Source organism: Marinomonas pontica (genome assembly GCF_026191375.1).
GTDB lineage: Bacteria > Pseudomonadota > Gammaproteobacteria > Pseudomonadales > Marinomonadaceae > Marinomonas > Marinomonas pontica.
This window is the reverse complement of record NZ_JAODTL010000027.1, coordinates 1-45,066: the sequence shown is the minus strand read 5'-3', so window position 1 is coordinate 45,066 and position 45,066 is coordinate 1. Positions and strand designations below refer to the sequence as shown.

The window sequence follows — 45,066 nt, the reverse complement described above, 5'->3', positions numbered from 1 at the left end:
CTCTTCACAACCAATTAATACCGCATCAAACTGGCTTAATGCACTGGACTGTGTAAAAAAGCTGTCTACAGACACATACGACTTAACAATCAAACCAAATCGCTCCAGCGCCTCAGAAACAGCATCGGCATTTGGGTAATCATTGGCCACCCAAGCCACCACACGATTTGGGGCCAAAGAAGGCTGAGGGGCATCGCTTTCTTGCTCTTGCATCGCCATGTTTAATTGTAGAGCGCCATTTTGAAGCGTTTTTTGTTGGCCATTGACGTCCGCTAACAATCTTTTGATCATCCAAAAACAGCGGCCGCAAAGCCATGTCATTCATGGCGACCATTTCAAGCTCAGTCTTATTGAAGCGGACACTCAAACGACGCTCCGCCATGTCGTTCGACATCACCATCATCAGTAACACACGAATCAATCCACGAAAATGCGCGTCCACCGCAACCACTTTTGCGCCAGTCTCCACAGAGCAATCGATTTTGGCTCGATTCGCCTCGACCCCCATGGCCAGCATCACTCGCTCACTTTCTTGACAAAATACGGTGCCAAGAGGCATAAGGTCCACATCACTTTCAACCAACGCTATGTCATCTAACACGGACAACAACAACGAAAGCCATCCCTTTAGCGAATCCGAACCAACCGAGTTAGGTAATTTGGCCAGATACGCCAACTCACTTAATACGGCATCCGAATCAACGGTTTTCTGATAAGAAGAAGACAATGGCTGCAACTGATCAAGCTGCCAAGTCAACCGAGTTTCTTGCGTAATATTTTTTCCGACCAGTAAAAGCCCACGATAGCCACTTTCATTTTTAAAAGAATGCGCTTGCCAATGGTATATCTGACCTAACTCATTGAAAGTCAGATCAAATGTCACCCCAACATTCCCTTTCAAAGCTTCCTGAATGGGCTGATGGCAAGCAATTGGCATGAAATCAAACACAGTTCGCGCCTTATCAGACCCAGGAAAAATACGCTGCGCTTCCGGGTTTAACAACTCAATTTCAGCAATCTCATTACAAAACACAATCGCGCTGTGAATGGATTCCGCCAGCAGCATAAAACGCTGCTCTTTGGCTTTAATCGACGCCACCAACTGGCGACTTTGGTGCTGAATAGGCTGTAACTCCACATAAGGCAACACAGCCTCTTCATGGTCATACACCATGGCCTCGATCGGCTGAAAAATGGCGGTTTTAATTTGACGAGACAAGACGAAATAAAACCCAAATAACACCAAGAATACCGCTGAAATCAAAGGTAAGGCGTTAGAAAAAAGCACAGAAGAAAAAGTATGCGTTTCTATAACATCCAATAACAAATCAGCTTGCACCGGCGAGGTCAACGGCAATCGCGCACGCAACATGGCATCTGACTGGTCAACACCAGTTCTATGTTCTTCCAACAACACTCTATTGTGCGATACATCATAGATACGAACCGCACTCACCCCAGCGCTTTCCAATAACTCGTTCACCAAGGTCAAATTATCGTTCAGGGAAATAAAGCCATATAAAAAACCCGTATTGTCCTGCTCATCTGACAACAGCGTCGTTTTCAACATCAACAGGGTGGCATTGTCTTTTGTCTCAACGGAAGTCCAGCGATTGATTAAGCCATCGTCTAATACCGAACGAAGATCTACCTTAGTAAACAACCGTGCACGAGGGTCCATTGAGTAACGCCCATCGGTCCACTCAATATAAAAAAGTCTAGCCCACCGAAAAACAACACCTCATGATGACTAAACAACAAATCCAATTCGCGACCGACCACATAATTGCTCAAGGAAAGGTCTTGACCGATGAACTTCATCTCATCTTCTGCACGCGCCAAATAGCCATTAAACGCTTGCTCAACAATCCGATGCTTCAGTGCCAAATTTTTCTCTTGAGCAGACTGAGTCAATACCTCGATAAAATAGACACTCAATGCCGCGATCACAAAAAGATCGCACACATCAACAACAAGGCTTTTTGTTTAAGTCGGTTCTGTAAACTGTCCGTTACTGTTGCCATAATTCCACCGAATACTGATACGCCTGCTGAACCATTAAACGTAAACTGTCAGAATCCAACTCCGCGGGCATAAGCGTCGAATGAGCTACATAAAGGTTCGGCATGTTCTTCCCTTCAAGGTCTAACTTAATGGCCTCAGCCACGGCGATCGATAAATTATCCTGCATAAACAAAACATTGACGCGCACTTTATGGTTCAACAAGTCCGCAATGCCATTGGAAGACAGCCCCCACGCATTCGTCTGAGTATCTTTGATAGACCGCTCTTCCAAAGCAGCCACAACCCCTTCGGAAATATTCTGGGAACAACTGAATATAAAGTCCGTCGGCGACTCATTCAAAAACACCCTAGCAGCCTCATAAGCGTGCTTCTTGTCATCCGCGACCACTCTGACTCGACTGATGCGTCGTTTGTATTTGAGCATTTCATCCAAAAACAAATCACAGCGCGTATAACTCAAATACCCCTGAGGTAGAACCAACGCTGAAATCGTCGTATCTGAAGGAAGCTGTCGATCGAGATAACTTGCCAACATTTTTGCCGCCTTCTTCTGATCAAACCCGATATACATTAATGGTGGATGGTTCATCCAATGTCTTAGTGGCGTCGCAAAGTCATAAAGAATCACCTTGGCTTTACTCGTACGTAAAAAATGCTCTAGAAATCGACGCTGAACAAAGCCCAGCTTTGTCATCACAATGTAATCAGGTGGCGTAGAGGCTATTTTTAAATATGCGGATAAATCACTGTTGTCGTTTGCATCATCAAGGTAAATATCTAAGCGATAGTCAATACCCAGTTCTCGCATTCGCTTTCTAAGCGCCATCTGAAGAGACTTGTTTTCTATGGTGTTTTCATCACCAAACAGCATTAAGGCAATACGAACCGCACGCTTTTGCGCTACTCGAATGGGATTCGGTGGAGAATTGATGATGGTCGTGAACTGTTCCGACAATGGGCCCTGTCGAGGAATCGCCTGATAATAATCATGACTGTCCATCAGATCCAAGGCCATATTTGCGGCGCGAGCGGTCAACGCCGTGCAACCGAGCAGCATCAATACGACAAAAATACACAGCCTTCCCATTACCAAGCTCAATTCACCATCAGCAGAAACATCATTCTAACCAACTTAACGAACTTTCGTGATAACAGGAACAAGAAAATATCAACAAGTGCAAAAAAGACAAAGAGACCACATGACAAACCGTCATTGGCATAAATTTCAGACATAAAAAAAGCCGACATAAAGTCAGCTTTTTTTAAATTTGGTGCGGAAGGAGAGACTCGAACTCTCACGCCGTGAAGCACTGGAACCTAAATCCAGCGTGTCTACCAATTCCACCACTCCCGCAAGGAATGGCGAGCATTATAGGCAATTGATTTTCTCGGTCAATAGTTTTTTTGCTTTTTTATGAAAAACTTAACAATATTTTCCTTTGCCTAACCGCTCAGCCATTCATTCAGCGTCGTTTAAGTCAAAACATCGCTTAAAAACACGACCGCCTGAATATTCGCCGCGCTCGTAACGTACCGCCATTTCTTCCAAATCCATAGTGTGGATACGAGAAGCTTGACCTGCAGAACCAAACGCTTCGTAACGATCAATACAAACCGCTTTCATTGCCTTGATGCTTTCGGTCAGATACTTACGAGGGTCAAAGTTGCCTTTGTGTTCCGCTAAGCTACGACGAATCGCACCCGTTGCCGCCAAACGCAAGTCAGTATCAATGTTTACCTTACGCACACCGTAACGGATCGCCTTAACAATTTCTTCCACCGGAACACCGTAGGTTTCAGGAATATCACCACCAAATTCGTTAATGATTTCCAACCAGTCTTGCGGCACAGAAGAAGAACCATGCAACACAATGTGAGTGTTTGGCAACAACTCAACAATCTTTGCGATACGTTCAATATCCAAAATATCGCCTGTCGGTGGACGAGTAAACTTGTACGCACCATGACTGGTACCAATCGCTACCGCCAACGCGTCAATGCCAGTTGCGTTTACGAAGTCTACGGCTTCTTGAGGATCCGTCAACATCTGGTCGTGCGACAAAATACCTTCTGCGCCGACACCGTCTTCTTCACCGGCTTGACCTGTTTCTAATGAACCAAGTACACCCAGCTCACCTTCTACAGACACACCACAAGCGTGCGCAAATTCAACCGTACGACGAGTGACATCCACGTTGTACTCATAACTTGCTGGCGTTTTGCCATCTGCCATCAAAGAACCATCCATCATGACAGAAGAAAAACCAAGCTGAATAGAACGCTGGCAAATCGCTGGAGAGGTACCGTGATCCTGATGCATGACAACAGGAATATGCGGGTAATCTTCAATGGCTGCCGCAATCAAGTGACGAAGGAAGTGTGATCCCGCGTACTGACGTGCGCCCGCTGATGCCTGCATGATAACAGGAGAGTTCACTTCATGAGCCGCTTCCATAATGGCTTTCACTTGTTCCATGTTATTCACATTGAACGCTGGCAAGCCGTAGCTGTGTTCCGCTGCATGATCAAGCAGTTGACGCATACTAATTAAAGGCATAAAAGGTTTCCTCTGACAATTTGTCTGGTTTTGTATTTATAACGTTTGGAGTTACGGTGTTAGATAACTCTCTGTATTTGTAATCATGACGGCGTTATCACGCATCATGTGGCTTACGCCTTATCGTTATTGTCATACTCAGCTTACGCCAAGTAGGTCACTCTCTAGTTTTGTTTTTCGCCAACACCACTTCAACACAACTCACGTTCTGCATGTGATGGTGTTAGCGAAATAGGCTTTTCGCCTTTTTATTAGTTATAAATTATTTTAGAACGATCTTTGTCATTCTTTGATACTAATTTTGCGCGCGTGATTCCAACATCGCAACCGCTGGTAGCACTTTTCCTTCAACAAATTCTAAAAAAGCGCCGCCGCCAGTCGAAATATAAGACACTTGATCCGCAATATCGTACTTGTCGACCGCCGCTAAGGTATCGCCACCGCCCGCAATGGAAAAACCGTTGCTGTTGGCAATCGCCATCGCCAGCGCTTTGGTTCCACCGCCAAACTGATCAAATTCAAACACGCCCACAGGACCGTTCCAAATAATCGTTTGAGACTCTTCGAGCAGTGCAGCAAACGCCGCCGCCGCTTTCGGCCCGATGTCCAAAATCATATCATCAGCGCCCACATCCGCGGCGTCTTTCACTGTCGCAACCGCATCTGGCGCAAACGCCGTCGCAACCACAACGTCTTCAGGTAATGGAATGCTGGTCTTCGCCATCAAGGCTTTTGCCTGAGGAATCAAATCTTCTTCGTATAAAGACTTACCTACAGGAAAGCCTGCCGCAGCTAAGAAAGTGTTGGCAATACCGCCACCCACAATCAACTGATCCACTTTGTCAGACAAAGATTCCAACACCGTCAACTTAGTCGATACTTTTGAGCCACCAACAATCGCCGCCATTGGACGAGCCGGTTTTGCCAACGCTTTTTCTAACGCTTCAAGTTCTGCTGCCAACAATGGGCCAGCACAAGCAATCGGAGCAAACTTCGCCACGCCGTGAGTAGAAGCTTGTGCACGGTGAGCCGTGCCAAACGCATCCATCACATACACGTCACACAAAGCCGCCATTTTTTTAGACAATGCTTCGTCGTCTTTTTTCTCGCCAAGGTTAAAACGTACGTTTTCAACCAAAACAAGCTGACCTGACTCCACGTCAACGCCATCTAACCAATCTTTGACTAATGGCACGTCTTGGCCCAGCAAATCAGCAAGGTGTGTTGCGACAGGCTGAAGCGAGTATTCGTCTTCGTACTGACCTTCTGTTGGGCGACCAAGGTGAGACATCACCATGACTTTCGCGCCCGCCGCTAACGCTAACTTAATCGTTGGCAATGCCGCACGAATACGCGCATCACTGGTCACTTTACCGTTTTTCACAGGCACGTTAAGGTCTTCACGAATCAATACTCGCTTGTTCGCCAGATCCACGTCTTTCATATTAATTACAGTCATGTACGATGTCCTCGTCGTTTAAACTTCAGATGTCTCAATTCAATTTTGATTGTTCAATCACACCGGCCCAATATTTAGCCACATCCAGCATTCGGTTCGCGTAGCCCCATTCATTATCAAACCAACAAAGCAACTTCACCATGCGCTGATCAATGACTTGCGTTTGCGTACTATCGATAATCACCGAACGCGGATCATGATTAAAGTCCACTGACGCATGCGCTTCTTTGGTAAAGCCCATTAGCCCTGCATACTTTGAGTTTGCCGCTTGTTCTAATTGTGCATTGATTTGCTCAACCGTGACGTCTTGCTCTGTACGCAATACTAAATCAATCACCGAGACGTTCAAGGTGGGAACGCGTACCGCATTACACCCCATTTTTCCGTCAAGTTCAGGCATCATTCGCGTGATGCCGCGCGCCAAACCAGTATCAACGGGAATTATCGAGCTCAACGCCGCACGAGTTAAGCGCAAATCTTTGGTATGATAGCCATCAATCACTGGCTGATCGTTCATCGCAGAATGGATAGTTTGCGTCATACCATGCACCACACCAGCAAACTGTTTAACAACATCCAAAACCGGAATGAGGCAGTTTGTGGTACAAGACGCCGCCGACACGATACTTTGCTCCGCTCGAATATCCTGATGGTTGAAACCATACACAATCGTCGCGTCAACATCCGCCGCCGCTGGCTGAGACAGCAACATTTTGGGTACGCCTGCGTTCAAATAAGCTTGGGCGCCTTCTCGTCCAGAAAAGCTCCCCGAACACTCCAACACCATATCCAGTTCAAGAGCAGACCAGTCCAATTCCTCTGGCGTGGCACAGGAAAAGCACAAGATCGCATCATCACCAATAAGCAATGCGTTATCGCGAGTAGAAACAGGTTGAGGAAAGCGGCCATGCGTTGTGTCATAGCGAGTAAGATAGCTGATTGTCTCAATGTCAGACAATTCATTAATGGCAACCACTTGAATGTGATCGCGGTAGCCGTTTTCATAAAGCGCCCGTAAAACCGAACGTCCGATACGACCATAACCATTGATAGCGACTCGCAACATATTCCCACTACTTCATCGCAAATTTAGCAGCGGAAACGCCCACCACCATAATAAAAAAGAAAAGAGGTACGCAACAAGTGGCGCACCTCTTTTCATCATCAACAAAGGATTACACAGCTAAGATTTTTTCTGCCGTTGCCACCACATTGTCTACCGTAAAGCCAAAGTGTTTCAAAAGATCGCCACCAGGAGCCGACTCACCAAACGTCGTCATGCCAACCATTGCGCCTTCGAAACCAACGTACTTGTACCAGTAATCAGTATGCGCCGCTTCAATAGCAACACGCTTCGTCACACTGCTTGGCAACACAGACTCTTTGTAAGCGGCGTCTTGTGCATCAAACGTATCTCGTAGACGGCATAGAAACCACACGCACGTTCTTACCTTTTGCCGTTAATGCTTCAGCCGAAGACATGGCTAGGCCTACTTCAGAACCTGTAGCAATCAAAATCAGATCTGGCGTACCAGCGCAATCTTGAAGCACGTAAGCCCCTTTCGCGACATTCGCAAGTTGTTCAGCACTGCGAGTTTGCGCAGGCAGACCTTGACGAGAAAAACCAAAGACGTTGGGCCATCACGACGCTCGATAGACGCTTTCCAAGCCACCGCGGTTTCTGCCGCATCACATGGACGCCATACAGACATGTTTGGCGTCATACGCAAGTTAGCCAATTGCTCAATCGGTTGGTGAGTTGGACCATCTTCACCTTGGCCGATAGAGTCATGCGTATAAACAAAAATGTTTTGAATGCCCATCAAAGCAGACATACGCACTGCGTTGCGCGCGTATTCCATAAACATCATAAAGGTCGCACCGTAGTTAATAAAACCACCATGCAAAGAAGCACCGTTCATGATGCCGCTCATACCAAATTCGCGAACACCGTAGAAAACATAGTTGCCCGCTGGATCTTCTTGGATGCCTTTAGAGCCAGACCATAGCGTCAAGTTAGAACCCGCAAGATCCGCAGAGCCGCCTAGCAACTCGGGCAACATGGCACCGAAGAAACCAATCGCATTTTGAGACGCTTTGCGGCTCGCGATGTTTTCGCCTTTATCTTGGCTTTCTTGAATGAACGCTTGAGCTTTTGCTTCAAAGTCCGCAGGCAATTCGCCTTTAATAACGCGACGCTCAAACTCTGCAGCCAACTCAGGGAAAGCGGCCTTGTATGCGTCAAACTGAGCATTCCACTGCGCTTCACGAGCAGAACCCGCTTCTTTCGCATCCCAACCAGTGTAAACATCTGCAGGAATCTCGAACGGTGCGTGTGGCCAGCCAAGGAATTCACGAGCCGCTGCGATTTCAGCATCACCCAATGGTGCGCCGTGACAGTCATGGCTACCCGATTTGTTTGGAGAACCAAAACCGATGATGGTTTTGCAACAAATCAACGTTGGTTTTGTGGTCTCTGCTTTCGCCGCTTCAATCGCCGCTTTAATAGCTTCAGGATCATGCCCATCCACATCCGCAATAACATGCCAACCGTACGCTTCAAAACGTTGTGGTGTATTGTCCGTAAACCAACCTTCAACATGACCATCGATAGAAATACCGTTGTCATCCCAGAACGCAACCAATTTACCTAGACCTAACGTTCCAGCCAAAGAAGCCGCTTCATGAGAAATACCTTCCATCAAACAACCGTCGCCCAAAAAGCAATAGGTGTTGTGGTCAACCACATTATGACCTTCACGGTTGAATTGCGCCGCTAGTGTTTTCTCAGCAATCGCCATACCTACCGCGTTACTGATGCCAGCACCCAATGGGCCCGTTGTTGTTTCAACGCCATCGGTATAACCGTATTCAGGGTGACCTGGTGTTTTAGAGTGAAGCTGACGGAATTGTTTTAAGTCTTCAATAGACAGTTTGTAACCAGACAAATGCAAGAGTGAATAAATCAACATAGAGCCATGGCCGTTTGACAACACAAAACGGTCGCGATCAACCCATTTTGAATTGTTTGGGTTGTGCTTTAAAAAATCATTCCATAGCACTTCAGCGATGTCTGCCATCCCCATTGGTGCACCTGGGTGACCTGAGTTAGCTTTTTGTACGGCATCCATACTTAATGCACGTATGGCGTTAGCAAGTTGTTTCCGAGACGGCATGGTTATTCCACTCCTGATAGCTTAACGAACAATAGAAGGAACATTCTCTACGGGATAGAGCCACCATGCAATGCTGGCACCATCGCTGCGCCCAAACATTGGGCAAAGAAAATGAAATCACTTAGAAATCTGCACCATCCTAACAAAAAAACCGCCTTTTGCCTCGTTTAAATCCATAAACTGGGTTGATATTTAAACAGCGCTGGTTCATCATTCGCACTATGAATACAGCGTCGATTTGTCTCGGCTTGCGGGCGCTATATAAACTCAGCTAAACAGATACGCAAGAACCTGTTTAGCACTTTTCTGCCAAACAGGTTTTTTTATGCCTGTTTAGCGACAAACTCAGCTAAAGAGGAACACTCAACATGTCCGAATATTCTTTATTTACCTCTGAATCCGTTTCAGAAGGCCACCCAGATAAAATCGCTGACCAAGTATCCGATGCGATTCTTGATGCCATCCTAGCGGAAGACTCCGAAGCGCGCGTTGCCTGCGAAACACTCGTAAAAACCGGTATGGTTTTAGTGGCAGGTGAAGTACGTACCAATGCGTGGGTCGACATCGAAGAAATCGCTCGAGGCGTCATTCGTGAAATTGGCTACAACAGCTCCGACATGGGGTTCGATTGGGAATCTTGTGCCGTCATGAACGCCATCGGCAAACAATCTGCCGACATCGCGGTTGGTGTGGATGAAGCCAGTGAAAAAGAGCTGGGTGCTGGCGATCAAGGTCTGATGTTTGGTTTTGCGACAAACGAAACAGACGTATTAATGCCTGCTCCTATTACTTACGCACACCGCTTAGTTCAACGCCAAGCCGAAGTACGTAAGAACGGCACACTGGATTTCCTTCGTCCAGACGCCAAAAGCCAAGTCACTTTCCGTTACGACGAAAATGGCAAGCCATGCGCTATCGATGCCGTTGTACTGTCAACACAACACAGCGCATCCATTAAGCAAGCCGACCTTCGCGAAGCGGTGATGGAAGAAATCATCAAGCCCGTTCTTCCTGCTGAATGGTTATCAAAAGAAACCAAATACTTCATCAACCCAACAGGTCAGTTCATCATTGGCGGCCCAGTGGGCGATTGTGGTCTAACTGGCCGTAAGATTATCGTTGATACCTACGGCGGCATGGCTCGTCACGGTGGTGGTGCTTTCTCTGGTAAAGATCCGTCCAAAGTTGACCGCTCTGCGGCCTACGCAGGTCGTTATGTTGCGAAAAACATCGTTGCGGCCGGCCTTGCTGACAAATGTGAGATTCAAATTTCTTACGCCATCGGTGTGGCTGAGCCAACGTCAATCAGTATCAACACGTTTGGTACAGGCAAAGTCAGCGACGCAGTGATTTCACAATTGGTTCGTGAGCACTTTGAATTGCGCCCAGCGGGTCTGATTAAAATGTTGGATCTGAAACGTCCAATTTACTTACCAACCGCCGCTTACGGTCACTTTGGCCGTGAAGGTGACAACTTCACATGGGAAAAAACAGACAAAGCCGACGCATTGCGCAAAGCCGCTGGTTTATAATTTTCTAATTTTCCGTTATAAAGCCTTCTTCTGACTTTGTTTTACCGCAAAGAGCAGACGAAGGCTTTTTTATTTCTATCGATTTTTCATCCAGTTAGGACACTCAAAACAAGTATGCGTATTCCACGAATTTTTATCGACACAGAACTCAATGAGAATAGCGTTCTTGCTTTACCAGACTCGGCCTTTCAACATCTTTGTAAAGTCCTGCGATTAAAAGCCGACCATCCTATTCGAGTGTTTAATGGTCAACTCTTTGATGGCAAAAACGGCCAATTTAATGCTACGTTGTGTGATGTTGAAAAACGCTCCGCCAACATTCGTGTTACCAGTTTTGAAGCATTAGACAACGAATCCCCTGTTCAAGTGACCATTGGGCAAACCTTATCTCGCGGTGAACGAATGGACTACGCGATTCAGAAATCGGTAGAAGCAGGTGTTCATGCCATTCAGCCATTATTTAGCGAACGCTGCGAAGTAAAACTTCAGGATAATCGTGCCGAAAAGCGTCAGCAACATTGGCAACAAGTCGCGATTAGCGCGGCCGAACAATGCGGCCGAGGTGTGGTTCCAATTGTGCATCCACCCATAGAATTAACCGAATGGATAGAGAAATGTAACGAAATGTTAAAACTTACGTTACATCATCACAGTGCCAAACCTATTCGAGAGTTTGGGCAACCAGCCAATAACCGTGTGGCTCTTTTAATAGGACCAGAAGGTGGCTTGAGTGAAAAAGAAGTCCAACTGTCTGAAAAAGCAGGGTTTAATGCCATTTCACTTGGCCCAAGAGTGCTCCGCACGGAAACCGCACCCATTGTCGCACTCAGCGTTATTAATGCATTATGGGGTGATATCTAAATCGCCCCCTCATAACAGAATCGCAACATATTCAGAGGGTAAATGGTTTTACCATCTCAGTAGAAACAATTAAAGGACAGATAATCTCATGTTTTACCGAATAGTGTTAACTTGCACGGTGTTTTTAGGGACAGCATTTCTACCTGCAATTGCGCACGCCATTTCTCTTGAAGAAGCGACCTATACCGCGATAGAAAATAGCCCAGCCGTAAGGCAAGCTATCGCTAAATATCGAGAATCAAAAGAAAGCGTCGACATTGCACGACGTTCGGGTTATTACCCTAGTGTTGACCTTGCCGCTGGCATAGGGCATGAGACAACCTACGCTGACAACAGCAACTCAAGCGACATAGATCTTACTCGCCGCGAATTGACGCTGTCTTTAAATCAGCCGCTTTTTAATGGCTTCTCAACAGAAAACGACATTGAACGCTTGAACAGTGAAGCCGAAGCCAACCGCTGGAGCGCCCTTATCTCTGTGGAAAATACCGCTCTGGAAGTGGCCGAGGTCTACGCTAATATTTTACGCTATCGCGAGTTGGTTAGTTTAGCGGAACTTAACCTAGAAACTCACGAACGTATTTATGGTCAGATTAAACTAAAAAGCGACTCTGGAATTGGCCGACAATCCGACCTGAGCCAAATTACAGCTCGCCTTGCTAAGGCCCATGCTAACTACTTCGCCGCCATCAATAATTTAAGAGACTCAGAGAGCAATTACCTTAATGTTGTCGGTGAGCTACCACCCAAAGACCTGATCTACCCGGTACCAGACAGAGACTTATTACCCAAAAACTTAGACTCAGCAATCGCAGAATCGCTAAAGAAAAACCCAGCGATTGAAGGCGCCCGTTGGGACGTCGCGGCGACGGAAAGTCTTCAAAAAATCACCGATGCGGACAAATACCCAACGATCAATTTCGTATTGGAAAGAACGTGGAATAACAACCTAGATGGTGATGAAGGACCAAGTGAAGATCTGTTGGCGATGGTGCGTTTAAACTACAACATTTACGGTGGCGGCACACTTAAACGCCAACAAGAAGTCGCCACCCAGCAATACATTCAAGCTATGGAAATTAGACGCAATACGATTAGAGATACGGAATTGACGGTACGTCTAGCATGGGCTGCTTTTGAAGCCACAACAGGACAAAAAGAGCACATTCAACAATACGTCATTGCGACCAAAGAATCTCAAATTGCCTATGAAAAACAGTTCCGCCTAGGCCGACGCACCTTATTGGACGTTTTGGACAGCGAAAACGAACTCTTCCAAGCGCGCCAAGACTACGTCAACGCAGATTATGACGAATTATTTTCCGAGTTCCGCTTGTTTAATGCAAAAGGCGAACTGATGCGTGCCTTCCGTATTTACCGTCCTCAATTACTCGGTTTCGACGATGAGTTCGACAAAGCAGAAAGACCCACTCCGACAGCAAGCGCAACCGATGAATTAAAAGCCATGGAAACCAAAGCGGAAGACAATGCGCTTGAGGCCTCTAAAATCGAGGAAGCTTCCCCTGTCGATAACACAGAAAAAACGAAAGAGAGTGAATTATTTCTGGATGCAGGAAGCAACTCAGGGAGCTGGTAGCCACTCAATACGGACTCTTCAATCGCGCTGAGCCAAGACTCATCATGCTTGCATCGATGTTGGTTCAGCGCGCTTTCTGGCAAAAAAAGCGCATACGTTATGGCAAATCCTCTTCGTGCCATCCCAACGCTGTTTTTAATTTTGAGCAGGCGAATCAACTATCTGAAAATCATGGGTGTTTTTTCTTCTCAGCGTCCCCATATTTCTATAGCATCAACATCTATTAATCGCTTTATCAAAGCCTTAAAACGTCACTTTCGCTTTAGGAACCACCCCTATGACTATTAAACTCGGCATTGTTATGGATCCAATTGCATCCATTAACTACAAAAAAGACACTTCACTCGCCATGTTATGGGCAGCGGCAGACAAGGGCTGGCAACTGATTTACATGGAACAAAAAGACCTGTTTTTGGACAATGGCAAAGCCTACGCCATGACGCGCCCTTTGAACGTTTACAAAGACCCAGCTCACTTTTATGAGCTTGGCGAAGAAAGCAAAATGGCGCTGGGGGAATTGGATGTGATCTTAATGCGCAAAGATCCTCCTTTCGACAGCGAGTTTGTTTACAGCACTATGATCTTAGAACAAGCCGAGCGCGATGGCGCGATGGTTGTGAACGACCCCAAAAGCCTGCGCGATTGCAATGAAAAGCTCTTTGCCACTCAGTTCCCTCAATGCTGTCCAGCGGTTTTGGTAACACGTCGAGCGGATCTACTGAAGCAATTCCACAAAGAACATGGCGATGTCATTTTCAAACCTTTAGATGGCATGGGTGGCACATCCATTTTTCGCTTAAAGCCAGACGATTCAAACGTGAGCGTTATCATTGAAACGCTCACTAATATGGGCACCGAACAGATAATGGCGCAAAAATTCATCCCGGAAATAAAACAAGGGGACAAACGCATCTTAGTCGTTGACGGCGTCCCTGTTCCTTATGCGTTAGCGCGTATTCCGGCTTCGGGAGAGACACGCGGCAACTTAGCCGCTGGCGGTCGTGGCGAAGGCCGTCCTCTAAGCGACAGAGATCGCTGGATTTGTGAACAAGTGATTCCCTCTTTGAAAGAAAAGAATTTAATGTTTGTTGGTTTAGACGTGATCGGCGATTATCTCACTGAAATCAATGTCACTAGCCCAACATGCGTTCGTGAGCTCGATACACAATTCGACCTCAACATCGCTATGACGTTAATCGAAGCCATAGAGAAGCGTCTTTCGTAACCTCGCATGCGAATAACCGATAAGTTTTCCATTGCACTTTTCATTGCCATTAGCGCCCATGCGCTGATGGTGATGATTATTGGTTTCGATTTCTCCCTGCCTTCACCCAAACCTAAAACACTGGAAGTCACGCTCGTTCAGCACACAACCAAAGCGCCCCAAGAAGCAGACTTCATTGCGCAAGCAAACCAACAAGCAAGTGGCACCGAGCTTCGCAAACAAAAGCTCACCACCACAGAAAATGCCCGTTTTTTATCCGATACAATTCAAGAAATCTCCCCACCAGTTCAACCTCAACTCGCGTCCAAAAAGCCCATCGATGAGCCCAGCTTACTGGCAACAAAAGATCAAGAAGCGGTCTTTGAAATCGTCAACGAGTCCGAAAAAGAAGCCAAAACCTTGGAAGAGCAATTTCGCGGGGAAACTCAGATTCCTAGCCATTTATCCAATGACATTGCCACCTTGGAAGCCTTATTGGATCAGCAACGACAGTCCTATGCAAAACGCCCTAGGATTCGCCGCCTTACGTCCGTGTCAGCAAAAGCCGCCGTGGATGCTCAATACTTAGATGACTGGCGACGCAGAATTGAACGCATTGGTAACATTCACTACCCAGAAGAAGCAAAACGCAACCACCTTTATGGTGAGCTACGCCTAGCCGTCATACTATTGCCGAACGGTTATGTTGATGATATTGAAGTACTGCATTCCTCAGGCATTCGCGTACTGGATGACGCCGCAATGCGCATAGTTCGTTTGGCTGAGCCGTTTCAAGTGTTTCCAAGTGAACTCAAAAAAGACGTCGACAAGCTAGAAATCATTCGCACATGGCGCTTTGTGCCAGGTAATCAACTACAAAGCCAGTAAACAGCAAAAACGCAGACATAAAAAAACCCTCACATAGAGGGTTTTAGTATCTTAGCTTTATTCAGGTCAGCTCACACAAGGGTTAGTCGAACTGACCATCACCCATAGCAAGACGAATTTTCTTCATTGCGTTCTTTTCCAACTGGCGAATACGCTCAGCAGAAACGCCATATTCATCGGCCAATTCATGCAATGTGGATTTCGCGTCTGACAACCAACGCTGCACAAGAATATTACGGCTACGCTCATCAAGATCGGCCATCGCCACTTCAAGACGCTGGTTAGAGTCTTCTTCCCAATTACCGTTTTCAAGTAAGGTCGCAGGGTCAGCGCGATGATCTTCTAGGTATTGAGACGGCGCTTGGAAAGCACTGTCATCATCGTCATCAGCAGAAGCGTCAAAGGCCATATCAGAAGCACTTAAACGCCCTTCCATTTGGCGAACGACTTCTGGCGTCACACCTAAATCACTCGCTACCGATTCCACTTCTGAATTACTAAACCAAGACAAGGTCTTTTTCGCGCTACGAAGATTAAAGAACATCTTACGCTGTGCTTTTGTGGTCGCCACTTTCACGATGCGCCAGTTTTTCAAAATAAACTCGTGGATCTCGGCTTTAATCCAATGCACCGCGAACGACACAAGACGGACACCCACTTCTGGGTTAAAACGTTTCACTGCCTTCATGAGACCAACGTTGCCTTCTTGGATCAAATCGCCTTGTGCAAGACCATAGCCAGAATAACTTTTCGCAATATGCACAACAAATCGCAAATGCGACATAACCAAAGTACGCGCCGCTTCAAGGTCTTCTTGATAATAAAGACGTTCCGCTAAGGCTTTTTCTTCTTCGGCTGTCAAAATCGGAATACGTCCGACAGCTTGCATATAAGATTCAAGGTTTTGACCTGGAATCATCATGTCTGTAGGTTGGAGAGCTTTACCCATCTCTATTTCCACCTCGTTGTTCATACTGTGTATGACAAAATATTACCAAGTAAATTCTGCTTGTGTGTGACATAAATGTGAATAAACCATGGCTATTATCTTAATACTGATTTTAGCCTTTCATTGTCACTGCAGTTCAATGTTCGCGATGTGTCGATTAACCGCAATCCATGCGCCAAAAACACCAACAAACGCACTAATAGTTAAACATAAAACAATCTCATCTGCATTAAAAGTCTGCAATTGAAAACCGCTTTGATAAAGGTCGATTAATCGCTCCGCTGGCGCACTCACCCACCAGCTAAGCAAGAGAATACAAAGGCTGGCGAAAAAACCACCTAATACACCAAACCAAAAACCCATGTACAAAAAGGGTCTGCGGATGTAAGCGTCGGTTGCCCCAACTAACTTCATAACCAGAACTTCGTCTCGACGGCTTTCAACCGCCATGCGAATGGTATTGCCCACAATCAATAACACAGCAACCACCAACAATACCGACAAGGCGTACACAAAACGCTGCCCAAAACTCAGTATATTCGCAAGGCGCTGTAACCATTGTGCATCTAATTCGGCGTGGTCCACTTCTTTAAGTGATGCCAATTGGTCGCGTAACGCTTGCAGATTCGACAAGGTGGTAATATCGACGATTTGTTTTGGGATCACTCGCAAAACAATCGGCAATGGGTTTTCGGGCAACGCAGACAAGATTTGCTCATAACCACTGGATTGCTCGAAGTACCTTAACCCTTCTTCTTTGGATATATATTCCACAGACGCAATGTCATCTTGTGCAGACAAACGATGAGACAAGGCCAAGGCTTGAGTATCTTCCATATTAGGAAAAAGATACAAAGTAATGACAGATTGCTGCTCCCATTGATCGGTCACAGACTGCACGTTTTTCAACAGCACATACAAGCCACCCGGTAAAGACAACGCAATCGCGATCACCATCACCGTCATGATGCTCGCCAATGGGTAGCTCACCAAGCGCATGAAACTTTCTGTTAACGTAGCTTGATGCTGACGAAAGTACTTGCTTGGACTAAAGGTCGTTCGCGTCGGCCAGTTATGTGTCGTCGCTTTAATCGACTCGCGGGTAGCGCCGCGCTGATTCGGCTTTTGTGCCATTTAGCCAAACCCTCCATCATTCACCATGCGCCCTTGGTTTAGGGTCAAGACACGATGACGCATACGCGCAACCAACGCCAGATCATGACTCGCCACAAGCACCGTCACACCAACGCGATTGAATTCTTGGAATAGATTCATAATCTCTGCCGACAATTTAGGGTCCAAGTTACCCGTCGGTTCGTCCGCCAGTAACAGTTGAGGCTTATTCACCACCGCTCTGGCTATACCTACCCGTTGCTGTTCACCACCGGACAAGGCCATCGGATTGTATTTTTCCTTGTCCAACAAGCCAACTTTGTCTAGTGCCGCACGCACACGTTTCGCAATCTGTTGAGGGTCAGCACCACTCACTTGCAACGGCAACGCCACATTGTGAAAAACACTGCGATCTAATAACAGCTGATGGTTTTGGAACACCACCCCGACACGACGACGATGTTGAGGAACAGCACGACGGCTCAGCGTACGTAAATCCACACCATCGACCAATATCTGGCCTGATGTTTGGCGCTCTATCATCATCATGAGTTTCATTAAGGTACTTTTACCGGCACCAGAATGCCCAGTGAGAAACGCCATTTCACCTTGTTGCAAATGAAAACTCACTTGCGACAATGCTTCTTGGCCACTCTCGTACTTCTTACCCACCCGCTGAAATTCGATTTCCACGTTAATTCGTTATCCTTAAATAAAACCTTACAAAAAAGGTTAATGCGTTTTTACTCGCTATCGAACAAGGCATCCACAAATTCTTGAGCAACAAAAGGACGCAAGTCATCGGCTTGTTCACCCACGCCAATATAACGAATTGGCAACCCAAACTGTTTGGATATCGCAAAGATGATACCGCCTTTTGCCGTGCCATCGAGCTTTGTCAATGTAATACCGCTCACGCCAACCGCTTCAGAAAACAGTTTGGCTTGGCTGATCGCGTTTTGTCCTGTGCCTGCGTCCAGCACCAACATCACTTCATGTGGGGCATGCACATCAAGCTTTTTCATCACGCGAACCACTTTGGACAATTCGTTCATCAAATTCGCTTTATTCTGCAAACGCCCTGCCGTATCGGCAATCACAATATCGACACCTTTCGCCTTAGCCGATTCAATCGCATCGTAAATCACCGACGCCGAATCCGCCCCCGTGTGTTGCGCTACCACAGGCACGTTGTTGCGCTCGCCCCACACTTGCAATTGCTCCACCGCCGCGGCACGGAACGTATCGCCTGCGGCCAACATAACACTTTTGCCTTCGGCCTGATATTTTTTCGCCAGCTTGCCAATCGTTGTTGTTTTGCCCACCCCGTTTACGCCCACCATCAAAATAACGAACGGACCTTCTTGGTTTGCAGGTTCCAGAACCTGCTCGGATGTTTTTAAAATCCCCTGCATATCGGCTTTCAACTGAGCCAGCAAGGTATCAGCGTCTTTCAGCTCTTTGCGGTTTAACTTTTCCGTCAAGCCATTCATTAATGTTTGGGTAGCATCAATGCCCACATCGGCCATTAATAACTGTGTTTCCAACTCTTCCGGTAAATCGCCATCGACTTTTTTGTTGCCACTGATCACAGACGACAAGCCATTCCCCAAGCCGCTTCGAGTTCGGGATAAACCGGATTTAATGCGCTGAGACCAAGACAGAAGTTGGTTCCTTGACTTCCGCTATCGGCTCAACAGATTGCGCAGTGGCAACCGCCGCATCATCCGCCAACGCCGCTGGCGCCTGCACAGTTTCCGCCGCATCGACTTCAGGTTCAGCAACCTTTAAGGAATCTATATCCTTTTTCTTAGCCGCTTTGATATCTGCATTCATTTTATTCACAAAGCGTCGACGCACAACAAACGCCATGATCGCTAACAGTGTGCCTATCACGATAGGAACATAACGAGCATATTCACCAAGATACGGTGTAAAAAAAGCAATAATTTGATTAACAACTTCCATTAAATCGGTCTCTTTATTTTGACTGATGCAGTTAACATCAGTGAAATGCTATGATTGGACACGGCGCCCTATAGATAGACGCTTAAAAACGATTATTTTATCATCATTCTAGCGCGCAAACAGGCCTAGTTTCACGCTAACTCTTACCATTTCAGGGTTCATTATGTTTAACAGTGACAAACCTCTCTTTAGCCGTCCGGTTTTAGCGGCGATTATGTTGCTCTGCACCCTAAGCATCTGGCTGCTTAATCTAATCGCCACCAACAACACACTTCCCACCCCGACGATCGAACGCTGGACGACGACCTCTGGTATCCCTGTCATTTGGTTAAAGCAGGAAGAATGGGAAAACACCGACAAGGTCGAACTTCGCTTCTCATTCCATTCCGCCACCACCAACACAGCCCTGATACAAACCACTCTGGCGATGCTAATGAGCGATTCTCTACCGTTAAGCACAGCGTCCATCAATCAAAGATTAGCGCCTTTAGCCGCCAGCGCAAACAGCTATTATGATCACGAAAGTCAAACCATTTGTTTAACGTTAAGCAACGAAACACGCTATTTGCTCCCCACCTTGTCATTAGTAACCAACTGGCTGAGCAACCCAGATTTCAAACGCCGCACCTTCGACAATTGGCAAAGCCAGCGCACACAAAATCCCCCTATTCAACACGAACTCGAAAACGTCCTATTCTTCGACAAAAACAATAAACAAATCAGTTCCAATAGCGTGCCTGTATCATTAGAGCAAGTGATTGATTATTACCAACGCTTAAAATCGTCCGCGACCGCGATTTACATCATTGGCGAACTGCCCACTGAAGCAAAAAACACCTTACAGGCCGCTTTAAACAAAATCAGCCAAGAGTACCAAATCGCCACCTCACCTAACGAAAGCATTTACAGCGAGCCGCTAAGCACCATCATCAAACAGAATGAAGGCACGCTTTGGCAAACACGCAGCGCCATTGCACTGATGCCAGTCACCGACATAAAAGAATGGATTAGCTTACAAATTTGGGGGGCTGACTTAGTGGCTACGCTAAACAAGCAGACTCATATCGACTTTGTACAACTCGCATTGACGCTCTCTCCGCAACACCCTTGGGCTTGGTGGAGCATTCAATATGGCAACAGTGTAGCCTCGCCCGACGCCACAACGAATCGGCCAGCCGACCAGATGATTTACCCTAAAAGTTTGGCTTTTTCGGAACAAGTTCCTTCTGCCAATAACAAAAAAATGTTTCAGACCTTGCTGGACTCTTTTAAAAGCCAACTAGAACAGCAAACATTGTCGCCAACGTGGTGGAGTCAAATTGCCACGCAAGTCACTCACGAAAATGGCGCGCTGAATTTAGAAAAATTTGCCAATGGCTATCAAGAAGCGGTCGACAGCTTCACCGTCGAAGAGTATCAAGCGGCCCTAACGCGTTTATTACGGCCATCGTCTTACCAAGAAATTCAGGTTTATCAATGAAAAAAAACGCCCTAAATAACGCGTCGAACAAAAGCAAAGCGAAAGCCTCCAAGCTGCGCATCATCGCCGGCGAATGGCGCTCGCGCCAACTGCCCATTCCAGATATTGAAGGGCTGCGTCCGACACCGGACCGAGTAAGAGAAACCCTATTCAATTGGATCAATCACCAGATCCCCGGCGCCGTATGTGGCGATCTATTTTGCGGCTCAGGCGCATTGGGGTTAGAGGCACTGTCTCGCGGCGCAAAACACCTCACGTTTGTGGACAATTCGCGTGTTGTGTCACAACAAATGACAGCGAACCTATCCACGCTGGGCGCAACCAATGCCAACGTCATCGCTCAAAATGCGGCGGTTTTCCTAGACACGGTAACGCCGCACGCCATGGACATTGTCTTCTTGGATCCGCCATTTAGAAAAGGTTGGTTGGGGCAAATCATCCCTTTATTGGAAAAAGGTTGGCTGGCGGATCGTGCCTTGGTGTACATAGAAATGGAAAAAGAAGCGCCTCTTCCAGAGTTACCAATGCATTGGTCATTAATAAAAGAAAAAAACGCAGGCCAACTTGTCTATCGTTTATTTGAAGTATCGAAATAAGCGCAACCAAAAGCCCTAGCCAAAATAGGGCTTTTGGTGACAACCAACACCACCTCGCGCACCAATAATGCGCAAGCCAGAATCCCCTTCCTCATACTCGGCTCAAACCTCGTTATCCTAACGGTTGTATTTTGTTAGCACGATGCTTGCATAGCTTAACAACCCATGTACTATTTATGTGCACATTGTTTAAACATACTGCCGAGCAGGAAGGTCATTATGCTGGTTAACCTATCCTTTAAAACGAAACTATTAATATTATTGATTACCGCCATTTTAGGGCTCGTTATCGTCACCTTTGTCGCCATTGGTGGATTGGCATCCCAAAAAGAAGCCAATAACGAACTCAGAAATTTGTCTAAAATTCAGGCATCGAATGACCACCTAAGCATTCAAATGCTCGAAATCGCCGACGGCCTTCGCTCCATCTCCGTAGATAACTTCCAAGAATACCTTGCCACGGCCAATCAACAAATCGAGCAAAACGCCACGACCATTACCGCCAACATTGAACAAGCAAACAGCCAAGATCTAAAAGAAGCACTACGAGACAACCTTGTTGAAATCACCAACTACAGCCAAGCACTGGTCGCCCTGATCAATGAACGTAACGTCATCGGTTTTGATTCATCATCTGGCTTACGTGGCAGCATTGACAAAATGGGCTCGGATATCACGGTCGACATTCAGAAATTAAGTTTATTGAAACGAGAATTCACCAATGTGCGCAAAGCGGAAGCAGGCTACTTAGCAGACCCAACCGACAGCAACCTTGAGGAGTTCACCACCAGCTACGACCGTTACTACAGCCGTATCGATAACTTTGGCTTCCAAGATACACACGGTGTAAAAGCTCAAGCCTATCGTGATGCGCTGCTACAATATGGAAAAGAATACGCCAACCTCAATGAGATACAGCAGACTTTTGCCACTCAGAAAAATCAATTTACCGAAAGCCAGCTCAACGCCAACGCGTTAATTGAAGCCAAGGTACTCAAGGCCGAAAATGATGCCGAAAACAGCTCTGCTCAAGCCAATGCCACATTGCTTGCGGTAAGTATCGCCATCATTTTATTGGCAGCGTTACTTATGATAGTAATTTTACGCAGCGTGAATAAAACTCTACAAAATGTCATTACCGATCTAAACAAAGTCAAGCAAGGCGACATGTCTTCCAAAGCCATGGTGAACACCAAGCGTAACGATGAATTTGACCAACTGAGTCAATCTCTTAACGAAATGACGGGAGGATTAGGCAATGTACTAAAAGACGTGGTGTCGACCACCGACAACGTCAGCACCATGTCGACAGATCTGAACAACACCATCAGTAGCATTGCCAGCAGTAACCATTTAGTAAACCAGCGAACCCATTCGCTCGCCACCGCAACCGATGATATTTCCAATCGTTTGACTGAGCTGTCCAACACCACGAACGAATTGAAAGGGCATTCAAGCGAAACTTACCAGTCAGCTAAATCTGGGGCCGACACCATCAAAATGGTGTTACACAGCATCAGTGACACGGTCGGCATTGTGAACATGACCAGTCAACAGCTCAACGAGCTAGGACGTTTATCAAAAGACATCGACAGCGTCATTGCCATGATCAACGATCTGGCCAGCCAAACCAACTTGCTGGCATTAAACGCGGCCATCGAAGCCGCTCGCGCAGGCGAAGCGGGTCGCGGCTTCTCTGTGGTCGCTGACGAAGTAAGAGCCTTGGCTGAAAAAACCGTCGACGCCACGTCAAAAATCACCGACATCGTCAGCACCATTCAGCAGTCTACTCAAACCGCGATCACCACCATGGAAAGCGGCCAAGACAACCTGAAAACCATCAGTGAAAACGGTACTAAGGCCGAAGAAGCCATGCGTGATATCGAAAGCAATGCCATGACCGGGTCGAAATCGACCGACTCCATGGCGAATGCCATACACGACGTGGCCAGTACCGCGATTCAAATGAGCACGGAAATGGAGCAAATTGCCCAACAGCTCAACCAAGACACGCGTTCTATTGATATGATGGCCGACAAGACCAAACAGATTCAGCAGCTCTCTGAACAACTGGCCAACAAAACGCAGGTGTTCACACTCGCGTAACGCTCTAAAAACCTCCCGATCCAATGCTTCTACCCATACCCGCACACACGGTAGAAGCATTGAGTCGTCTAGTGTGTTTTCCGTCCCACCTCTTGATGACACTAGGCGCAAACGCTAGACTGTACGGCATCACTCATCGATGAATCTTCCCACTCGTCTTCACGGGAACTCGAGCACTTTCTTTAGGACTTTAGTTTAGGATACAAACACACCTATGCCGGACGTCATTTCAGCCGACTCTGTTGGTATTGTCACGCCACAGACGGCGCATTTCGACACGCCTTTGCCGCTTGCGTGCGGACAAACACTGGCTTCTTATGATCTGGTCTATGAGACCTATGGAACGCTTAACAGCGATGCGTCTAACGCCGTTTTAATTTGCCATGCGCTCAGTGGTGATCATCACGCAGCGGGCTATCACGCCATGTCTGACAGCAAACCTGGCTGGTGGGATTCGGCAATTGGACCTGGCAAAGCCATCGATACCAACACGTTTTTTGTCATTGCACTTAATAACTTAGGCGGCTGTTGCGGTTCTACCGGTCCCACCAGCATCAACCCAGAAACAGGACAACGTTGGGAAGCCAGTTTTCCCATTGTGACAGTCGAAGATTGGGTAGAAAGCCAAGCACGTTTGGCGGATTTATTAGGCATTCAAACCTTTGCCGCGATAGTCGGTGGCAGCCTAGGTGGCATGCAAGTATTGGAGTGGAGCATCCGCTTTCCAACCCGCCTGAAGTCGGCCGTCATCGTCGCTTCCGCGCCCAAACTGTCCACGCAGAACATCGCCTTTAACGAAGTCGCACGTCAATCCATTCGTCGCGACCCAGATTTTTTCGAAGGCAATTATCTCGACAACGATTCGGTGCCCACCAACGGGCTTGGATTGGCGCGCATGTTAGGTCACATTACCTATTTATCAGACGATGCCATGGGCGCCAAATTTGGTCGTCAAATGCGTCACGATAGCTACCAGTACAACTACGGTATTGAGTTTGAAGTAGAAAGCTACCTGCGCTATCAAGGGGAAGCCTTCACCAAACGCTTTGATGCCAACACTTACATGTTGATGACCAAAGCATTGGATTATTTTGATCCAGCCTCACAAACCAATGGCGATCTTTCTGCTGTGTTGAGTCGCGCGCAATGCGAATTCCTTCTGGTTTCCTTCACCACCGACTGGCGGTTCTCCCCTGAGCGCAGTGAGGAAATCGTCAATGCTTTGGTCAAAGCAGGCAAGCAGGTCTCGTATGCAAAAATCGAAGCCGCCGAAGGTCACGATGCCTTTTTGTTCCCGATTCCACGCTATATGTCTGTGTTAAACACGTTTTTAACCCGGGTCGCCAATCGCTTAACCACGGAGGTCAAATAATGCGCTCTGATTTAGAAATCATCGATGAATGGGTTCAGCCCAATATTCGAGTGCTGGACTTGGCTTGTGGTCCCGGCGAATTGCTCCACCATCTGATTAAAAATAAACAGGTAAACGGCTATGGTTTAGAAATCGGACCTGACGATTTAAATACCTGTATCGAAAAAGGCATTCCAGTCTTAGAGCAAAACATCGATGAAGGCTTACAGAACTTTGATGACCAAAGCTTTGACCTTGTATTGATGACGCACGCCTTGCAACAATTCCGTCGCCCCGACTTATTGATCGACGAAATGCTGCGCATCGGCAAAGAATGCATCATTACCTTCCCAAACTTCGGACACTGGCGCAGCCGTCTGCATTTGGCGCTAAAAGGTCGCATGCCCGTTTCTGATTTCTTGCCCTACAATTGGTATGACACCCCCAATATTCACTTCTTTACCTTCCAAGACTTTGAACGTCTGTGTAAAGAGAAAAACATCAAAGTGCTGCGTTGGGCGGCTGTCGATGGTCAGCTAAAAGACCACTGGTGGATTCGTTCCATGCCGAACCTATTCAGTGAAACGGCGATATTCCACATCAGTCGTTAATACGCGAAAAACGGCAACCATCGAATCAAAAGAACACAACAAGGCGGCGTATCAGCCGCCTTTGTTTTAAAGAATAAAAAGGAAAAACCGATGCCAAAAACCATCGTGCTAGCCAGCAACAACGCTGGAAAGATCAAAGAATTCAATACGTTACTTGGCGACATGGGCATTGATGTAAAACCCCAAAGCGAATTTAATGTCGAAGAAGCCGAAGAAACAGGGCTAAGTTTTATTGAAAACGCCATTCTCAAAGCGAGAAACGCCTGTGCTCAAACAGGTTTACCCGCGTTGGCGGATGATTCCGGTATCGAAGTCGACTATCTCGACGGCGCACCGGGTATTTATTCAGCACGTTTTGCGGGTGAACATGGCAATAATGACGCGAACAACCAACTTCTGTTAGAAAAGCTAGACGGCGTTCCAGAAGAAGAGCGCACCGCTCGCTTTCACTGCGTATTGGCCTACATGCGCCACAAAGATGACCCAACGCCGCAGGTTTTTCATGGCGTTTGGGAGGGCCGCATTTTGACCGCCATAGAAGGCCAAGAGGGCTTTGGTTATGATCCGATATTTTATGTGCCTGAATGTGGCTGCAGTGCCGCCAGCCTACCAAAAGAAGTGAAGAACCAAATTAGTCATCGCGGCAAAGCATTAAAGCACATGTTCGCTGCGTTCCAACAACACACCACAACAGGAAAGGCACTTTGAGCGCTCTATTGCCGCCGTTAAGTTTGTACATTCATTTGCCTTGGTGCGTTCGAAAATGCCCCTACTGCGATTTTAATTCGCACCAAGCAGATCGCTTTGAAGCCGATGGAAAGCTGCCTGAAGACGCCTATCTCGCCCAGCTGCTAGCGGATTTAGACGCAGATATGCCGTATGTCGCTGGACGCCCTATTCAAACCGCGTTCATCGGCGGTGGCACGCCCAGTTTAATGAGTGAAGACTTCTATTATCGTCTAATGGACGCCCTGCGCGACAAACTGACGTGGGTGGACAACGCCGAAATCACCATGGAAGCCAATCCGGGCACGTTTGAACAAGAAAAGTTCCGGCACTTTCGCCAAGCCGGCATCAATCGTTTGTCAATTGGCATTCAAAGTTTCCAGCCAAACCTGTTGAAAACCCTAGGAAGAATCCACAACCGTGAGGAAGCCATCCACGCTGTGGATAAGTCCAGAGCCGCAGGCTTCGACAATATCAACCTCGATTTGATGCACGGTTTACCCGATCAAAGCCTAGACATGGCATTGGAAGATTTGTCGTTGGCCATCGAGTTGAACCCCGAGCATTTGTCTTGGTATCAATTGACCATCGAGCCCAACACGGAGTTTTATCGTCGTCCGCCCACACTGCCAGAAGACAACACCTTGTGGGGCATTCAAGACGCTGGACAAGCCTTGCTCACTCAGCATGGTTACGCGCAGTATGAAGTGTCCGCGAATTCAAAACCAAACCATCGCGCTGCGCACAATCTGAACTATTGGCGATTCGGCGACTACATCGGCATTGGCGCTGGCGCTCACGGCAAGATCACGTTAGTTAATGGTCAAATATTTCGTACACGAAAGACTCGCCATCCAAACCATTACCTAAGCAACTTACCAGAAGCCTTGGTGATCAAAGAAGCCATCGAGCAAGAAGACCTTCCTCTGGAATTTATGATGAACCGCCTGCGTTTGTTCGAAACCTTTGATCTACAGGATTACGAACGATTTACTTACCAAAAAACCCCAAAATCGTTGATTTCAGCCTGTGAACAGGCAATCAAACAAGGCTTATTGGATGCCAATGAGTGGAAAAAACAGCGAGTAAAAACGACAGAAAAAGGCAAATTGTTCCTTAACGAATTGCTTGAATTATTCCTTCCTTAATCAACTGTTTTGCTTACTATAATTTGACATCTAAGCATTTTGATGTAACTCTTACCCTGTTAAGAATAAAAAAGGCCATCTCAGATGGCCTTTTTTATTCTAGTAAACATCGCGAAAAGTCATGGAGACTCTGGCTTAACCGCTCATCCTAGCTGAAAAACAGCGAAGGTTTACCACCCTAAAATCGACCTATTTCAATACAAAATCAGCGGCCTTTACCAAGCAATTTGTTTGTTCGAGCCATATGACAGCGCCTGATTATGTAAGCATTGTGAAAAAAAGTTCAGAATACGTCGTATTCAGAACAATGTGATAGAGAGAATTCTCTTACGGTGGAGTGGCAGAATTGTATAAAAATCACTCAGGCTAATTTTTGGTAAATGGCAGAGACCTTTTAAACATTGGCAGTTAAGCAAACGTCGCGAGAACAATTTCACTAATTCAGGAGTAAATTTATGAGTAATAAAGTACCTGACAGTGGTCGGGCAGAATACAACACGTCGTACAAAGTAGGACAAGATAACGTTCAGTTTCTTGGCCTTGATGTACTGAACCCTGTATTCAGCACCAGCGCACTGATCATCTTTGCATTCATCATCGGCAGTATCTTATTCCCTGCCGACGCCAGGTGCTATTTTATCAGGCGCCAAAAATTGGTCGATCAATAACTTCGACTGGTTTTTCATGGTATCCGGCAACATCTTTGTGCTTTTTTGCCTGCTTCTCATTGTTCTTCCTCTTGGTAAGATTCGCTTAGGCGGTACCGAAGCAAAAGCGGAACACTCAACCATTACTTGGTTCTCTATGTTGTTCGCGGCCGGTATGGGCATTGGTTTGATGTTCTGGAGTGTGGCAGAACCTGTCGCCTACTACACAGGCTGGTACGGCACACCGTTTGACGTTGCCGCAAATACGGCTGAAGCGAAAAGCGCAGCGATGGGTGCAACCATGTTCCACTGGGGCCTTCACCCTTGGGCTATTTACGCGGTAGTGGGTTTGTCATTGGCTTTCTTCGCCTACAACAAAGGCTTGCCACTGACCATTCGTTCTGCTTTTTACCCACTGTTTGGTGAAAAAGTATGGGGCGTCATTGGTCATGTAATTGATGTCATTTCTGTTATCGCGACGATTTTTGGTTTAGCGACGTCATTGGGCTTCGGTGCATTACAAGCCACCAGTGGTCTGAACTTCCTATTTGATATTCCAAATACGCTAACCACTCAAATTTTGGTTATTTGCGGTGTTACCGCTGTGGCCATTGTCTCGGTTGCTCGCGGTCTAGAAGGCGGCGTAAAACTGCTGTCTAACGTGAACATGATCATTGCGGCTGTATTGGCCATCTTTATTGTGATCGTTGGTAACACTGGCGCGATTTTCTCGTCTGTGATCGCCTTTCTGTTTAGCTACGTTGAAAACATCATTCCATTAAGTAATTGGATTGGTCGTGAAGACACGACTTTCTACCATGGCTGGACTGTATTCTACTGGGCTTGGTGGATTTCCTGGTCACCATTTGTTGGTATGTTTATCGCGCGCGTTTCTCGCGGTCGTTCTGTTCGTGAGTTTATTGTGGCGGTTCTATTGGTTCCGACTGTGGTTTCTCTAGTATGGATGTCTATCTTCGGTGGATCGGCTCTTGATCAATCGGAAAACGGCATTGGTGCGCTAGCAAACGGTATCTCCGATTCTTCTTTGGCGATGTTCCAAATGTTTGCTAACTTGCCATTAACGTCTGTGATCTCCTTCATCGGTATCGTGTTGGTCTTGGTGTTCTTTGTTACCTCTTCTGACTCTGGTTCTTTGGTTATCGACGGTATCACCGCAGGCGGTAAAACAGACGCACCTATGATTCAACGTGTTTTCTGGGCGGTACTGGAAGGTGTAATTGCGATCGCGCTATTGATTGGTGGCGGCTCTGAAGCACTGGGTGCCATCCAAGCGGCGGCGATTACCATCGGCCTACCGTTTACTTTGCTCATGCTGATCATGTGTATCAGCTTGTGGAAAGGGTTACACAGTGACATGCATCTCTATAAATAAAGTGTCGGTACATTAGACCTTTATCAACAACCCGAACAGCAGTGTCTGTTCGGGTTTGTTTTTTAACGGTAAATATTATATTCTCTGCGTCCTCTTAGGGGAGTAATCTTCTTTGCACATATTCGTATGCTGCAGAGATTCTTTGTCAACATAATTGAGCCTCAAGCTCATGGCAAAGAAGTCCTGAATCGATGCAAATCGTTGGGATTGATGAGACTTAAGACAATGACTTGGCTCTGGTGGGCACAGGTTTGTTGTCTTTTGTTTTATAGCCCACCTAGGACCTGTCAAATGGAAGCTTTGCTTACTTCTATCTCTACTGTTGCTCTTGCCGAAATGGGCGATAAAACCCAATTATTGGCGTTATTTCTTGCGACGCGCTTCGCGTCTAAATCTTCTATTGTGCTTGGTATTCTTGCCGCTACATTGCTGAATCATGCCTTATCTGCTTGGCTCGGAGTGGAAGTCGCTCAATGGATTCCAGACAGTGCCATCAGTTGGATTGTTGGTCTAAGCTTTATTGCGGTAGGTTTATGGCTACTGATCCCAGATAAAGACGACAGCGAAGAAAATCAAATGCTGAAATATGGTGCGTTTGGTGCCACCTTTATACTCTTCTTTCTTGCTGAAATTGGCGATAAAACGCAAATTGCAACGGTGTTACTAGGCGCTCATTACGGCAGTGTGTGGATGGTCTTGCTAGGTTCTACCGTTGGTATGATGCTGGCCAACGTACCGGTTGTTTTCGCAGGTAACTGGATCATGGACAAAATAAACGCTGACAGAACTCGCCAATTGGCTTGTTTATTATTTCTCGTTTTAGGTGCCGTAACCATAATCTCGCCCTATCTACACTAAGTTAGCGCGATCAAACAGGAATGTACGATGGACGTCGAATTAACCGAAATACTCGAAGCACTGTGTCAGCACGCTCCATTCAATGAGATTGCAGACGATCCGCAACTCAATGACATGGCGAAAGAAATCGAAATACAGTATGTCCGTGCGGGGGAATGGGTCATTGCGCCCAGCGCCTTAAACAATACACTGTTTTTCATTCGTAGCGGAGCCATTGAAGTGCTGAGCAAAGAAGAAAAGTTAATTCGACGTATGAACGAAGGTGAGATATTCGGCTACGCGTCGTTGTTACGCGGTGGTAAATCGTCCCAGTCGATGCGAACCATCGAAGACAGTTTGTTGTATCGCATTCCTGCGCGTTGGTTTCTCAAACTTCATGCTGAAAACGACAACTTTTCGGACTTTTTCCAGCTGGCTCGCGAAGCGCGTTTGCGAGCCGCGATGGACGCTCAAAACTCCGACGTGTCCTTAATGACCTGCCCTGTGGTGAGCTTATTAAGACGTCCACCGATAAGCACACAAATGGATTCCAGCATTCGCATCGCCGCGCAAATCATGGCTGAGCATCGCGTTTCTAGCCTTTTAATCACGGACAATGACGAACTGATTGGCATTGTTACAGACCGAGATTTACGGACTCGCGCGGTGGCGGAAGGTCTAGCTTACGACACGCCAGTGTCAGACATCATGACCCGTGACCCGGTCGTAATGGACAGTGGCGACTACGCATCAGAAGCCGTTCTAAAAATGATGGAACGCAATGTTCACCATATCCCCATTGTAAAGAATGGGCTCCCGATTGGCGTGGTCAGCACAGGCGACCTTATCCAAAAAGAAAGCCACGGCAGCGTCTACTTAATCAGCGATATTTATAAGCAAACCAGCATTGAAGGGCTGAAAAGCATCAGTCGTAAAATGACGCACACCTTCACCCAACTGGTGCTCGCCGATGCCAATACCCAAATGATAGGCAACGCCATGTCACACATAGGAACCGCCTTTGTGAAGCGCTTGCTGCAGCTGGCCGAAGAAAAATACGGGCCGCCGCCAGTGCCTTATTGCTTTATTGCGCTTGGCTCGCAAGCACGAGAAGAACAAACCATTAAAACCGATCAAGACAATGCCTTGATCTTGAGCGATCAATACGACAAAACACAGCACGGCGAGTATTTTGAAAACCTAGCCGATTGGGTATGCAAGCATCTAGACGACTGCGGCTACGATTTGTGCTCTGGTGATATCATGGCGTCGAATCCGCGCTGGCGTCAGCCTCTTAAGGTCTGGAAACAACACTTCAGCGAGTGGATTCAACAACCCAAAGCCGAAGCCTTATTGCGTCTGTCTATCTTCTTTGATTTGCGCGGCGTGTATGGCGACAAAACCCTGGCCAAACAATTAAATCAGCACATACGCGCCGAAGCCCAACAGCACGCGGGGTTCTTGACCTTTATGGCCAGAAACGCCAATCAACGCAAACCACCTTTGGGGTTCTTTCGACAGTTTGTATTGGACGGTGAAGGCACACAATCACGCACGTTTAACCTAAAAGAAAGGGGCATCGCACCCATTATTGATATTGTCCGAGTGCATGCGTTAGCGTGTGGCAGCGACAAACTCAATACGCTAGAACGTATTGAAGACATTGAAGCCGCAGGACTGTTACCCGACGGGCGCGCGAAAGACCTCGCCTTGGCCTTAGAGATGATCGGCATGGTGCGTATCCGCAACCAAAAAGACCAAATTGAAGCCGGCGAAGAGCCCAATAATCACGTCAACCCTGAACATTTATCCTCATTCGAAAAGCGTCACTTAAGAGACGCGTTTCACATTGTGTCGCGCCAACAGGAATTTATTAAGTTCCGCTTCGCAGGAAGCGCAACTAAATGACAAAACGTTTAATAAAAAACAGCCAAAAAAAGACATCCAAGACTGGCAAGCGATGTTTGCAGAATGGGCCAAAGAAGCGCCAGAAGGCCCATTAAAACGCTTTTATCAAGCCGGAATGATAGCGCCCAATACCGCGTTAAAAGACGCGCCACTGCTCGCCTTGGATCTCGAGACCACAGGATTAGACCCCAGCAAAGACGAGATCATCAGCCTTGGGTTAATCCCACTCGACCACAAAATCATTCGTTGCCAAGGTGCGAAATATTGGATGGCCAAACCTGAACGTTCATTGCATGCCGAATCCGTCACCATCCATGAAATCACCCACGCCGAACTAGAAGAAGCGCCAAGGCTTCATGCTATTTTGGATGAAATTTTGACGGCACTTAGCCACCAAGTCATCGTCGTGCATTGTGTGGCCATCGAGCGCCAATTCCTTCTGGAAGCCGCCATGAAAGTATACGGCTATCCGCTGTATTTCCCCGTCCTAGATACCATGGACATTGAACGCCAAGCCACCTTCAAACCGTGGTGGCAACGCTTCGGAAGACGTCCGTCATTACGACTGGATGCGTGCCGCCAGCGTTATAAGCTGCCGCGTTACAAGGCCCATCATGCGTTGACTGACGCGTTGTCTTCTGCGGAATTGTTACAGGCACAAATCTCCTACCACATGGACCCAGAAGCGGATATTTCACACTATTGGGTCTAGGCCGACGATGCAGCGGAGCCTGTAAGTGAAGGGCAACTTTCGCGAATCACCAGCTCCGTTTCCAACACCACGTCTTTGGCTTCTCGAAGGCCTAAAAAGACTTCCGCTGCGACACGCCCTTTTTCCACCGTATGTTGATGGATGGTGGTGATGGAGGGGTGAATATTGGCGCTTTCGGCAATGCCATCAAACCCTACCACCTGCACGTCTTCAGGCACTCGCAACCCCAGATGCAACGCCGCTTGTACCGCAGCAATCGCAATACAATCACTCATACACAACAGCAACTGCGGGCGGTTCGCCATGGTCAATGCTTCACGAGCCGCTTGGTAAGCCAACTTATGATTGTTTTCTGGAATGTTCCAAATATGCTCGGAGGCAACGGACAATTGGTGCTCTTCTAACGCTTCAAAATACCCGTACAAACGCTGAATCGAAATCGATGCAGCGCGGTCAAACAGTTCGTCTTCCCGAATCCGACATACTCGGTCAGTGTCTAACAGGCTCAAACCTAAAATCGCCACCGCTTCCGGTTTATGCTGCAACGCATGACACGCAATGCGATACGCGCCACTGTGGTTTTCAATGTTGACCGACGTCGTCCCCGGAATAAAGCTATCGACCGTAATGATGTTCTTATTCGGCATCAACCAAGGCGCGTTAATACACTGCTGAGGTTTGTGACCGTACACAATAAAGCCATCGACCATGGAAGATTGCATGCGGCTTTGCGCGTCTTGTTCCACATGATCAGAAGACAACAGCAACATGTTGTATTCATTCGCCTCGAACACTTCCGCCATACCTTTCAAAAACTGATTGGCGACAGGGTCGGTCAAGCTGTAACTCAGGTCATCCGACAACACAATGCCAACAATGCCCGTGCGACCCGTTCGCAAACTGCGCGCCGCGGCATTGGGGCCAAAGTAGCCCATTTTTTCGCACTCGCTCAAAATGTTTTCACGCAAGTTGGCCGACAATTGATCGGGGCGATTAAACGCATTGGAAATGGTCGCGGTGGACACTTTTAGGCGTTCGGCGACGTCTTTTAAGGTCAGCTTTTTTATGTTTTTTGTCATACCCACGGTCCGTAATCTAAAAAATAGCCATGACAAACAAGCCGATTTACGTCCTCCGCAAATCGGCTTGTTTGTTACAAAGTCTTAGTATTTATCCCAAGACCGATTGCCATCAAGGCTAAGACAATCTGGCATAAAACGCGTGATACGCAGGGACTGTCGCCACCGCGCCAGACAAGGTCGACGAAAAGCCATGCCCTTGTAGCACTTCTGCAATATCATCACCCACATTCGCCTGCTGAGATGTCCCCGTCATGTTCAGAACCACCAGCACTTTCTCGCCTTGATACTCACGCACCAAAGCCACCAAGTCGGCATTGTCCACGTCGCGCTGAGAAAGTTCACCATTGACCAACGCCGGTTGTTGTTGGCGCCAATGAATTAACTGACGAACCTTGTGCAATAACGCCTCTGGATTCGCTTCTTGTTCCGCCACACTCAAAGGCAACTGCTCTTTGGATACGGGCAACCAAGGCTCAATATTAGAAAAACCACCTTGTGATGAATTCTCCCACACCATCGGCGTACGACAACCATCACGGCCTTTGAACACAGGCCACAATGGAATGCCATAAGGGTCCTGAATACGCTCAAAAGGCACATCGGCTTCTGGCAAACCAAGTTCTTCACCTTGATACAGACACACACTGCCGCGCAAAGACAAAATCAGCGCCAAGGCCACTAAAGGATACGCTTCGCCATCTTCGTCTGCGCCCCAACGTGTACGAGAACGCACCACATCGTGATTGGATAATGCCCAGCAAGGCCAGCCGTCCCCGACAATCTCTTGCATGTTTTTCAATACATCCCGAATGTAATCAGGTGAATGCGGCTTATTCAAAAAATCGAAGGTATACGCCATGTGAAGCTTGTCGCCACCAGATGTGTATTCGGCCATGCGTTTCAACGGAAAATCATCGCCAATCTCACCCACGGTAGTACTGCCCGGAAACTCGTCCATCATGGCACGCAACTCTTTGAGAAAATCCAGATTTTCTGGACGGCTCAAATCGTACACATGACGCTGATAGGTGTAAGGGTTATCGTGTGGCGCACCCATGGTTTTTGGCTCACCAGCAGGCACTGGTGGGTTGTCTTCCAAGCCTTCACTGTGGAAATAGAAATTCACCGTGTCCAAACGGAAACCGTCTACCCCCATCTCCAACCAAAACCGCATATTGTCCAAATGCGCCTTGCGAACATCTGGGTTGTGGAAGTTGAAATCTGGCTGAGACTCCAAGAAGTTATGCAAATAATATTGCAAACGACGGCTGTCCCATTTCCACGCGCTGCCACCGAAAATAGACAGCCAGTTATTTGGCGGCGAACCGTCTGGTTTTGGGTCAGACCACACATACCAATCGGCTTTTGGATTGGTTCTATCCTGACGACTTTCTTCAAACCAAGGGTGTGCATCGGCAGAATGACTGATCACCTGATCGATCATTACCTTTAAGCCCAATTCATGAGAACGATCAATTAAGGCTTTAAAATCCGCTAACGTGCCAAACATTGGGTCGATATCACAATAATCCGACACATCGTAGCCAAAGTCTTTCATGGGCGATGTGAAGATCGGCGACAGCCAAATGGCATCCACTCCGAGAGACGCTACATAGTCGAGTTTGCTGGTAATTCCGGCCAAATCACCAATCCCATCGCCATTCGCATCCATAAAACTACGTGGGTATATTTGGTAAATAACTCCACCTTTCCACCAATTCAAATTGGTCGTCATAACGGCTCTCCAAAAACAAATAAAACAAGGAGCAACGCCTTGCTCCCATCAAAATAATTCAAACAATTAACGACGATAAGACACTTCTTTGTCGTCAAATAAATGCATTTTTTCTGGCAATGCCGACAAATGCACGGTCTCGCCTCGCTGTGTTTTTAGGGTGCCTGCTTGCTTCGCAATCACCATTTCGTCACACCCAGGCACAGTAACGTACAGCAAGGTCGCTTCTCCCAAAGACTCAACAAAAGACACACTTCCCGACAAGAAACCCTGCTCCTGCGATTCAACCACCAACAAATCTTCAGGACGAATACCAAAAAACGCGGCTTTGGATTGCTCACTGGCTTCGGTTGTAATCGGCGTTTCCACGGTCACAGATGAAGACAGTGACACATGAGTTTGCTCACCGGCCTTTTCAATTCGACACGGCACCACATTCATCGCGGGTGAGCCAATAAACTTCGCCACGAACACGTTCGCAGGGTGCTCATAAAGCTCCAAAGGCGAGCCTACTTGCTCGATATTACCCGCCGATAACAACACAATACGATCCGCCAATGTCATGGCTTCGACCTGATCGTGAGTCACATAAATCATCGTCGAATCGGGCATGCTGTCTTTCAGATTGGCAATTTCCATTCGCGTCGCCACACGCAACGCCGCATCCAAATTCGACAAAGGCTCATCAAACAAAAACACTTTCGGACGGCGCACAATCGCGCGACCAATCGCCACACGCTGACGCTGACCACCCGACAAGGCTTTTGGCAAGCGATCCAAATACGGCGTAAGTTGCAGCATATCCGCTGCTTTACGCACTTGCTGATCGATGTCTTCTTTGCTCACTTTCGCGATTTGCAAACTAAAGGCCATGTTGTCGTACACCGTCATATGCGGGTACAAGGCGTAGCTTTGAAACACCATCGCGATGCCGCGTAATGCAGGTGGAATATCATTCACCACTTGGCCATCGATCTCCAAAGTGCCGCCAGAAATCTCTTCTAAACCAGAAATCATCCGAAGCAAGGTAGACTTGCCGCAACCAGACGGCCCAACAAAGACGATAAACTCACCTTGTTTGATGTCCAAATTAATGTCTTTTAACACTTCAACTTTGTTCGAATAAACCTTTTTAACATGGGTTAGCTTTACATCTGCCATGATTCAATTGCCTCAATCTAAATACGTACATTAAGTGAGGAGCCGCGCTCAACTCACTCGCGTAACGGGGTTATTTCACAGAACCTGCCAACAAGCCGCGCACCAAATAACGCTGCAAACTAAAGAACACACACAAAGGAACAATAATGGTAATAAACGCCGATGCCGTCAGAATCTCCCAGTTCCCGCCACGAGACCCCAACAATTCACGCAATTGCCCCGTTAACACTAAGTGCTCTTCGTTGTTTCCTAAAAAGACCATGGCAATCAACAAATCATTCCACACCCAAAGGAACTGGAAAATGGCAAACGACGCCAAGGCAGGAAACGACAAGGGCAGCACAATTTTGCGGAAAATATCAAAGTCCGATGCCCCATCAACACGCGCCGACTCAATGATTTCTCCCGGTAAACCTGCAATGTAGTTACGCAATAAATAAATGGCCAACGGCAAACCAAACCCCGTGTGAGCGAGCCATATCCCGACATAGGTTTTTGAACCAACGCCAAAGAATTCGCCAATCAAGTTGTAGCTTTTCAACAACGGAATCAGAGACATCTGCAAAGGGACAACCAATAACCCCACCACAGCCGCAACCAACAAAGCTCGACCCGGAAAACGCATCCACGCTAAGGCATAGGCCGCAAACGCCGCCACCAAAATCGGAATAATGGTCGCAGGAATCGTCACTGTTAAGGAATTTAAGAAAGACTGACCCAAACCTTCTGCGCTCAGCACCTCACGATAGTTATCCAAGGTGAACCGAGGAGGCACTTCCGCCGTGTAAAAAATACGTTGCCCACGAGATCCCTTCCATGGTGTCGGCGAGGACAAGACGTAATCACCATTGGCGGTCACTTCTAGCGTTTGGCCTTTTCTCATTTCGGCCACCGTACCAACAGCAAACGCCTCAGGCTCCAGAGAACTAAAACCGAATTGAGTGATGCTTCCAGCCGACTCACCCAGCAAATTGCCACGAATAACAAAGCGATCGCCTTCTTGCACTTGCGCTTTCGGTTCTTGTGCACGGTCAACAATACGCTGCTCAGACGTAGCTAACGCCGTCCACCAGCCTGACACTGACAACTGATCTTTGTCGCGAATGGAAGACACAAATAAGCCCGCTGTCGGAATGGTCCAAATCACCACCAAAAACAACACAGTGGCGTGAACCAAATACGTCAACGGAGAACGTTTAGAGGATGCAATCATATTAACGCCCCTCCATTTCTGCGTTCGCACGCTTTATATTCCAAATCATAATCGGGATAACCAACACCATAATCACAATCGCCACCACCGCGCCACGACCAAAGTCGCCGCCGCCACGGAACATCCAATCAAACATCTGATTTGCCAGCACTTGCGTGTCCCATTGGCCATTGGTCATCGCCAACACAATATCAAACACCTTCAGCACTAGAATGGTGATCGTTGTCCAAACAACCGCAATGGTTCCCCAAATTTGCGGCACCATGATTTTGAAGAAAATCTGCACGCCATTGGCGCCATCTAGCACAGCGGCCTCGATGGTTTCATCTGGAATACCACGCAACGCCGCTGACAAAATCACCATCGCAAAACCGGTTTGAATCCAGATCAAAATAATCATCAAAAAGAAATTGTTCCAAAAAGGAATGGTGATCCAGTTCTGTGGTTCTCCACCAAAAAAGACGACAACGGCATTCAACAAACCAATTTGTGCATCGCCGCCGCTGCGAAAATCGTAAATGAATTTCCAGATAACCGACGCACCAATAAAGGAAATGGCCATCGGCATAAAAATCAGACTTTTGGCAATATTGCCCCACCAAATGCGGTCGGTCATGGTCGCGATTACCAGACCAAAAAACGTCGCCGCCGTCGGCACCACAATCAGCCACAACATATTGTTGCGGAAGGATTCAAAGAACTCATCGCTGCCAAACAACCACACGTAGTTAGAAACGCCCACAAACTCATCGCCACTGCGGTCAAAGAAAGACAAACGAATAGAATCGATCACCGGATAAAAAAGATAAAACGTCAGCAACAACACCGCAGGCCCTAAAAACAACCAAGGACGAATGGTATTGGTGATTCTTAGGTTTCGAGCGATCTGTTGGGCGGGTCCATTCTTGGTGGGAAAGATTTTATCCAACAAGATGTTTGAACCATAGAAATACACAGCACACCCTAGTACACCCAAAATCATGGTCACTAACGCGGAAGCGAGCTGAGCCATAAGCACTCCAAAATACATCGAATAGACAGATCAACCACAGGGTCATCGGTTGTGGTTGAACGACAAAGAAGAAAGCCCCTAAGCGAGCGTCCGCATTAGAGGCTTATTGAACAAAGTTACTTCAACGCATCCCATGTTTTCTGGATGTCATGAGCAACTTCTTTTGCGTCTTTACCGCCGGTGTAATCCACCATGCCAGTCCAGAAAGAACCCGCGCCGATCTTGCCTGGCATCAAGTCCGATCCATCAAAACGGAACGTCGTCGCATAGCGTAAGATTTCACCTTGCTTCTTCGCAGCCTCGCTGGAATACACCTCTGGGTTGGCTTTCAAATGAGCGGAAATAAAGCCCGTTTGCGCCATCCACAATTCATGGGCGATCGGCGAGCGAATAAAATCGATAAACGCACGGGCGCCTTTTGAATCATTGGTGATGCTGACCAAGGTACCCGCACCCAATACCGGATTACCCAATTTTTTCGATTCGTACGATGGGAAATAGAAGAAATCCGCATCTAAGCCCAATTTCGTGCCTTCTGGAAAAAACGCAGGAATGAACGACGCTTGGCGATGCAAATAACACTTAGGTGGTGATTGGAACAAGCCTTTTGGACTGTCACGGAAATCCGTTGACGCCACCGCGCCCGCACCACCGTCAACGTATTCGTCATTGCGGGCGAACCAGCCAAACTCCTCAATCGCATTCACAATGCGTGGGTCATCAAACTTGATCTCGTTGCTCACCCATTTGTCGTACACCGACGCTGGCTGAGTACGCAACAATAGATCTTCTACCCAATCCGTTGCTGGCCAACCTGTCGCGGCGCCGGAGCCCAAACCGATACACCAAGGCGTGCCACCGTCAGCGACGATCTGTTCCGTCAGTGCTTTTAAGTCTTCCATGGTTTCAGGCACGTCATAACCCGCATCCGCAAAGTTATCTGGTGAATACCACACCAAGGATTTCAAATCGGCACGATAGAACACACCGTAAAATTCTTTTTGGCCTTTTTGGTTTTTAAACGTTGCAAGATCAACCCACGATTGACCCGCGGCATAATCGCTCACCACGGCTTTCTTCACAGTATCGTTAAGCGGCGTAATAAAACCTTTTGCCGCCAAATCCGCCGCTAAGCCCGGTTGTGGAAACACCGAAATGTTGGGGGCGCTGCCAGCTTGAGCATCAATAACAATTTGCTGTTCAAAGGAATCCGACCCTGCGTAATTGACTTTTGCGCCAGTGGCTTTTTCGAAATAAGCAACCACACGCTCAAAGTTGCCTTTTTCATCGCCCATCCAAGGACCAAAAACAGAAATGGTTTCGCCAGAGAGGTTAGTGGACTTTAATGCGTCATAGCTGCTCCAACTAAAACGAGCATCTTCACCGGGTTTGAACATGAGATCAGCTGCATGAACAGCACTTGCGGACAGAGTCAGGGCTACCGCCACAGACAATAGAGACTTTTTCATCATCGCTCCTTACAGGCTGGCTCGGGACTCCCCTAGCATGCCTTTGTTGTTATTATCGAAGGTCGAAACTCACTAAATATGTCTTCTATAAGGATTAAGAAGGAATTTGATTATTAACAAACAAAACCCGTGCTTCAAGCACTTAGCGTCCTTAATATTGACTTAATTATTTGCTAAATTTAGTTGGTTTCTGAGAAAACGCGAATTTAATCCATTCTCAATACACTGTATGAAAAACGAACGATATCGGTTTTTTTATGAGATTTCAGCAGGTTAATGATCAAAATGCGGTGACTCTGTGCTGTTTTTATCCTCGTTTTTTGCTTATTTACTCACCTAATTACGGACATAAAAAAAGCGTGGCCATGCCACGCTTCATCACGAGAGAGTTCTTTTTTAACCGTCTCTTAACCGTTTAACCAATCGGCCATTAACGCGATATAGAATTTAAAACCGACCCAATTGCGCTTCTGCCTCAGCCAGCGAAGGCAAAGAAGGGTAAGCGCCTAATTTGGTTACAGAATCTGCACCACAAGCCGCGGCAAATCGCACCACGTCCACCAGCTGAGACTGAGACAGTGTCGTTAACGCAGCACGATCTCCCCCCTGCTCCGCCAGCTTATAAAGCAAACCACCCACAAACGCATCGCCCGCGGCAGTCGTGTCTTTTACCTCAACTTTTGGTGTCACAACCTGGTTTTCGCCATGGGCCTGTGTGTAAAAGCGAATCGGGTTGCCACCGTCCGTTAAAACGAACAAGGTTACGCCCGCAGCCAGTGATTCTTGGATCAAGACGAATGGGTCTTCCGCCAACACGGCCAACTCTTCTAAGCTGGCTTTCACCACATCACCACTTTGCATCCAATCGATCACGCGTTTGGTGTCCACTTGACCATTAGGCCAAAGGTTCATGCGCAAATTCACATCAATACTCACAATCCAGTTCGCTGCACGCGCCATGCTCACACCCGCCAACGTCGCTTTCGTGATGTCTGCGTCGGTCAGTGTATTGGAACACGTGTGAAACACACCTTGGCTGCCAGCGAACCAGGTCGCATCAAAATCACTTTCACGGAACAAAATATCCGCGGAAGGGCTGCGATAAAACTCAAAACTACGCTCGCCAGTGTGATCTAAGCTCACAAACGCCAATGCGGTTTTGGCTTCTTTGGTCATCAACATAGCGCTCGTGTTCACACCGTAGCTGTCTAGTGAATCCTTCAAAAAGTGGCCGAATGCGTCCTCACCGACTTGCCCAACAAAGTGACTGTTTCCGCCTAAGCGAGCAACCGCAACCGCGACATTCGCCGGCGCGCCACCAGGAAATTTTGTAAAGGATTCAAGCTCTCCTGCTTTGGTTGCTCCATTGGAAAGAAAATCGATTAAGGCTTCACCGAACGCCATCACTTTTGTTGTCATTATTGTGTTCTCTTTTGAATACTCGAAAAAAATAAGGGTAGATGAAAAATTATGCAGGGGGAAAAACTTTAAATCAATTTAATTTATTTAATTGACGATGCGCCGCAAGCACCTATCAACGTTGGTTCGATCTGACTTTCTTGCTAGACTCAAGGCTTGTAGACCCTCGTTTTAACCGAAATCAGACATTAACCTGCCACTGAGTAAGAGAATGACCCACGCAAAATGTATCTATGTTGTAGACGATGACGACGAGATTCGCACCCTGCTCAAAACTTACTTAGAAAAGCATCAATTCACCGTGCTGACGGCCGACTCTGGCGAAGCCTTCTTAGCCGATGTAAAAAATCACTCGGACATTGATTTGGTCATTTTGGACATCATGCTGCCCGGCCAAGACGGCTTCTCAGTGTGTCGATCCTTGCGCGCCCATTCTCAAGTTCCAGTAATTATGCTCACGGCGAACTCCGATGAAATGGACCGCATTATTGGCTTAGAAATTGGCGCCGATGATTACCTTGCGAAGCCTTTTAATCCACGAGAGTTGCTGGCTCGAATCAAGGCGATTTTACGGCGTATGGAACACAGCGAGGTTGTCGAAATGTCGCCGGTTACGCATCGTTTTTACCGCTTCGCACAATTTACTCTCGATACCTTGTCCAGAGAGTTGCACTTCGGAGACGACAAAGAGTCCTTATCAGGGGCCGATTACAATTTGCTCATGTTGTTTTTAACGCACCCTGGTGCCGTACTCTCGCGGGAACTCATCGCAGAAAACACGCGGGGGCGCGACAGCGCTCCGCTTGACCGTTTTATTGACGTGCATGTCAGCCGCTTGCGCCAACGCTTGCATGAAGACGCCCGTCAACCGCAATTAATCAAAACCATTCGCGGCCAAGGTTACATCCTAACCGCCAATGTCGAAGTCATTAGCGATGTCCAGTAACACGGCTCAGAGCAAAAGCTCGCGCATCAAGCGCTGGTCTCAGTCTCTGACCGGGCAAATTCTGATCATCATGGCGCTGGGTGTGGCCAGCGCGCAATTCGTCAGTTCAACCATTTGGCTGCGCCAATTGGAATCGGACACCGAAGAAAACGTTCGTGAAGTGTCAAAACACATGGCGTTTCGAATCGCGGCAACGGTCAGTTATTTCACCTCCCTCCCAACCAATTATCGACACATCGTCATTGATCAATTACAAGACATGGGGGGCACACGCTTCTTTGTGACGCTAAACAAAGAAGAAATTAACATCAACAACATCCCAGATTCGCCTCTCAAAGACATCGTTAAAAACGAAGTGCAATCCACGCTGATCAAACAACTGGGTATTCATAACGCCAACATTGCGTTTTCCAACCCAGACGACCTGCATGTCATCAACAACCACACTCGGCTAGTAGACTTACCGGAGCGCTGGGGGCATCACAGTTTATTAGTCAAACCGCTGACACCGCCGATTATCGTGATCCAGATCCCCATCAACGACAAAGATTGGTTGTATTTGGCAAGCCTTATGCCGGACCCTTATTTTTTGGACGGCAATTCTGCGCTTACCGGTGATCGCCTCTTTTCCATGGCAATGTCGGTCATTACCGTGTTGTTGCTGAGCATAGTGGTTTTGCGCCGTGTTACCCGGCCTTTAGCTACCTTGGCACGCGCCGCAGAACGCTTTGGTCAGGGCGATTGGAAACCCATCAAAGAAGTCGGCAGCGTAGAAGTACGTAATACCGCCAAAGCCTTCAATGACATGCAACGCCGCATTCAACGCTATCTCAATGACCGAGAGCGACTGTTCGCGTCAATTTCACACGACCTCAAAACCCCGATAACCCGTTTGCGATTGCGTGCAGAAATGCTCGATGAAGACGACATCCGCGACGCGATGATTCGGGATTTAGAAGACCTAGACATGTTGGTAAAAGGCGCACTGCAAAGCGTAAAAGAAACCGACATTCACGAAAATCGCATCGAAGTGAACATTTCTAGAATGTTGCGGGATATGCAAACAACCGCTAATTTACACGACGTTAAACTCACCGTGGTTGGGGAGTTAAACCACCCTTTCATCGGCAAACCGCTGGCGATTAAACGCTGTCTTGGCAACTTAGTCGACAACGCCTTGTACTATGGAAAAACGGCCACCGTGTACATTGAAGATGACGAAGACGAAGTCTGTATTCGCATCTGTGACCAAGGTCCAGGCATCCCCATCGATAAAATGGACAAAGTCTTTCAACCCTACACTCGTCTTACTCCAGACCATTCCGGCCACCCTGGAGGAATGGGGTTGGGACTCAGTATTGCGCGAAATATTGCACGAGCACATGGTGGCGAGGTGACATTAAGCAACCATGTACTACAAGGTCTCGAAGCCAAACTTTGGCTACCAAGACACTGATTTATTTCCATTTTTGTGCAAATTTCATGGAAGAACAGAGCAATAAATTCGACTCAGAACGGCAACCTTGCAAGACTTTGTTACATTAGGTTGCTCTATTTTACCCTCCCTTGTCAGATCCTTTGCTAAATTCAGTAACTCGAACGTGCGTTTTGGCTGACATCAGACAGTCAGCGCCGTCGATACAAAACGCCATATCAAAACATGTTTGTATTTGATTAGACGACATAACAATAACAAAGGTTACTATCATGAAAAAAATTGCTTTCGGTTTAACCACAGTTGCACTTTCTCTAGCCGCTGCTACCACCCAGGCTGGTGAAGTAGAAGTTTTGCATTGGTGGACATCAGGTGGCGAAGCCGCTGCGATCAATGTACTTAAAGAAGAAATGGTAGACGCTGGCCACACTTGGAAAGACTTCGCAGTCGCTGGTGGCGGTGGTGAATCTGCTATGACCGTTCTGAAATCTCGCGCCATTGCTGGCAATCCCCTTCCGCTGCTCAAATCAAAGGCCCAACTATTCAAGAATGGGGCGATCTTGGTTTCCTAACAAATCTTGATGATGTGGCAAAAGCAGGCGATTGGGATGTCATTCTTCCTCAAGTCGTTAGCAATGTTATGAAATACGATGGCCATTACGTGGCGGCTCCAGTGAACGTTCACCGTGTAAACTGGATGTGGGCAAACCCAGAAGTATTCCGTAAATCTTGTGCTCTATCCCAACAACT

Annotated in this window: 33 protein-coding genes, 1 tRNA gene, 4 pseudogenes and 1 riboswitch; of the genes and pseudogenes, 19 read left to right on the top strand and 19 right to left on the bottom strand. The window is 47.3% G+C overall.

What is annotated here, in order from left to right; genetic code table 11:
• Positions 1-139: 139 nt before the first annotated feature.
• The 8 genes and pseudogenes from N5P32_RS05960 to tkt all read right to left on the bottom strand — a co-directional run bounded on the left by N5P32_RS05960 (position 140) and on the right by tkt (position 9,217).
• Positions 140-1,681 carry a nitrogen regulation protein NR(II) gene (locus N5P32_RS05960; RefSeq protein ID WP_265728208.1) on the bottom strand — a complete coding sequence of 514 codons (1,542 nt, stop codon included), beginning with the start codon at positions 1,679-1,681 and terminating at the stop codon, positions 140-142.
• Entirely contained in the window at positions 1,648-1,950 is a 303-nt protein-coding gene (locus N5P32_RS05955; protein ID WP_265728207.1) for a hypothetical protein, read from the bottom strand. The genes N5P32_RS05960 and N5P32_RS05955 overlap by 34 nt, the downstream gene beginning before the upstream one ends.
• 61 nt (positions 1,951-2,011) lie before the next feature.
• Complete coding sequence (locus N5P32_RS05950) at positions 2,012-3,112, bottom strand: substrate-binding domain-containing protein (RefSeq protein WP_265728206.1); 1,101 nt, start codon at positions 3,110-3,112, stop codon at positions 2,012-2,014.
• 182 nt (positions 3,113-3,294) lie between these two features.
• Positions 3,295-3,379, bottom strand: a tRNA-Leu gene (locus tag N5P32_RS05945).
• A 105-nt stretch (positions 3,380-3,484) separates the two neighbouring features.
• The gene (gene fba, locus N5P32_RS05940) at positions 3,485-4,582 is read right to left on the bottom strand and encodes a class II fructose-bisphosphate aldolase (RefSeq protein WP_265728205.1); all 1,098 of its coding nucleotides are present in this window, start codon (positions 4,580-4,582) and stop codon (positions 3,485-3,487) included.
• 295 nt (positions 4,583-4,877) lie between these two features.
• Positions 4,878-6,041, bottom strand: coding sequence for a phosphoglycerate kinase (locus N5P32_RS05935; RefSeq protein ID WP_265728204.1), 1,164 nt, complete (start codon positions 6,039-6,041; stop codon positions 4,878-4,880).
• A 34-nt stretch (positions 6,042-6,075) separates the two neighbouring features.
• Positions 6,076-7,107, bottom strand: coding sequence for a type I glyceraldehyde-3-phosphate dehydrogenase (locus tag N5P32_RS05930; protein ID WP_265728203.1), 1,032 nt, complete (start codon positions 7,105-7,107; stop codon positions 6,076-6,078).
• Between the two features lie 109 nt (positions 7,108-7,216).
• Positions 7,217-9,217 (bottom strand): annotated as a pseudogene (gene tkt, locus N5P32_RS05925) (transketolase).
• A 368-nt stretch (positions 9,218-9,585) separates the two neighbouring features.
• On the opposite strand from tkt, the gene metK reads away from it, so the two are divergent.
• The 5 genes from metK (at position 9,586) to N5P32_RS05900 (ending at position 15,299) form a co-directional block, all read left to right on the top strand.
• Complete coding sequence (gene metK / locus N5P32_RS05920; RefSeq protein ID WP_265728202.1) at positions 9,586-10,749, top strand: methionine adenosyltransferase; 1,164 nt, start codon at positions 9,586-9,588, stop codon at positions 10,747-10,749.
• A 114-nt stretch (positions 10,750-10,863) separates the two neighbouring features.
• Positions 10,864-11,610: a 16S rRNA (uracil(1498)-N(3))-methyltransferase gene (locus N5P32_RS05915; RefSeq protein ID WP_265728201.1), complete on the top strand. Its 747-nt coding sequence runs from the start codon at positions 10,864-10,866 to the stop codon at positions 11,608-11,610.
• A gap of 88 nt (positions 11,611-11,698) precedes the next feature.
• Positions 11,699-13,207: a TolC family outer membrane protein gene (locus N5P32_RS05910; protein ID WP_265728200.1), complete on the top strand. Its 1,509-nt coding sequence runs from the start codon at positions 11,699-11,701 to the stop codon at positions 13,205-13,207.
• 277 nt (positions 13,208-13,484) lie between these two features.
• Positions 13,485-14,432 carry a glutathione synthase gene (gene gshB / locus N5P32_RS05905; protein ID WP_265728199.1) on the top strand — a complete coding sequence of 316 codons (948 nt, stop codon included), beginning with the start codon at positions 13,485-13,487 and terminating at the stop codon, positions 14,430-14,432.
• Positions 14,433-14,438: 6 nt separating this feature from the next.
• Positions 14,439-15,299 carry an energy transducer TonB gene (locus tag N5P32_RS05900; protein WP_265728198.1) on the top strand — a complete coding sequence of 287 codons (861 nt, stop codon included), beginning with the start codon at positions 14,439-14,441 and terminating at the stop codon, positions 15,297-15,299.
• Positions 15,300-15,381: 82 nt separating this feature from the next.
• Here N5P32_RS05900 and rpoH read toward each other — a convergent pair whose 3' ends face one another.
• From rpoH to ftsY, 4 genes and pseudogenes are all read right to left on the bottom strand, one after another.
• Entirely contained in the window at positions 15,382-16,248 is an 867-nt protein-coding gene (gene rpoH, locus N5P32_RS05895) for an RNA polymerase sigma factor RpoH (protein ID WP_265728197.1), read from the bottom strand.
• 126 nt (positions 16,249-16,374) lie between these two features.
• A complete protein-coding gene (ftsX, locus tag N5P32_RS05890; protein ID WP_265728196.1) occupies positions 16,375-17,382 on the bottom strand; it encodes a permease-like cell division protein FtsX in 1,008 nt (335 codons plus the stop codon).
• Positions 17,383-18,054, bottom strand: a complete 672-nt coding sequence (gene ftsE, locus N5P32_RS05885; protein ID WP_265728195.1) for a cell division ATP-binding protein FtsE — start codon at positions 18,052-18,054, stop codon at positions 17,383-17,385.
• A 50-nt stretch (positions 18,055-18,104) separates the two neighbouring features.
• Positions 18,105-19,329: pseudogene (gene ftsY, locus N5P32_RS05880) on the bottom strand (signal recognition particle-docking protein FtsY).
• A 163-nt stretch (positions 19,330-19,492) separates the two neighbouring features.
• Here ftsY and N5P32_RS05875 point away from each other — a divergent pair.
• The 11 genes and pseudogenes from N5P32_RS05875 (at position 19,493) to N5P32_RS05825 (ending at position 32,844) form a co-directional block, all read left to right on the top strand.
• Entirely contained in the window at positions 19,493-20,809 is a 1,317-nt protein-coding gene (locus tag N5P32_RS05875) for a peptidase M16 family protein (protein WP_265728194.1), read from the top strand.
• Positions 20,806-21,405 carry a 16S rRNA (guanine(966)-N(2))-methyltransferase RsmD gene (rsmD, locus tag N5P32_RS05870; RefSeq protein ID WP_265728193.1) on the top strand — a complete coding sequence of 200 codons (600 nt, stop codon included), beginning with the start codon at positions 20,806-20,808 and terminating at the stop codon, positions 21,403-21,405. Before N5P32_RS05875 ends, rsmD begins: the two co-directional genes overlap by 4 nt.
• A gap of 219 nt (positions 21,406-21,624) precedes the next feature.
• Positions 21,625-23,511 carry a methyl-accepting chemotaxis protein gene (locus tag N5P32_RS05865; protein WP_265728192.1) on the top strand — a complete coding sequence of 629 codons (1,887 nt, stop codon included), beginning with the start codon at positions 21,625-21,627 and terminating at the stop codon, positions 23,509-23,511.
• Positions 23,512-23,725: 214 nt separating this feature from the next.
• Positions 23,726-24,883, top strand: a complete 1,158-nt coding sequence (gene metX, locus N5P32_RS05860) for a homoserine O-succinyltransferase MetX (RefSeq protein ID WP_265728191.1) — start codon at positions 23,726-23,728, stop codon at positions 24,881-24,883.
• Positions 24,883-25,473, top strand: a complete 591-nt coding sequence (metW, locus tag N5P32_RS05855; RefSeq protein ID WP_265728190.1) for a methionine biosynthesis protein MetW — start codon at positions 24,883-24,885, stop codon at positions 25,471-25,473. Before metX ends, metW begins: the two co-directional genes overlap by 1 nt.
• A gap of 90 nt (positions 25,474-25,563) precedes the next feature.
• Positions 25,564-26,181 carry an RdgB/HAM1 family non-canonical purine NTP pyrophosphatase gene (gene rdgB, locus N5P32_RS05850; RefSeq protein WP_265728189.1) on the top strand — a complete coding sequence of 206 codons (618 nt, stop codon included), beginning with the start codon at positions 25,564-25,566 and terminating at the stop codon, positions 26,179-26,181.
• Positions 26,178-27,347 carry a radical SAM family heme chaperone HemW gene (gene hemW / locus N5P32_RS05845; RefSeq protein WP_265728188.1) on the top strand — a complete coding sequence of 390 codons (1,170 nt, stop codon included), beginning with the start codon at positions 26,178-26,180 and terminating at the stop codon, positions 27,345-27,347. The genes rdgB and hemW overlap by 4 nt, the downstream gene beginning before the upstream one ends.
• Positions 27,348-27,802: 455 nt before the next feature.
• Positions 27,803-29,387, top strand: a pseudogene (locus N5P32_RS05840) (BCCT family transporter).
• A gap of 83 nt (positions 29,388-29,470) precedes the next feature.
• Positions 29,471-29,672: riboswitch (yybP-ykoY riboswitch) on the top strand.
• A gap of 6 nt (positions 29,673-29,678) precedes the next feature.
• On the top strand, positions 29,679-30,245 hold the full coding sequence (locus N5P32_RS05835; protein ID WP_265728187.1) for a TMEM165/GDT1 family protein: 567 nt from the start codon (positions 29,679-29,681) through the stop codon (positions 30,243-30,245).
• Between the two features lie 27 nt (positions 30,246-30,272).
• Positions 30,273-32,132 (top strand): DUF294 nucleotidyltransferase-like domain-containing protein, encoded by a 1,860-nt coding sequence (locus N5P32_RS05830; RefSeq protein ID WP_265728186.1) that lies wholly within the window; start codon positions 30,273-30,275, stop codon positions 32,130-32,132.
• A complete protein-coding gene (locus N5P32_RS05825; protein ID WP_265728185.1) occupies positions 32,074-32,844 on the top strand; it encodes a 3'-5' exonuclease in 771 nt (256 codons plus the stop codon). The genes N5P32_RS05830 and N5P32_RS05825 overlap by 59 nt, the downstream gene beginning before the upstream one ends.
• On the opposite strand, the gene N5P32_RS05820 is transcribed toward N5P32_RS05825, so the two are convergent.
• The 7 genes from N5P32_RS05820 to N5P32_RS05790 all read right to left on the bottom strand — a co-directional run bounded on the left by N5P32_RS05820 (position 32,841) and on the right by N5P32_RS05790 (position 41,935).
• Positions 32,841-33,923 carry a LacI family DNA-binding transcriptional regulator gene (locus N5P32_RS05820; protein ID WP_265728184.1) on the bottom strand — a complete coding sequence of 361 codons (1,083 nt, stop codon included), beginning with the start codon at positions 33,921-33,923 and terminating at the stop codon, positions 32,841-32,843. The two genes, N5P32_RS05825 and N5P32_RS05820, sit on opposite strands and share 4 nt — an antisense overlap.
• Positions 33,924-34,041: 118 nt before the next feature.
• On the bottom strand, positions 34,042-35,661 hold the full coding sequence (locus N5P32_RS05815) for an alpha-glucosidase (RefSeq protein WP_265728183.1): 1,620 nt from the start codon (positions 35,659-35,661) through the stop codon (positions 34,042-34,044).
• 66 nt (positions 35,662-35,727) lie between these two features.
• Complete coding sequence (locus N5P32_RS05810; RefSeq protein ID WP_265728182.1) at positions 35,728-36,822, bottom strand: ABC transporter ATP-binding protein; 1,095 nt, start codon at positions 36,820-36,822, stop codon at positions 35,728-35,730.
• Between the two features lie 70 nt (positions 36,823-36,892).
• A complete protein-coding gene (locus tag N5P32_RS05805) occupies positions 36,893-38,035 on the bottom strand; it encodes an ABC transporter permease subunit (protein ID WP_265728181.1) in 1,143 nt (380 codons plus the stop codon).
• 1 nt (position 38,036) lies between these two features.
• Positions 38,037-39,047 carry a carbohydrate ABC transporter permease gene (locus N5P32_RS05800; RefSeq protein WP_265728180.1) on the bottom strand — a complete coding sequence of 337 codons (1,011 nt, stop codon included), beginning with the start codon at positions 39,045-39,047 and terminating at the stop codon, positions 38,037-38,039.
• A 116-nt stretch (positions 39,048-39,163) separates the two neighbouring features.
• The gene (locus N5P32_RS05795) at positions 39,164-40,516 is read right to left on the bottom strand and encodes an ABC transporter substrate-binding protein (protein ID WP_265728179.1); all 1,353 of its coding nucleotides are present in this window, start codon (positions 40,514-40,516) and stop codon (positions 39,164-39,166) included.
• Positions 40,517-40,963: 447 nt separating this feature from the next.
• Entirely contained in the window at positions 40,964-41,935 is a 972-nt protein-coding gene (locus N5P32_RS05790) for a carbohydrate kinase family protein (protein ID WP_265728178.1), read from the bottom strand.
• Between the two features lie 211 nt (positions 41,936-42,146).
• Here N5P32_RS05790 and N5P32_RS05785 point away from each other — a divergent pair, with 211 nt between their 5' ends.
• The 3 genes and pseudogenes from N5P32_RS05785 to N5P32_RS05775 form a co-directional block, all read left to right on the top strand.
• A complete protein-coding gene (locus N5P32_RS05785) occupies positions 42,147-42,881 on the top strand; it encodes a response regulator (RefSeq protein ID WP_265728177.1) in 735 nt (244 codons plus the stop codon).
• The gene (locus tag N5P32_RS05780) at positions 42,871-44,337 is read left to right on the top strand and encodes an ATP-binding protein (protein WP_265728176.1); all 1,467 of its coding nucleotides are present in this window, start codon (positions 42,871-42,873) and stop codon (positions 44,335-44,337) included. The genes N5P32_RS05785 and N5P32_RS05780 overlap by 11 nt, the downstream gene beginning before the upstream one ends.
• A gap of 251 nt (positions 44,338-44,588) precedes the next feature.
• A pseudogene (locus tag N5P32_RS05775) lies at positions 44,589-45,066 on the top strand (sugar ABC transporter substrate-binding protein); the annotation flags it as partial.

Coding starts and splice junctions, on each gene's coding strand:
- N5P32_RS05960 (WP_265728208.1), bottom strand. CDS start 1,681: ATGGACCCTCGTGCACGGTTGTTTACTAAGGTAGATCTTCGTTCGGTA.
- N5P32_RS05950 (WP_265728206.1), bottom strand. CDS start 3,112: ATGGGAAGGCTGTGTATTTTTGTCGTATTGATGCTGCTCGGTTGCACG.
- fba (WP_265728205.1), bottom strand. CDS start 4,582: ATGCCTTTAATTAGTATGCGTCAACTGCTTGATCATGCAGCGGAACAC.
- N5P32_RS05935 (WP_265728204.1), bottom strand. CDS start 6,041: ATGACTGTAATTAATATGAAAGACGTGGATCTGGCGAACAAGCGAGTA.
- N5P32_RS05930 (WP_265728203.1), bottom strand. CDS start 7,107: ATGTTGCGAGTCGCTATCAATGGTTATGGTCGTATCGGACGTTCGGTT.
- metK (WP_265728202.1), top strand. CDS start 9,586: ATGTCCGAATATTCTTTATTTACCTCTGAATCCGTTTCAGAAGGCCAC.
- N5P32_RS05915 (WP_265728201.1), top strand. CDS start 10,864: ATGCGTATTCCACGAATTTTTATCGACACAGAACTCAATGAGAATAGC.
- N5P32_RS05910 (WP_265728200.1), top strand. CDS start 11,699: ATGTTTTACCGAATAGTGTTAACTTGCACGGTGTTTTTAGGGACAGCA.
- gshB (WP_265728199.1), top strand. CDS start 13,485: ATGACTATTAAACTCGGCATTGTTATGGATCCAATTGCATCCATTAAC.
- N5P32_RS05900 (WP_265728198.1), top strand. CDS start 14,439: ATGCGAATAACCGATAAGTTTTCCATTGCACTTTTCATTGCCATTAGC.
- rpoH (WP_265728197.1), bottom strand. CDS start 16,248: ATGGGTAAAGCTCTCCAACCTACAGACATGATGATTCCAGGTCAAAAC.
- ftsX (WP_265728196.1), bottom strand. CDS start 17,382: ATGGCACAAAAGCCGAATCAGCGCGGCGCTACCCGCGAGTCGATTAAA.
- N5P32_RS05875 (WP_265728194.1), top strand. CDS start 19,493: ATGTTTAACAGTGACAAACCTCTCTTTAGCCGTCCGGTTTTAGCGGCG.
- rsmD (WP_265728193.1), top strand. CDS start 20,806: ATGAAAAAAAACGCCCTAAATAACGCGTCGAACAAAAGCAAAGCGAAA.
- N5P32_RS05865 (WP_265728192.1), top strand. CDS start 21,625: ATGCTGGTTAACCTATCCTTTAAAACGAAACTATTAATATTATTGATT.
- metX (WP_265728191.1), top strand. CDS start 23,726: ATGCCGGACGTCATTTCAGCCGACTCTGTTGGTATTGTCACGCCACAG.
- metW (WP_265728190.1), top strand. CDS start 24,883: ATGCGCTCTGATTTAGAAATCATCGATGAATGGGTTCAGCCCAATATT.
- rdgB (WP_265728189.1), top strand. CDS start 25,564: ATGCCAAAAACCATCGTGCTAGCCAGCAACAACGCTGGAAAGATCAAA.
- N5P32_RS05835 (WP_265728187.1), top strand. CDS start 29,679: ATGGAAGCTTTGCTTACTTCTATCTCTACTGTTGCTCTTGCCGAAATG.
- N5P32_RS05830 (WP_265728186.1), top strand. CDS start 30,273: ATGGACGTCGAATTAACCGAAATACTCGAAGCACTGTGTCAGCACGCT.
- N5P32_RS05820 (WP_265728184.1), bottom strand. CDS start 33,923: ATGACAAAAAACATAAAAAAGCTGACCTTAAAAGACGTCGCCGAACGC.
- N5P32_RS05815 (WP_265728183.1), bottom strand. CDS start 35,661: ATGACGACCAATTTGAATTGGTGGAAAGGTGGAGTTATTTACCAAATA.
- N5P32_RS05810 (WP_265728182.1), bottom strand. CDS start 36,822: ATGGCAGATGTAAAGCTAACCCATGTTAAAAAGGTTTATTCGAACAAA.
- N5P32_RS05805 (WP_265728181.1), bottom strand. CDS start 38,035: ATGATTGCATCCTCTAAACGTTCTCCGTTGACGTATTTGGTTCACGCC.
- N5P32_RS05800 (WP_265728180.1), bottom strand. CDS start 39,047: ATGGCTCAGCTCGCTTCCGCGTTAGTGACCATGATTTTGGGTGTACTA.
- N5P32_RS05795 (WP_265728179.1), bottom strand. CDS start 40,516: ATGAAAAAGTCTCTATTGTCTGTGGCGGTAGCCCTGACTCTGTCCGCA.
- N5P32_RS05790 (WP_265728178.1), bottom strand. CDS start 41,935: ATGACAACAAAAGTGATGGCGTTCGGTGAAGCCTTAATCGATTTTCTT.
- N5P32_RS05785 (WP_265728177.1), top strand. CDS start 42,147: ATGACCCACGCAAAATGTATCTATGTTGTAGACGATGACGACGAGATT.
- N5P32_RS05780 (WP_265728176.1), top strand. CDS start 42,871: ATGTCCAGTAACACGGCTCAGAGCAAAAGCTCGCGCATCAAGCGCTGG.